The 54759-nt window shown below is 60.7% G+C and carries 59 protein-coding genes and 1 tRNA gene (2 of these 60 cut by a window edge); 22 read left to right on the plus strand and 38 right to left on the minus strand.

The annotated features are described in order from the left end of the window. A protein-coding gene (locus AACW30_RS13465; protein ID WP_200622823.1) for an aspartate/glutamate racemase family protein crosses the window boundary here: on the plus strand, positions 1-422 show its 3' portion. Its footprint begins 307 nt before the window's first position; the window shows 422 of its 729 coding nt (coding positions 308-729); the start codon falls outside the window, past its left edge; the stop codon is at positions 420-422. A gap of 106 nt (positions 423-528) precedes the next feature. Here AACW30_RS13465 and AACW30_RS13470 read toward each other — a convergent pair whose 3' ends face one another. After that, positions 529-1452, minus strand: coding sequence for a LysR family transcriptional regulator (locus AACW30_RS13470; protein ID WP_119742073.1), 924 nt, complete (start codon positions 1450-1452; stop codon positions 529-531). Positions 1453-1558: 106 nt separating this feature from the next. On the opposite strand from AACW30_RS13470, the gene AACW30_RS13475 reads away from it, so the two are divergent. Then, positions 1559-2305: a 3-oxoacyl-ACP reductase family protein gene (locus tag AACW30_RS13475; RefSeq protein WP_106576276.1), complete on the plus strand. Its 747-nt coding sequence runs from the start codon at positions 1559-1561 to the stop codon at positions 2303-2305. Positions 2306-2415: 110 nt separating this feature from the next. Here AACW30_RS13475 and AACW30_RS13480 read toward each other — a convergent pair whose 3' ends face one another. Beyond that, positions 2416-3105, minus strand: a complete 690-nt coding sequence (locus tag AACW30_RS13480) for an HAD-IA family hydrolase (RefSeq protein WP_106576275.1) — start codon at positions 3103-3105, stop codon at positions 2416-2418. A 104-nt stretch (positions 3106-3209) separates the two neighbouring features. After that, the gene (locus tag AACW30_RS13485; RefSeq protein WP_124418261.1) at positions 3210-4058 is read right to left on the minus strand and encodes an oxidoreductase; all 849 of its coding nucleotides are present in this window, start codon (positions 4056-4058) and stop codon (positions 3210-3212) included. A 97-nt stretch (positions 4059-4155) separates the two neighbouring features. On the opposite strand from AACW30_RS13485, the gene AACW30_RS13490 reads away from it, so the two are divergent. Together AACW30_RS13490 and AACW30_RS13495 are read left to right on the plus strand one after the other, a co-directional pair. Beyond that, positions 4156-5052 (plus strand): LysR family transcriptional regulator, encoded by an 897-nt coding sequence (locus AACW30_RS13490; RefSeq protein ID WP_169367421.1) that lies wholly within the window; start codon positions 4156-4158, stop codon positions 5050-5052. A 30-nt stretch (positions 5053-5082) separates the two neighbouring features. Further along, positions 5083-5439 (plus strand): DUF2784 domain-containing protein, encoded by a 357-nt coding sequence (locus AACW30_RS13495; protein WP_106576272.1) that lies wholly within the window; start codon positions 5083-5085, stop codon positions 5437-5439. On the opposite strand, the gene AACW30_RS13500 is transcribed toward AACW30_RS13495, so the two are convergent. Then, the gene (locus AACW30_RS13500) at positions 5426-6394 is read right to left on the minus strand and encodes an NAD-dependent epimerase/dehydratase family protein (protein WP_179676880.1); all 969 of its coding nucleotides are present in this window, start codon (positions 6392-6394) and stop codon (positions 5426-5428) included. The two genes, AACW30_RS13495 and AACW30_RS13500, sit on opposite strands and share 14 nt — an antisense overlap. 92 nt (positions 6395-6486) lie before the next feature. Between AACW30_RS13500 and AACW30_RS13505 the strand changes: the two genes are divergently transcribed. The 8 genes from AACW30_RS13505 to AACW30_RS13540 all read left to right on the plus strand — a co-directional run bounded on the left by AACW30_RS13505 (position 6487) and on the right by AACW30_RS13540 (position 11837). Further along, entirely contained in the window at positions 6487-7371 is an 885-nt protein-coding gene (locus AACW30_RS13505) for a LysR family transcriptional regulator (RefSeq protein ID WP_200622824.1), read from the plus strand. A gap of 54 nt (positions 7372-7425) precedes the next feature. Continuing rightward, the gene (locus AACW30_RS13510; RefSeq protein WP_119742060.1) at positions 7426-8004 is read left to right on the plus strand and encodes a DUF4337 domain-containing protein; all 579 of its coding nucleotides are present in this window, start codon (positions 7426-7428) and stop codon (positions 8002-8004) included. Positions 8005-8210: 206 nt separating this feature from the next. Then, positions 8211-8870 (plus strand): M24 family metallopeptidase, encoded by a 660-nt coding sequence (locus AACW30_RS13515; protein WP_106576266.1) that lies wholly within the window; start codon positions 8211-8213, stop codon positions 8868-8870. 9 nt (positions 8871-8879) lie between these two features. Further along, positions 8880-9233, plus strand: coding sequence for a gamma-glutamylcyclotransferase family protein (locus tag AACW30_RS13520; RefSeq protein WP_106576264.1), 354 nt, complete (start codon positions 8880-8882; stop codon positions 9231-9233). A 100-nt stretch (positions 9234-9333) separates the two neighbouring features. Beyond that, entirely contained in the window at positions 9334-9669 is a 336-nt protein-coding gene (locus AACW30_RS13525) for a hypothetical protein (protein WP_106576263.1), read from the plus strand. A gap of 68 nt (positions 9670-9737) precedes the next feature. Further along, positions 9738-10778: an EamA family transporter gene (locus AACW30_RS13530; protein ID WP_200622825.1), complete on the plus strand. Its 1041-nt coding sequence runs from the start codon at positions 9738-9740 to the stop codon at positions 10776-10778. Positions 10779-11000: 222 nt separating this feature from the next. Continuing rightward, a complete protein-coding gene (locus tag AACW30_RS13535) occupies positions 11001-11270 on the plus strand; it encodes a short-chain dehydrogenase (RefSeq protein ID WP_200622826.1) in 270 nt (89 codons plus the stop codon). 192 nt (positions 11271-11462) lie between these two features. After that, complete coding sequence (locus tag AACW30_RS13540) at positions 11463-11837, plus strand: c-type cytochrome (RefSeq protein ID WP_177410066.1); 375 nt, start codon at positions 11463-11465, stop codon at positions 11835-11837. A 255-nt stretch (positions 11838-12092) separates the two neighbouring features. Here the strand turns inward: AACW30_RS13540 and AACW30_RS13545 are convergent, their stop codons facing one another. After that, entirely contained in the window at positions 12093-12461 is a 369-nt protein-coding gene (locus tag AACW30_RS13545; RefSeq protein ID WP_200622827.1) for a hypothetical protein, read from the minus strand. A 299-nt stretch (positions 12462-12760) separates the two neighbouring features. After that, positions 12761-12850 (minus strand) — tRNA-Ser (locus AACW30_RS13550). Between the two features lie 336 nt (positions 12851-13186). On the opposite strand from AACW30_RS13550, the gene AACW30_RS13555 reads away from it, so the two are divergent. The 3 genes from AACW30_RS13555 to AACW30_RS13565 all read left to right on the plus strand — a co-directional run bounded on the left by AACW30_RS13555 (position 13187) and on the right by AACW30_RS13565 (position 15943). Continuing rightward, a complete protein-coding gene (locus AACW30_RS13555) occupies positions 13187-13879 on the plus strand; it encodes a crotonase/enoyl-CoA hydratase family protein (protein WP_119742052.1) in 693 nt (230 codons plus the stop codon). Positions 13880-14094: 215 nt separating this feature from the next. Then, a complete protein-coding gene (locus tag AACW30_RS13560) occupies positions 14095-14835 on the plus strand; it encodes a 1-acylglycerol-3-phosphate O-acyltransferase (protein WP_200622828.1) in 741 nt (246 codons plus the stop codon). Positions 14836-14971: 136 nt separating this feature from the next. Beyond that, the gene (locus AACW30_RS13565; RefSeq protein ID WP_200622830.1) at positions 14972-15943 is read left to right on the plus strand and encodes a magnesium and cobalt transport protein CorA; all 972 of its coding nucleotides are present in this window, start codon (positions 14972-14974) and stop codon (positions 15941-15943) included. Positions 15944-15981: 38 nt separating this feature from the next. On the opposite strand, the gene AACW30_RS13570 is transcribed toward AACW30_RS13565, so the two are convergent. The 3 genes from AACW30_RS13570 to AACW30_RS13580 all read right to left on the minus strand — a co-directional run bounded on the left by AACW30_RS13570 (position 15982) and on the right by AACW30_RS13580 (position 20294). Continuing rightward, a complete protein-coding gene (locus tag AACW30_RS13570) occupies positions 15982-16710 on the minus strand; it encodes an amidotransferase (protein WP_124418271.1) in 729 nt (242 codons plus the stop codon). A gap of 214 nt (positions 16711-16924) precedes the next feature. After that, complete coding sequence (locus AACW30_RS13575) at positions 16925-19072, minus strand: 3-hydroxyacyl-CoA dehydrogenase NAD-binding domain-containing protein (RefSeq protein WP_200622832.1); 2148 nt, start codon at positions 19070-19072, stop codon at positions 16925-16927. Positions 19073-19088: 16 nt separating this feature from the next. Beyond that, complete coding sequence (locus tag AACW30_RS13580; protein ID WP_200622833.1) at positions 19089-20294, minus strand: acetyl-CoA C-acetyltransferase; 1206 nt, start codon at positions 20292-20294, stop codon at positions 19089-19091. 647 nt (positions 20295-20941) lie between these two features. On the opposite strand from AACW30_RS13580, the gene AACW30_RS13585 reads away from it, so the two are divergent. Continuing rightward, a complete protein-coding gene (locus AACW30_RS13585) occupies positions 20942-21748 on the plus strand; it encodes a c-type cytochrome (protein ID WP_106576705.1) in 807 nt (268 codons plus the stop codon). 146 nt (positions 21749-21894) lie between these two features. On the opposite strand, the gene AACW30_RS13590 is transcribed toward AACW30_RS13585, so the two are convergent. From AACW30_RS13590 to AACW30_RS13655, 14 genes are all read right to left on the minus strand, one after another. After that, positions 21895-22698, minus strand: coding sequence for a transglutaminase family protein (locus AACW30_RS13590; RefSeq protein WP_200622834.1), 804 nt, complete (start codon positions 22696-22698; stop codon positions 21895-21897). Continuing rightward, positions 22695-23645, minus strand: a complete 951-nt coding sequence (locus AACW30_RS13595) for an alpha-E domain-containing protein (protein WP_106576198.1) — start codon at positions 23643-23645, stop codon at positions 22695-22697. Before AACW30_RS13595 ends, AACW30_RS13590 begins: the two co-directional genes overlap by 4 nt. Before the next feature lie 4 nt (positions 23646-23649). Continuing rightward, a complete protein-coding gene (locus tag AACW30_RS13600; RefSeq protein WP_124418274.1) occupies positions 23650-25059 on the minus strand; it encodes a circularly permuted type 2 ATP-grasp protein in 1410 nt (469 codons plus the stop codon). A 484-nt stretch (positions 25060-25543) separates the two neighbouring features. After that, positions 25544-25885: a ribonuclease E inhibitor RraB gene (locus AACW30_RS13605; protein WP_003193463.1), complete on the minus strand. Its 342-nt coding sequence runs from the start codon at positions 25883-25885 to the stop codon at positions 25544-25546. A gap of 213 nt (positions 25886-26098) precedes the next feature. After that, positions 26099-26335 carry a hypothetical protein gene (locus AACW30_RS13610; protein WP_106576196.1) on the minus strand — a complete coding sequence of 79 codons (237 nt, stop codon included), beginning with the start codon at positions 26333-26335 and terminating at the stop codon, positions 26099-26101. Positions 26336-26438: 103 nt separating this feature from the next. Continuing rightward, positions 26439-27044 carry an START domain-containing protein gene (locus AACW30_RS13615; protein WP_106576195.1) on the minus strand — a complete coding sequence of 202 codons (606 nt, stop codon included), beginning with the start codon at positions 27042-27044 and terminating at the stop codon, positions 26439-26441. Between the two features lie 41 nt (positions 27045-27085). After that, positions 27086-27340, minus strand: coding sequence for a YkgJ family cysteine cluster protein (locus tag AACW30_RS13620; RefSeq protein WP_083357231.1), 255 nt, complete (start codon positions 27338-27340; stop codon positions 27086-27088). Positions 27341-27501: 161 nt separating this feature from the next. Beyond that, positions 27502-27996: a translation initiation factor 2 gene (locus AACW30_RS13625; RefSeq protein ID WP_200622835.1), complete on the minus strand. Its 495-nt coding sequence runs from the start codon at positions 27994-27996 to the stop codon at positions 27502-27504. 117 nt (positions 27997-28113) lie between these two features. Further along, entirely contained in the window at positions 28114-29553 is a 1440-nt protein-coding gene (locus AACW30_RS13630) for an aminotransferase-like domain-containing protein (RefSeq protein WP_179676874.1), read from the minus strand. Positions 29554-29805: 252 nt separating this feature from the next. Beyond that, on the minus strand, positions 29806-30621 hold the full coding sequence (locus AACW30_RS13635; RefSeq protein WP_106576191.1) for an OmpA family protein: 816 nt from the start codon (positions 30619-30621) through the stop codon (positions 29806-29808). Continuing rightward, positions 30618-30980: a DUF4398 domain-containing protein gene (locus AACW30_RS13640; protein WP_119742034.1), complete on the minus strand. Its 363-nt coding sequence runs from the start codon at positions 30978-30980 to the stop codon at positions 30618-30620. Before AACW30_RS13640 ends, AACW30_RS13635 begins: the two co-directional genes overlap by 4 nt. Before the next feature lie 9 nt (positions 30981-30989). Continuing rightward, a complete protein-coding gene (locus AACW30_RS13645; RefSeq protein ID WP_200622836.1) occupies positions 30990-31811 on the minus strand; it encodes a substrate-binding periplasmic protein in 822 nt (273 codons plus the stop codon). A gap of 81 nt (positions 31812-31892) precedes the next feature. Continuing rightward, entirely contained in the window at positions 31893-32822 is a 930-nt protein-coding gene (locus tag AACW30_RS13650; protein ID WP_053257535.1) for an electron transfer flavoprotein subunit alpha/FixB family protein, read from the minus strand. A 2-nt stretch (positions 32823-32824) separates the two neighbouring features. Further along, positions 32825-33574, minus strand: a complete 750-nt coding sequence (locus tag AACW30_RS13655) for an electron transfer flavoprotein subunit beta/FixA family protein (protein ID WP_057009251.1) — start codon at positions 33572-33574, stop codon at positions 32825-32827. A 532-nt stretch (positions 33575-34106) separates the two neighbouring features. Between AACW30_RS13655 and AACW30_RS13660 the strand changes: the two genes are divergently transcribed. Continuing rightward, positions 34107-35771, plus strand: coding sequence for an electron transfer flavoprotein-ubiquinone oxidoreductase (locus tag AACW30_RS13660; protein ID WP_200622838.1), 1665 nt, complete (start codon positions 34107-34109; stop codon positions 35769-35771). A 178-nt stretch (positions 35772-35949) separates the two neighbouring features. Here the strand turns inward: AACW30_RS13660 and AACW30_RS13665 are convergent, their stop codons facing one another. Then, positions 35950-36840 (minus strand): AraC family transcriptional regulator, encoded by an 891-nt coding sequence (locus AACW30_RS13665; RefSeq protein ID WP_106576185.1) that lies wholly within the window; start codon positions 36838-36840, stop codon positions 35950-35952. Between the two features lie 181 nt (positions 36841-37021). Here AACW30_RS13665 and AACW30_RS13670 point away from each other — a divergent pair, with 181 nt between their 5' ends. Beyond that, positions 37022-38074, plus strand: a complete 1053-nt coding sequence (locus AACW30_RS13670; RefSeq protein ID WP_169367434.1) for an NAD(P)-dependent alcohol dehydrogenase — start codon at positions 37022-37024, stop codon at positions 38072-38074. Here AACW30_RS13670 and AACW30_RS13675 read toward each other — a convergent pair whose 3' ends face one another. The 6 genes from AACW30_RS13675 to AACW30_RS13700 form a co-directional block, all read right to left on the minus strand. Further along, the gene (locus tag AACW30_RS13675) at positions 38075-38878 is read right to left on the minus strand and encodes an IclR family transcriptional regulator (protein ID WP_106576182.1); all 804 of its coding nucleotides are present in this window, start codon (positions 38876-38878) and stop codon (positions 38075-38077) included. A gap of 187 nt (positions 38879-39065) precedes the next feature. Further along, on the minus strand, positions 39066-40031 hold the full coding sequence (gene araH / locus AACW30_RS13680; RefSeq protein ID WP_106576704.1) for an L-arabinose ABC transporter permease AraH: 966 nt from the start codon (positions 40029-40031) through the stop codon (positions 39066-39068). A gap of 17 nt (positions 40032-40048) precedes the next feature. After that, positions 40049-41548 carry an L-arabinose ABC transporter ATP-binding protein AraG gene (gene araG / locus AACW30_RS13685; protein WP_200622843.1) on the minus strand — a complete coding sequence of 500 codons (1500 nt, stop codon included), beginning with the start codon at positions 41546-41548 and terminating at the stop codon, positions 40049-40051. Next, positions 41545-42525 (minus strand): substrate-binding domain-containing protein, encoded by a 981-nt coding sequence (locus tag AACW30_RS13690; RefSeq protein WP_200622844.1) that lies wholly within the window; start codon positions 42523-42525, stop codon positions 41545-41547. Before AACW30_RS13690 ends, araG begins: the two co-directional genes overlap by 4 nt. 29 nt (positions 42526-42554) lie before the next feature. After that, positions 42555-43376: an SDR family oxidoreductase gene (locus AACW30_RS13695; RefSeq protein ID WP_119742024.1), complete on the minus strand. Its 822-nt coding sequence runs from the start codon at positions 43374-43376 to the stop codon at positions 42555-42557. A 935-nt stretch (positions 43377-44311) separates the two neighbouring features. Continuing rightward, entirely contained in the window at positions 44312-44791 is a 480-nt protein-coding gene (locus tag AACW30_RS13700; protein WP_119742815.1) for a GNAT family N-acetyltransferase, read from the minus strand. A gap of 191 nt (positions 44792-44982) precedes the next feature. Here AACW30_RS13700 and AACW30_RS13705 point away from each other — a divergent pair, with 191 nt between their 5' ends. The 4 genes from AACW30_RS13705 to AACW30_RS13720 all read left to right on the plus strand — a co-directional run bounded on the left by AACW30_RS13705 (position 44983) and on the right by AACW30_RS13720 (position 47374). After that, positions 44983-46188 (plus strand): MFS transporter, encoded by a 1206-nt coding sequence (locus tag AACW30_RS13705; protein ID WP_106576177.1) that lies wholly within the window; start codon positions 44983-44985, stop codon positions 46186-46188. Between the two features lie 84 nt (positions 46189-46272). Then, complete coding sequence (locus tag AACW30_RS13710; RefSeq protein ID WP_145159255.1) at positions 46273-46626, plus strand: hypothetical protein; 354 nt, start codon at positions 46273-46275, stop codon at positions 46624-46626. 50 nt (positions 46627-46676) lie between these two features. Next, positions 46677-46943 (plus strand): hypothetical protein, encoded by a 267-nt coding sequence (locus AACW30_RS13715; RefSeq protein WP_106576174.1) that lies wholly within the window; start codon positions 46677-46679, stop codon positions 46941-46943. Between the two features lie 50 nt (positions 46944-46993). After that, positions 46994-47374 carry a Rho termination factor N-terminal domain-containing protein gene (locus AACW30_RS13720; RefSeq protein ID WP_119742016.1) on the plus strand — a complete coding sequence of 127 codons (381 nt, stop codon included), beginning with the start codon at positions 46994-46996 and terminating at the stop codon, positions 47372-47374. 145 nt (positions 47375-47519) lie between these two features. Here AACW30_RS13720 and AACW30_RS13725 read toward each other — a convergent pair whose 3' ends face one another. From AACW30_RS13725 to AACW30_RS13760, 8 genes are all read right to left on the minus strand, one after another. Continuing rightward, positions 47520-48248: a class I SAM-dependent methyltransferase gene (locus tag AACW30_RS13725; protein WP_200622845.1), complete on the minus strand. Its 729-nt coding sequence runs from the start codon at positions 48246-48248 to the stop codon at positions 47520-47522. A 25-nt stretch (positions 48249-48273) separates the two neighbouring features. Further along, positions 48274-49191: a PfkB family carbohydrate kinase gene (locus AACW30_RS13730; protein WP_179609576.1), complete on the minus strand. Its 918-nt coding sequence runs from the start codon at positions 49189-49191 to the stop codon at positions 48274-48276. Beyond that, positions 49184-50650 (minus strand): purine-cytosine permease family protein, encoded by a 1467-nt coding sequence (locus tag AACW30_RS13735; protein WP_200622846.1) that lies wholly within the window; start codon positions 50648-50650, stop codon positions 49184-49186. The genes AACW30_RS13730 and AACW30_RS13735 overlap by 8 nt, the downstream gene beginning before the upstream one ends. A gap of 195 nt (positions 50651-50845) precedes the next feature. Beyond that, positions 50846-51847: an ADP-ribosylglycohydrolase family protein gene (locus AACW30_RS13740; RefSeq protein ID WP_119742008.1), complete on the minus strand. Its 1002-nt coding sequence runs from the start codon at positions 51845-51847 to the stop codon at positions 50846-50848. Further along, a complete protein-coding gene (locus AACW30_RS13745) occupies positions 51844-52557 on the minus strand; it encodes a GntR family transcriptional regulator (protein WP_106576167.1) in 714 nt (237 codons plus the stop codon). Before AACW30_RS13745 ends, AACW30_RS13740 begins: the two co-directional genes overlap by 4 nt. Positions 52558-52627: 70 nt before the next feature. After that, complete coding sequence (locus AACW30_RS13750) at positions 52628-53188, minus strand: DUF1285 domain-containing protein (protein ID WP_200622851.1); 561 nt, start codon at positions 53186-53188, stop codon at positions 52628-52630. A gap of 18 nt (positions 53189-53206) precedes the next feature. Then, a complete protein-coding gene (locus AACW30_RS13755; RefSeq protein ID WP_200622853.1) occupies positions 53207-53812 on the minus strand; it encodes a DUF4823 domain-containing protein in 606 nt (201 codons plus the stop codon). A gap of 107 nt (positions 53813-53919) precedes the next feature. Next, a protein-coding gene (locus tag AACW30_RS13760) for a GTP 3',8-cyclase MoaA (protein WP_124418283.1) crosses the window boundary here: on the minus strand, positions 53920-54759 show its 3' portion. The gene runs 129 nt beyond the window's last position; 840 of the gene's 969 nt are visible here — the last part of the coding sequence; the start codon falls outside the window, past its right edge; its stop codon occupies positions 53920-53922.

Consider the following 54759-nt stretch of genomic DNA (forward strand, 5'->3'; position numbering starts at 1 on the left):
CGATGTTCCTGGGACATGCCTATTCAGTAGTCACCACCCTGGATCGCACCGTGCCCCTGATTGAAGACCGCCTGAAACTCGCCGGCCTGTACCAGCGCTGCGCCTCGGTACGCGCCAGTGGCATGGCAGTCCTGGAACTGGAAGAAGACCCGCTGGCGGCGATGGAAGCCATCGTGCGTCAGGCGGAACGGGCCATTCACGAAGACAAGGCCGAGGTGATCTGCCTGGGCTGCGGCGGCATGGCCGGGCTGGATGAACAGATTCGCCAGCGCACCGGCGTGCCGGTGGTGGATGGGGTGACGGCCGCGGTGACCATTGCCGAATCGCTGGTGCGGCTGGGGTTGTCGACGTCGAAGATCAGGACGTATGCCACGCCGAGGCCGAAGAAAGTGATTGGCTGGCCGGGTCAATTCGGCCGGTAGACCGCGTCGCCGGCATCGCGGGCAAGCCCGGCGCCCACAGGGGAATGCGATTAAAAGTGGGCGCCGGGCTTGCCCGCGATGGCCGCGCCTCGGTAGGCCGCCGTGATCAAATGGCGCTGAACCGTCGCCCCAGTTGCTGCTCGGCAAACTGCTCAATGATGAAATCCACAAACACCCGGGTCTTGCCGGGCAGCAGTTTGTGCTCGGCGTAGTACAGGGAGATGTTGCCGTCGTCGACGTACCAGTCGGGCAACACCCGCACCACCGCACCGCTGTCCAGAAACGGCACGGCCATCGGCATGCTCACCAGCGCAATGCCCAGGCCTTGAGCGCTGGCGCAGCAGGCGGCTTCGGAGTCGCTCATGGTCATGCGCGGCTTGAGCACCAGCGGGCGTTGTTCACGGTCCGGGCCGGTGAGTTGCCAGGTGCGCACGCGGCCGGTTTGCGGTGAGCGGATCAGGATGCCCAGGCACCGCGATAAATCTTCGGGCGCGTGCACCGGCGAGCGTCGCGCCAGGTAATCCGGCGAGGCCACCAGCACTCGATGCGCGGGGCTCAGCTTGCGCGCCACCACGCCCTGGGGCAGTTCAAAACCACCGCCGATGGCAGCGTCGAAGCCTTGACCGATCAGGTCGACCTGACGGTTATCGAAATGCCAATCCGGGCTGATGTCCGGAAAGCGCCGCATAAACTCCGCCAGCAGCGGCACCACATAACGATTGCCGAACACCGTGCCCATGCTGACTTTAAGCGTACCCACCGGCCGCCCTTCGGCGCTGGCCAGGTTGGCCACGGCGTTCTGGATGGTGGTGAGGCTGCCACTGACCTCTTCGAGGAACAGCTTGCCGGCCTCGGTCAGGGTCAGGCGTCGGGTGCTGCGCTGGAACAGCCGCACACCCAGGCGTGCCTCCAGCTTGGCGACGCTTTTACCCACCGCCGCCGGCGTCAGGCTCAAGTGCCTGGCGGCCTCGGCAAAGCTGCCGCCTTCGGCGCTGCGCACAAAACATTCGATACTGCCAAAGCTTTCCATATTGCCCCATTGCAAACTTTTGGTTTACACAGACTATAGCAATCACGGTCTACCGGGGCGGCGGGACGAGGTCGATACTCACCCCATCAACTACTTGGAGATCGACATGACTGCACACAACCTCACTGGCAAAGTCGCCTTGATTCAAGGCGGTTCCCGCGGCATCGGTGCCGCCATCGTCAAACGCCTGGCCGCGCAGGGCGCAGCCGTCGCCTTTACCTACGTCAGCTCGGCCGCAAAAGCCGAAGCGTTGCAAAACAGCGTGATCAGCGCAGGCGGCCAAGCCCTGGCGATACAGGCCGACAGCGCCGATGCCACAGCGATTCGCGCCGCCGTCAACGCCACCGTCGACGCTTTCGGGCGCCTGGATATCCTGGTCAACAACGCCGGGGTGCTGGCCATCGCGCCACTGGAAGACTTCAAGCTGGAAGACTTCGACCAGACCCTGGCGATCAATGTGCGCAGCGTGTTCATTGCCACGCAGGAAGCGGCCAAACATATGAGCGAAGGCGGCCGCGTGATCAATATCGGCAGCACCAATGCCGAGCGCATGCCGTTCGGCGGCGGCGGGCCGTACGCGATGAGCAAGGCGGCGCTGGTGGGGCTGACCAAGGGCTTGGCGCGGGACCTGGGGCCGCGTGGCATTACGATTAACAACGTGCAGCCTGGGCCGGTGGACACCGATATGAACCCGGCGAATGGCGAATTTGCCGAAACATTGATCGGGTTGATGGCAGTGGGACGTTATGGCCACGTGGAGGAAATCGCCAGTTTCGTGGCGTATCTGGCGGGGCCGGAAGCCGGGTATATCACGGGTGCCAGCTTGACCATCGATGGTGGCTTCAGCGCCTAAGGGGTCTGGAGAACAGCACAACCCAATGTGGGCGCTGGCTGGCCTGCGATGGTGTCCTCAAGGTCGCCATCGCAGGCCCGTCAGCGCCCACATTTTTTGACGGTGTTGAGTCAGCGCATGGGTGGGAGGCCGTAGGCGGCCAGGTCAAAGTCTGCGAGTTTGCGGATGATCTGGTCGGCATGCGCGTACTTGCTGTCGGCCATGGCTTCATCCGGCACGGCGATGGCCGTCATGTTGGCCGCTTTTGCGGCCGTTACGCCGAACGGTGAATCTTCGAACACCAGGCAATCTTCTGGCGCTACGCCCAAGCGGCGCGCAGCGGTGAGGAAGATATCCGGTGACGGTTTGGCGGCGCCGACTTCCGGGTCGTCAGCGGTGACGATGGTGCCGAACAGGCCAAACCATTCACGGTGCAACGTGGTTTTGTGGCCAAACGAATGACGCGACGAGCTGGTGCCCACCGCAATCGGGATGTTATGCGCGTTCAAGTGCCGCACCAGCGCTTCGGCGCCGGGCATGCCCAGGGCCTTGGGGAAGCGCTCGCTCATCAGCGGTTCGCGAATTTTCAGAAACTCCGCCGGCGTGATCGGCAAGTCCAACGCTTTCACCACATAGTCGGCCAGGTCCTGCGCGCCTCGGCCGATGATGTGCTGCTTGATCCCCCAGTCATAGGTGCGACCGTAACGTTCGGCGATGATCTGCGTGACTTCGGTGTAGATGCCTTCAGTGTCCAGCAACAACCCGTCCATATCGAAAATCACGGCCTTGATTGGACCGACTGCAATACGCGGTGCATTCATCACAACAGAACCTTGGGGGAAGGACTAAAAGGATTCAGCACAATAACGGTCATGGTTGCCTGCAAGCAACCGTTGCGACCGCCACAGCCCTTCCCCCTCAGGCCTTACTCAGGGAAATCCGCGCCCTCAGTGACCGCGGCCCACGCGTCAAAATCAGCACTCAACGCCTCGACCTTGGTGCGCGCAAAACCCAGCGCGGCCTTGCCCAACAACAAGCGCAAGGGCGGTTGCTCGGCTTCCACCGCCTTGACGATGGCATGGGCTGCGCGCACCGGGTCACCGGGTTGCTTGCCACTGTAGTTACGCACGCGACTGGTACGCGCCGCGGCTGTGTCGCGGTAGTCATCAATGGCGTGAGGCGCCTCATTGGCTGAACGCCCGGCCCAGTCAGTCCGGAAGGGGCCCGGCTCGACCAGCAGCACCTTGATGCCCAACGGGGCGACTTCCTGGGAGAGCGCCTCGGACAAGCCTTCCACGGCGAACTTGGTGGCGTTATAGAAACTCAAGGACGGGAACGCAGCAATCCCGCCTACCGAGGAAATATTCACCACCGTGCCCGAGCGACGGGCGCGCATGCCCGGCAACACGGCACGGGTCATGGCGCTGAGGCCCCAGACGTTGATCTCGAACATGCGGCGCACTTCATCCAGGTCGCTTTCCTCAAACGCGCCGAAATAGCCGATACCAGCATTGTTGACCAACACGTCGATATGCCCGAAGCGGGCCTGAGCCGCCTGCACGGCCGCCTCGACCTGGGCCTGGTCCGTCACGTCCAGCGCCAGCACCAGCGCCTTGTCTTCATGCCCGGCAACAATGTCTTGTACCTGTTGCGGGTTGCGCGCGGTGACCACCGTCGGGTAACCCAGACTCAAGGTGTGCAGCGCCAATTGGCGGCCGAAACCGGTGGAACAACCGGTGATAAACCAGACAGGTTTTGCAGTTGAATCGGTCATGAAGGGGCCTTCCTCGTGGGTGTAGAAAAAGTATGCGCGCCGGCGTTCTTGTGAAAAAGATGCATAATCCACAAGACCCTTTCGGAAAAACCACACAATGGACACGCCTGATTTTCAGCAATTGCGCCTGTTCCTGCAGGTTGCACGCGCCAGAAGCTTTACCCAGGCCGCCGATGCGGTGAGCCTGTCGGTGTCGACCGTCAGCCAGCGCGTCGGCGCCCTGGAAAAACAGCTGGGCGTGCGCCTGCTCAATCGCACCACTCGCAGTGTCAGCCTCACTGAAGCCGGTGCGCAATTGCTGGAAAAAATCACACCGCTGCTCGAAGAGCTGGAAACCAGTTTGCACAGCGTCGCCGCCGCCACCGTCGAGGCCAGTGGCACCCTGCGCCTGAACGTGCCCTCCACCGCCAGCCGGATGGTGCTGCAACCGTTGCTGCAGGGTTTCTTGCGCGCGCACCCGGGGATCAACCTGGAAGTGGCCGTGGACAATGCCCTGGTGGATATCGTCGCCCAAGGCTTTGACGCGGGCATCCGCTATGACCACGTGCTCGCCGAGGACATGGTGGTCATACCGGTCGCCCGGCAGCTGCGCTTTGTCATCGTCGCCACGCCGGGTTACTTGCAGGGGCGCAAAATCCCGACCCATCCTCACGACTTACTTGAGCACGATTGCGTCAACTACCGCAGTGCCCAGACCGGTTTGATGCACCGCTGGGATTTCGAAAAAGACGGCAAGCCGATGCGCGTTACGGTCAAAGGCCGGCTGGCCACCAATGACATCGAACTGATGATCAAGGGCGCACTGGACGGCTTCGGCTTCGCGTATGTGGCGCGCTCCAGCGTCGAGCCATATTTGCGCAGCGGTGAATTGGTGGAAGTATTGGGCGACTGGATCACGCACAGCGCGTTGTATTTGTATTACTTCAACCGCACTAACACGCCGAAAAAACTGCGCGTGTTTATCGACTACCTGCAAGCACAACTCGGCGCCTGAGACGGGCCCACCTTAAAAGCGAACCCACACATGTTCTATCGCGTAGCCGCCGACAGCCTGGTGCTGTTTCACCTGTGTTTCATCCTGTTCGTGCTGTTCGGCGGGCTGCTGGCGCTCAAGTGGCGGCCAGTCATGTGGCTGCACTTGCCCGCTGCCGCCTGGGGCGTGGCCGTGGAAGTGTTTCACCTGCCCTGCCCGCTGACTCGCTGGGAAAACCTGTTTCGCCACCTCGCCGGGCAGGACGGTTATGGCGGCGGGTTTATCGAGCATTACATCGTCACGCTGATCTACCCGGCCGGGCTGACGCCGAACATTCAACTGGTGCTTGGCGCGCTGGTGTTGCTGATCAACCTCGCGGTGTATGTGCGCCTGATCAGACGGGCGTAGGCAGGCAGCCAAGGTCGGCCAATGTGGCTTCCACCGCTTGTTCCAGCGGCGTGTGCGGTTCCTGCCCCAGCGCCGCAACCAGTCGCCTGTTATCGAGCAGCAGCGGGGTTTGCCACAGGTAACGCATCTCCAGCATCTCGCGGACGGTGACGACAAAGGGCGCGATGAGTTTCATCAACCACCACGGGAAGCGGCCTACGCGGGGTTGATGACCCGTCCTGCGCAGCACCACACGCTGGATCGCCTGGGTCATCTGCGTGCCATCGGTGTCCACGTGCCCCGCCATATGAAAGCGCGCGAACGCATCAAGGCTTGCCCGGCGCTCAATCAACTCGAGCACGGTGCGCGCCACATCCGGCAAGTACGCCCATTGGTGCGCCACACCCGGCGCGCCCGGATAACTCACGGCGTGCACCGGCTTGCCGGGTTTGACCAGGCCTTGGGCAAACCAGTTGTTGGCCACGCGGGCACCGAAAAAGTCCCCGGCCCGCACGATCAACACCCGCGCGCCCTGGCGGGAAGCCTGCTGCAAACGCTGCTCCAATTGCACCCGGATCGCGCCCTTGCGGGTTTGCGGGTGTTGCGGCGAGTCTTCGTGCAGCACGGGAAATGCGTCCGGACCGAAGTTGTAGACCGTGCCGGGCAACACGATGGTCGCGCCCTCGGCGATGGCCGCCGCAACGGTGTTGTCGATCATCGGCATCACTAATTCAGCCCAGTTGCGATAGCCCGGCGGGTTGACCGCATGCACGATCACCGCACAGCCATGGGCGGCAGCGAGGACCTCCTGACGATTGAGCGCGTCGCCCTTGATCCAGGAAAAGCCCGCGTTCTCACGCCGCGCCTTGTCCACATCACGGGTCAACGCACACACCTCCCAGCCCGCCGCGCGCATCTGCCGCGCCACTTCGCCGCCAATCCCGCCCGTTGCACCCAGTACCAGAACTTTGCTCATGACCTTCTCCCACGTTGTTGGTGAGGCCATTTTGTGTGCAGCGTGGCTATAGATAAATTGCCGAAGAGCATCCAGCCGCTATACATTTATGCATGGCCGCAAATATTGGTTGGGAGCTTTACCGATCGTTCCTTGGTGTACTCAAGGAAGGTTCGTTGTCGGGGGCCGCACGGCAGCTTGGCATCACACAGCCCACGGTCGGTCGGCACATTGCCGCGCTTGAAACGGCGCTGGGCGTGGTGCTTTTTACCCGTTCACCGACGGGGCTGTTGCCAACTGCGGTGGCGCGCACCTTGCGCGCCCATGCTGAAACCATGGAGCGCACCGCCGCCGCCCTGGAACGCGCGGCGTCTTCTCAAGGCGATGAAGTGCGCGGGGTGGTGCGGGTCTCGGCCAGTGAAGTGATCGGCGTGGAAGTGCTGCCGCCGATCATCACCGCGCTGCGCCGCCAGCACCCGCACCTGCGGGTTGAACTGATCCTGACCAACCGCCTGATCGACCTGCTGCAACTGGAAGCCGACATCGCCGTGCGCATGGTCCGCCCCAGCCAGGAGCAATTGCTGGCGCGGCGTGTCGGCTTGATCGAAGTAGGCCTGCACGCCCGCGATGATTACCTGCAAGCACACGGCATCCCTCTGCAAATGCAGGACTTGGTCAGCCATTCCGTGATCGGTTTCGACCAGGAGAACGCGTTTATCCGCAGCCTGGCCATCAAGGGCTTTGAACGCAGCGCCTTCGCCATCAGCAGCGACAGTGACCTGGCGCAACTGGCGCTGATCCGCGCGGGTGCCGGTATCGGCGGCTGCCAGGTGCAACTGGCCAAGCAGAACCCACGCCTGCACCGGGTGCTGCCTGAAGGTTTCGCGTTCAAGATGGACACCTGGGTGACCATGCACGAAGATCTGCGCAACAGCCCGCGCTGCCGGGTGACCTTTGATGCGCTGGTCGCAGGTTTGCAGCATTACGTACAGGCTTGAGACAGCTTGTTTGGTAAAGAATCAGTCTCCCTCATTCCGTTCGTAGACGCCCCCATGTCCGAAGCCTTCGAAGTCCCCAGCCCTCACGAAAAACACATCGAACACACCACCGAACATGCGCACGGGCGCGGTGACAATTTTGCCAGCCGCATCGCCGTGATGACCGCGCTGATGGCCACCCTCGGCGCCATGCTCAGCTACCAGGCCGGCTCCACCGAAAGCGAAGCGGCGATGGACAAGAACAACGCCGCCATCATCAAGACCGAAGCCGCCAACCAGTGGAACTACTACCAGGCCAAATCCAGCCGGCAGAACCTGGCCGAACTGGCCACGCATATTCCCGGCGTGGACGCTGCGCATTACAAGGATGAGATCGAGCGTTACAAGAGCCAGAAGGAAGACGTGCGCAAACAGGCCGAAAAGCTTGAGGCGACCTCCAAGGAATGGGATCAGAAATCCGAAGAGGCGCTGCACCAGCATCACCGTTGGGCGCAGGCGATGACGGCGATTCAGATCGCGATTTCGTTGGCGGCGATTACGTTGCTGACGCGCAAGGAGTGGCTCAAACGCATGTCCTATACCGCTGGCGGGGTCGCCGTGGTGCTGGGTGGCCTGGCGTGGTTGCACCTCTGACAGACTGATCACAGTCAAAAATGTGGGAGCTGGCTTGCCTGCGATGGCGGTGGGTCAAGCAGCATTAATGTTGCTGTGCCACCGCTGTCGCAGGCAAGCCAGCTCCCACATTGGCTCTGCGGTGTTTTCGGAGTTGGGTTCAGCCATCACATCGCTATATAGTAAAACGCATAACGCCTGATGCTGTTCAATGCGAGGGGAAACCGGTGACTGCACAACCCAAAGAAGCCGTGGGCGCCGCCTACAGTATCGACTCCATGCGCTACGCCCAGGCCATGACGTGGCAAGCCATCGACCACCTCGCCCAACGCATTCGCCCCGGCATGCTTGAATCCCAAGCGCGTGAGCTGGGCAAACAGGTGCTCGCCGAGCTCGACATGCAACGCATCTGGCATCCGCTGCTGGTACGGTTTGGCGCCAATACCCTCAAGGCTTTCAACCAGCGCTCGGACGGCGACCCGGTGCTGGGTGAAAACGATATCTTCTTTATCGACATGGGCGCCGTCTGGCAAGGCCACGAAGGTGACGCCGGCGCTACCTTCACCACCGGCAACGACCCTGAAATGATCGCCTGCGCAAGCGCCGCCAAAGTACTGTTCGACCGCGTACAATCGCGCTGGAAAAATGACCAGGTCGTAGGCCTTGAGCTGTACCGCTACGCAGAAGAACACGCCAAGGCCATGGGCTGGCAACTGAACCTGGACATCAAGGGCCACCGCGTCAGCGACTTTCCTCACGCGATCCACCGTGGCGGCGACCTGGGGGATTTCGAGCACTGCCCTAACGCCGGGCTGTGGATCCTGGAAATTCAGATTGCCCACCCGAGCAAGCCCTACGGCGCTTTTTACGAAGACCTACTCGCTTAAGGAATACCCATGGAACACTCCACCCAATTCCCCGTGCTGTTGTTTTCCTACGGCACCTTGCAAGACAAGGCCGTGCAACTGGCCAACTTTGGCCGGGAACTGGTCGGCCAGCACGACGCGATGCTCGGCTATTCGCAAAGCTGGGTCGAAATCACCGACCCCGAAGTGCTGGCCACCAGCGGCAAGACGCACCACCCGATTGTCGCGCCGACCGAAGAACAGGCTGCCAGCGTTGAAGGCATGGTGTTTCAGATCAACGAGCAGGAACTGGCGGCAGCCGATGCCTACGAGGTGTCGGACTACAAGCGTGTGTCAGTGGCATTGGCTTCGGGCCTGACAGCGTGGGTCTACGTGCAAGCCTGAGATGAGATTGCGGGCAATTGATTTCAATCTGCCACTGTGCAGATTAAAGTGGCGCCCCCTCGAGAATTGAATCTCGAGGGTCAGTCCATGGAGTTACACAGTGAAGTACGTCAGTAAAGTGGTTGCAGCAGCTGTTCTCGGTTTTACCCTCGCAGGCTGCACCGGCACCGCCATCAAATCCCCGCAGTACGACAGCAGCCAATACACCGTTTTGGGCCACAGTGAAGCCAGCGCTACCGGCATCATGTTGTTCGGCGTCATCCCGATCGGCCAGAACAGCCGCTTCGTGCGCGCCCAGACTGCGGCCATCAAGGCCAAAGGCGGCGACGCGCTGATCAACACCCAAGTGCAGGAAAACTGGTTCTGGGCCTGGGTGCTGAGCGGTTACACCACCAAAATCTCCGGTGATGTGATCAAGCTGAAAACCGCGCAATAAGCAGGAAGTTGTCAGGGCCTTGAGCCCGACAAGCGACGTATCATGGGCCAGACCTTCGAGGACGGCCCATGAACCTCAGTATCTTTTACGCACTCGCCGCTGCCGCGCTCTTCGGCGCCAGCACCCCGCTCGCCAAAACCCTCGGCCTGGGCCTCTCGCCCATACTGCTCGCCGGCCTGCTCTACCTCGGCAGCGGCGTCGGCCTCGCAGGCGTGCGCCTGATCCGTGATCATGGCTGGAAACCCACCGGGCTCACCCCGGCGGAATGGCCGTGGCTGATCGGCGCCATCGCGTTCGGCGGTATCCTCGGGCCGGTGGCACTGATGTTCGGCCTGAACCGCACCGCCGGCACGACCGCCTTGCTGATGCTCAACCTTGAATCGGTGTTGACCGCCTTCATCGCCTGGCGGGTGTTCAGAGAAAACGCCGACCGGCGCATTGTGTTCGGGATGATCGCCATTGTGCTGGGCGGCGTGGTGCTGTCCTGGTCCGACGCCGGCGGCGCCAGCCACGATTGGCTCGGGCCGGTGGCCGTGGCAGTCGCCTGTTTGTGCTGGGGCATCGATAACAACCTGACGCGCAAGGTGTCTGCGGCGGACGCATTGTTCATCGCCGGCGCCAAAGGTTTGATTGCCGGGGCGGTGAACTGCAGCCTCGCGCTGTACCTCGGGGCGCAGATGCCGGGTGTGGCGCAGCTGGCGCCGATCTTGCTGGTGGGGTTTCTCGGGTACGGCATCAGCCTGGTCATGTTTGTCCTGGCCTTGCGCGGGCTGGGCAGTGCGCGCACCGGGGCGTACTTCTCGACGGCGCCGTTCCTTGGGGCGGCGGTGGCCTTGCTGGCGTTCGGGGAGTCGGTGACGGTGGCGTTCTGGATTGCGTCGGCGCTGATGGCCGTGGGCGTGTGGTTGCACCTGACAGAGCGGCATGCGCACGACCATCTGCATGACGCGACGGAACACGGGCATCGGCACGTGCATGATGAGCATCATCAGCATGAGCATGGGTTCGAGTGGGACCCGGCGCAGCCGCATAGTCACGTGCATGTTCACAGCGTGATAAAGCATAACCATGCGCACTTTCCGGATGTGCATCATCGGCATCGGCATTGAGGCACCGATTTGAGCAACGTCCTACAGCCCATTCGGAAGCAGCTCGCTCCTGTTTTTCAAAGACCAACCTTATAGTCGCTCGGTCGCTGTGTGAGCGGCCGGGTTTGGCGACTCGACTACAAGACGGAATGCAAACAACGCTATGCCAGGCAACGGCCGTTTTTGGCCGTAGCGGGTGAAAAAGCGTCGTGGTTATTTATCTTTGTCTTAATGGAGTCACTCATGAACCAATACATGGCCCTTACCAGCAACGACAGCGCCACACCGGCACTTTTTGTCGATACCACTGCACCGCTGGAAGTACTCCTCGACGCCGCGAGTTATCGGCTGCAGGCCGTCACCCAAGTGCTTGAGAACCTTGCACTACGTAGTGAGATAAGTAGTGATGCAGTGGTGCTCAGCGATTTTGCGTTGCTCTGCTCAATTCCGCTGCGCGACGGGTGCGACTTGCTGGATGTCATTGCGCGGCGGATAGACATGCCGCGCGCATGATCTAAGAACGCTACGCTTTCAAACTCCACGACCCCCAGGTCTCTGCAGAAACCTGGGGGTTTTGTTTGTCTCGTATTTGACGCCATGTCCCTCGCTTTAGAATTCAAGGGCTCGCCTATACACTGAGCTGCAATGGCACCTGCGGGATTCCCCTCGATTCAGCCCTGACTCAACCAACAAGACCTTATAAAAATGAAAATAGTGTTCATCGCTACGCTGGGAATGTTATCGCTCATCCAAACACCCCTCTCCTTCGCGGAAAATACCAATGGGAAAAACCTGTTCTTACAGCGATGCGCCATGTGCCACGGAGCTGATATCAAGGGAACAGGACCATTAGCGCATAAGAGCAATCCGCCTACGCCTGATTTGACAACACCTGCTTTCAAGAAACGACTGAGTGATTATCCGGGCGTTATTGTATCGTCGGTAATACTTCGGCCGAATGGAGACTTGATTCCGAGAACGTTGCGGGACAATGGTGTGAAGGTGCCGCCCCATGCCTGGACGGTTAATGATTTTCGCGATTTGAATCAATATATGAGTGGCGCTATTTTAAAAAAATGATGTTTTTTTAAACAGCAATCCAAGTATCAATTACTTTGTCATTTGCCAAGTAGATGGGGATAACCCTCGCAAAACAAGCGCTCTCACCGAGCGAGCGTGTGAGGGCCTGTATTAAATAAGCGGCCTTATTCGAATTCAGCGTTCAGCCACTATAAAGTTCTTTTATCGCCTTGCTGATAACGGCCTGCCGTTTACAAATCGAAGCGGCGCATGGCCAAGGTCTACTGCCGTCAATTGCAGTTTGTCAGAAGCGTTCTAACTTCGATCTATCTCAAGCGCCAGCGCCCAGCGCTTAAAGGGTGCTATGCCCGCCAAACCCAGCACATCAAAAAACACCCATTTGCGAGTTCGTACCGAAAATGCCTGAACGGCTTGCCCCGGGGTAAGGCTCTGAGCATTGCTGATCGATATGAGCGCACCAGACATGCGTCCTACATAAGGCGAATTTGCGGGGTCAAGCAGACCGACTTGCAACGTCCCGCAAGCATCCGGAAGGACTAGAGATAATGTTTCACCCGTTTCCAGGCGCCCTACGACCTTACCGTCAAACAAGATTGCCAGCGCAATAGCTTGACCATAAGCGCTATCAAACAGGCCTTTCTTGCGATGAATTGTGATATCCATGCGCTGTCCTGAGAGTGCTCGATGCACAAAGTGTAGTTGTAGGTTTACGACGCACCGGGGGCAAGGGCACTGAGGACTGAACGCCGCTGATTTGTAATAGGTGAATAGCCGCTTGGGTAGGATTAGTCACACATAGACAAAGTCGTCAGCGGCAGATGGATCGGCCCTGGCAATTCAGTTATTGGCTGTACTTATGTACCCATCTAGCACACCCGTCCCATGGAGATAATTTCCAGACACCAGAAACCACAAACCCCCGACTTTCTCTAGGAAAATCAGGGGTCTGTGTTTACTTAATGTGGCGGTGAAGGAGAGATTCGAACTCTCGATACAATTTCTTGTATACACACTTTCCAGGCGTGCTCCTTAAGCCACTCGGACACTTCACCGTATCTCGTCAAACCAGTTCAGTCTGCCGAGGCGCGCTAATGTAGTCGAAAGCCTTTCTGATGGCAAAGGTTTTTTTCAGAATTTTCATGCGCTTAGACGGTTATGCCGTTACCCACCCAGCGAGGGACGGTGAATCTGCCATTCTCGGGCATCGGCGGTACGCGTTTGGTGGGGCTGCTGCGCCCTGCTCCGGGCCGTCTACCCTTGGGGATGCGGGAAAAGTCTGACTGGGTAGTCAGTCACGGCGCTTTACCGGGGCGGGCGTGGTGGGTAACGTCTGCGCATGCGCTTCTATAAACAGCCTATCTATAACAAATCCTACAAGGAACCGCGTCATGAGTGAGTTGATTGCCTACCACCTCGAAGACGGTATCGCGACCCTGACCTTGAGCAACGGCAAGGTGAATGCCATTTCTCCGGCGGTGGTCAGTGAGTTTAATGCGGCACTGGATCAGGCCGAGAAGGATCGCGCGGTGGTGATCATCACCGGCACGCCGGGGATTCTGTCGGGCGGTTATGATTTGAAGGTGATGACGGCCGGACCTAAAGAGGCCATCAGCCTGGTGACGTCGGGCTCGACGTTGGCGCGTCGCCTGCTGTCGCACCCGTTCCCGGTGATTGTGGCGTGCCCTGGGCACGCGGTGGCCAAAGGTGCATTCCTGCTGTTGTCGGCCGATTACCGCATTGGTGTGGAAGGCCCGTTCAGCATTGGCCTGAATGAAGTGGCGATCGGCATGACCATGCACCACGCCGGTATCGAGTTGGCGCGGGATCGTCTGCGCAAGTCGGCGTTTCACCGGTCGGTCATCAATGCCGAAATGTTTGACCCGCAAGGTGCCTTGGGAGCCGGCTTCCTGGATAAAGTGGTTGCGCCAGAAGAGTTGCACGCGGCGGCCCTGGAAGCGGCGCGTCAATTGAAGAAGATCAACATGAACGCCCATAAGCACACCAAGTTGAAGGTGCGCAAGGCACTGCTGGAAGCCTTGGATGACGCGATCATTCAGGATCAGGGCCATAACCTGATCTGATGCCTCACCCATGTTGTGCCAAAGCCCGACCTTGAGTCGGGCTTTTTCTTACAAAAAAAAAGCGGACACTTCTTAAACCGCTCTAGCTGGGCGTTGCCGGCACACGTTGAAACATGTGCTTAAACATCGCCTATCTCCTACGTCTGTAGGGGCAATTGCCGAATACAGTGCACATCCGTACACTGCGCCACCTTTTGTCCCGATGGGCCGTGTCGATGCTTCTCCTGTTACGTATGTTGTTGATGGGCCTGCACTTTATGGTCGCCGGTGTGCTGGGCGTACTGCTGGGCATCTGTCGGCCGTTCAACCCGGATAACAGTCGCTTGTGCGCTCGCCTGTATGGGTTGCCTGCGATGTGGATATTGCGACTGAACGTGAGGGCGGACGTTGACTCGCTGCGTAATAAGCCCGGCACGTGCGTGATCATCGCCAACCATCAGTCCAACTACGACCTGTTTGTGCTGGGCACTGTGGTGCCGCATCGCACGGTGTGCATTGCCAAAAAAAGCCTGAAATGGGTGCCGCTGTTCGGCCAGTTGTTCTGGTTGGCAGGCAATGTGCTGATCGACCGGGGCAACGCGCACAAGGCGCGGCGCGCGATGCTCACCACGACGCGCACTTTGCAGCATGAAGACACATCGATCTGGGTGTTCCCGGAAGGTACACGCAACTTGGGCAAAGGGCTGCTGCCGTTCAAGAAAGGCGCGTTTCATATGGCGATTGCGGCGGGTGTGCCCATCGTGCAGGTGTGTGTCAGCAACTACGTCACGCACATGCAGCTTAATCGCTGGGACAGCGGTGATGTGCTCATTCGCTCGCTGCCGCCGATTCCTACCGTAGGACTGACTTCGGATGACATCCCGGCGTTGATGCAGGCGTGTCAGAAGCAGATGGATGCGTGTATTGCACAGATGGACCGTGAACTGCGGACCGTTTGGGCACCCGCGCCTTTGTGATTTTTTGCGGGCGCTTTGCACCTGCGCACAAGCAAGCGTGCTCGCCACAAAAAGCGTGTCTGCATGAGCAACAAGGGAACGCCATTCACGCTAAGCTGCCCAACACCTGTCCTCCCAATAAGAAGCGATCAGCACCATGGGTAGAGTTGTTGCGGCGGCCGTCTACAGCGCCGGAAAGAAAGTCACTGATATCACCCTCGATGAAGGCGCAGCCTGGGCCGCCAAGCCCGATCACTTTGTGTGGATCGGCCTGGAAGAGCCCAGCGCTCAAGAGCTGGCCAACCTGCAACGCCAGTTCAATCTGCACGAACTGGCCATCGAAGACGCCCTCGAAAAACACAGCCGCCCCAAGCTTGAAACCTTCGGTGATGCGCTGTTTATCGTCACCTACTCACCGGTGCGCGAGAACGGCAAGCTGGAGTTTATCGAAACCCATATTTTTGCCGGCAACGGCTACATCATCACCGCCCGCAACGGCCACTCGGCGTCCTACGGCTTTGTGCGCCAGCGCTGTGAGGCGCGGCCGCTGTTGCTGGAGCACGGGGAAGATTTCGTACTCTATGCGCTGCTGGATTTCGTCACCGAGAATTACCAGCCGGTGAGCGAAGCGATCCACGCCGAAATTGATGAGCTGGAGCGCAATGTGCTGTGCAGCTCGCTGAGCGAGCGTGATATCCAGAACCTCCACGGCCTGCGCCGCGACGTGCTGCGGCTTAAACGCTACGTGGCGCCGATGGTGGAGATCAGTCAGGAACTGCAAAAGCTGAGCTTCCCGTTTATCGACAAGAACATGCGCCCGTATTTTCGTGACGTGCAGATCCACGTGACACGGCAGATGGAAGACCTCACCACCTTGCGCGATATCGCCAGCCAGACGATTGAGATTGGTGTATTGCTCGAAGCGTCGCGCCAGAGCGTGGTGCAGCGCAAGTTCGCTGCGTGGGCGGCGATCCTGGCGTTCCCCACCGCGGTGGCGGGGATTTATGGGATGAACTTCCAGAACATGCCCGAGCTGCAATGGCATTACGGCTACTTTGCGGTGCTCGGGTTTATTGCAGTGGGCTGCACCAGTTTGTGGTCCAGCTTCAAGCGGTCGGGCTGGTTGTAAATCAACGCCGGACAGCCGGCCCCCGCCTCAAGCGTGATTCAGGCCACGTCGGCTTCTGGCTTGTGCGCCACAAACCGCATCATCCATTCCGCCACGGTTGCGCCGTGGTGGTCACGCGCCAGACTGGCCACGCCGTTGGTGTAGATCTTTTCGCCCAACGTTGTCTGAAGAATTTCCAGCAGCTCGCGGGAATAATCGTGGATGAATTCCGGGTGGCCCTGGAAACACAGCACCTGGTCTTCAATGTGGTAAGCGGCGTACGGGCAGAAATCGCTGGAGGCAATCACGGTAGCGTTTTCCGGCAGGCTGGTGACCTGATCCTGATGGCTGATCAACAAGGTCAGCTCTTCCACCACCGGGCTCATCCACGGCGCCTTGGCATTGAGCTTGTAGTCGTGGATGCCCATGCCCCAGCCCTTGCTGGCGCGCTCGGTCTTGCCGCCCAACAGCAGCGCGAGCAATTGGTGGCCGAAGCACACGCCCAGCAACTTGTCGCCGCGTTCATAGCGTTCAAGCAGGTAGGTTTTGAGGGTCTGGATCCACGGGTCGGTGCCAAAGGAATCGGCCTTGCTGCCGGTGATCAGGTAGGCGTCAAACGCCTCGTCATCCGGCGGGTATTCACCCTGAACCACGTTGTACACCACAAACTCGGCAGCAATCGGCTGCTGGGAGAACAGGCGCTTGAACATCTGCCCGTACCCTTGGTATTGATCGATCAAGCCTGGACGCAGGATATCGGTTTCCAGGATACAGACGCGTAGCGACATAAAAAATACCTGACACGGTGATGGGAATAATGCACACCCCAGAGCCTGCCTTGAAACACCCCTGCAAAGCAAGTCTCGCCAAGTGCCTCAATGTGGGAGCGGGCTTGCCTGCGCTGGCGTTATATCGGCCGAAATCTGCATTGGCTGACACACTGCTATCGCGGGCAGCCGGCTCCCACCTTGGTTTTCCATGATTCAGGATAGGGCGTTTCGGTCAGGCGAAAATGTCTCCCTGCGCTGCTTTTTCCAGCAGCAGAGCCGGGGGCGAGAAGCGCTCCCCATACTGCTCGGCCAGGTAGCGCGCCCGGGCGATAAAGTCGTTCAGGCCGTACTGGTTGATAAACTGCAGCGCGCCGCCGCTCCACGCGGCAAAGCCAATGCCGAAGATTGAGCCGACGTTGGCGTCAGCCGTCGACCTCAACACGCCCTCCTCCACACAACGCACGGTTTCGATGGCCTGGATAAACAGCAAACGGTCGCGCACATCCTGTGGCGAAATTTGGTTGTCGGGCTGTTCAAAGCGCGCTTTCAGCTCCGGCCACAGGTGTTTCTGCGCCCCTTGGGGGTAGTCGTAAAAACCACCGCCCGCCGCCTTGCCCGCGCGTTTGTACTCATTCACCAACAGGTCGATCACCTGGGTCGCGGGATGCGTCGGCGGCGCCTTGCCTTCAGCCTGTAGATCTTTCGCGGTTTGCTGGCGGATGTGGCTCATCAAGCTCAGCGACACCTCATCCGACACCGCCAACGGCCCCACCGGCATGCCGGCCTTGCGCGCTTCGGTTTCGATCATCGGCGCAGCCACGCCTTCGCCGAGCATGGCAATGCCTTCGTTGGTGAAGGTGCCGAACACCCGCGAGGTGAAAAAACCACGACTGTCGTTGACCACGATCGGAGTTTTCTTGATTTGCAGGACGAAATCAAAACCTCGGGCCAGGGTTTCGTCGCGGGTGTGGGCGCCCTTGATGATTTCCACCAGCGGCATCTTGTCGACCGGACTGAAAAAATGCAGACCAATGAATTTGCCTTGATCGGGCACGGCGTTGGCCAGGCCGCTGATGGGCAAGGTCGAGGTGTTGGAGGCGATGACCGCATCGCTGCCGACCACACGTTGCGCGGCGGCCGAGACCTTGGCCTTGAGTTCACGGTCTTCGAACACCGCTTCGATGATCAGGTCGCAGCCGGCCAGGTCGGCGTCGTCTTGCGTAGGATGGATCCGCGCAAGGGTGATGTCGCGCTGTTCGGCGGTCAGTTGCCCACGGCTGATCTTCTTGTCCAGCAGCGCAGCCGAATGCGCCTTGCCCTTTTCGGCCGCGGCCAGGCTAATGTCCTTGAGCACCACTTCGATGCCCGCACTGGCGCTGACATAGGCGATGCCCGCGCCCATCATCCCCGCGCCCAGTACGCCGACTTTGCGCGTGACGTACGGCGCAAAACCTTGTGGCCGTGAGCTGCCGGCGTTGATTTCATTAAGCTGGAACCACAAGGTACCGATCATGTTTTTCGCCACCTGGCCGGTGACGAGTTCGGTGAAGTAGCGCGTTTCGATCAGGTGCGCCGTGTCGAAATCCACTTGGGCGCCCTCCACGGCGGCGCAGAGGATTTTCTCCGGGGCCGGGAAGCAGCCATGGGTTTTGCTGCGCAAAATCGACGGTGCAATCGCCAGCATTTGCGCCACTTTCGGGTTCGACGGCGTGCCGCCCGGGATCTGATAAGCCTTGTTGTCCCACGGTTGTCTGGCCTCGGGATTGGCCAGAATCCAGGCGCGGGATTTGGCCAGCAACTCATCGCGATCCCTCGCCAGCGCATTGATCAACCCGGCCTGCAGCGCCTGCTGCGGCCGCACCTTCTTGCCTTCCAGCAAATACGGCAGGGCCTTTTCCAACCCCAGCATGCGCACCATGCGCACTACCCCGCCGCCGCCCGGCAGCAAGCCCAAGGTGACTTCCGGCAAGCCAAGTTGTGTCGCGTTGTCGTCCAGCGCAACACGGTAATGGCACGCCAGGCAAATCTCCCAGCCGCCGCCCAACGCCGCACCGTTGATGGCGGCCACCACTGGCCTGCCGAGGGTTTCCAGGCGGCGCAGTTGGGCCTTCAACACCACCACGCCGTCGTAAAATTCCTTGGCGTGGGCCTTGTCGACTTTGATCAATTCATTGAGGTCACCGCCGGCAAAAAAGGTTTTCTTCGCCGAGGTGATTACCACCCCGGCGATGCCGTCCTTTTCTGCTTCCAGGCGCGCGACTGTGGCCGCCATGGCCTCGCGGTACACGCCGTTCATGGTGTTGGCGCTCTGGCCGGGCATGTCGAGGGTCAGCACCACGATCTGGTCCTGGCCTTTTTCGTAACGAATGGCGTCGGTCATGACAGGTTCCTTGGGCTCAGAGGCGTTCGAGGATGGTGGCGATGCCCATGCCACCGCCGACACACAGGGTGGCCAGGCCGTAGCGCTGCTGGCGCACTTCCAGTTCGTCGAGCAGGGTGCCGAGGATCGCGCAGCCCGTGGCGCCGAGCGGGTGGCCCATGGCAATGGAGCCGCCGTTGACGTTGACCCGCGCAGCGTCGATGCCCATGTCTTTGATGAACTTGAGGACGACCGAGGCAAAGGCCTCGTTGACTTCGAACAGGTCGATGTCTTCCACGCGCAAACCGGCCTTGGCCAGGGCTTTGCGCGTGGCCGGGGCCGGGCCGGTGAGCATGATGGTCGGGTCGGTGCTGGTGACCGCCGTGGCGACGATGCGCGCCCGCGGTTGCAAGCCCAGTTCGCGGCCTTTGGCCTCGGAGCCGATCAACATCAGCGCGGCACCGTCGACGATGCCGGAACTGTTACCTGGCGTGTGCACGTGATGGATGCGCTCCACATGGCTGTAGACGCGCAAGGCGGTGGCATCGAAGCCCATCTGGCCCATCATCTCGAAGCTCGGCTTGAGCTTGCCGAGGCCTTCAAGGCTGGAGTCGCCGCGAATGAACTCGTCGTGGTCCAGCAGCACGATGCCGTTTTGGTCCTGCACCGCGATCAGCGACTTGTTGAAAGAACCGTCCGCACGCGCCCTGGCCGCTTTCTGCTGGGAATGTAGGGCGAAGGCGTCGACGTCCTGGCGGGTGAAGCCTTCCAGGGTCGCGATCAAGTCCGCGCCGATGCCTTGAGGTGTGAAGTGACTGTGCATGTTCGTCTGCGGATCGAGCACCCAGGCGCCGCCATCGCTGCCCATGGGCACGCGCGACATGGATTCGACGCCGCCGACCACTACCAGGTCCTCAAAGCCGGAACGCACTTTCATCGCGCCCAGGTTCACCGCTTCAAGGCCCGAAGCACAGAAACGGTTGATTTGTACGCCAGCGACGCTGATGTCCCAGTCCGCCACCAGTGCGGCGGTCTTGGCGATGTCGGCGCCCTGATCGCCCACCGGGCTAACGCAACCGAGCACGATGTCGTCCACCTGGCGTGTGTCGAGGTCGCTGCGCTGTGCCAGCGCGGTGAGCAGACCCGCCACCAGGTTTACCGGCTTGACGCTATGCAGGGCGCCGTCGGCCTTGCCTTTGCCCCGGGGCGTGCGTATCGCATCAAAGATCAAAGCTTGGGTCATGACATCCTCGAACGCAGTGCGTGTGTGCCCCTACCTTAGGCCCGATTGACACGGTTTCAATGACGGATGCGCTCATTGCTTTTGACCCTCACGCTCGGACGAACGGTAGGGCGCTATGGGAAAGCGCGGGTTAATCGTTTTAGCGGTCTAGCCAAGGCATTGGCGCCAAGATGGCGATATGCCTCATGCCTTTTTAAGTAGAAATGCTGATTAGCTGATATTAAATGGATCTAAGCCACGCAGAACGAGGGCTCTAAGGTTCAATCAGTAAGAAGTTGCTGCCGGGTTTTGCTGGAGCAGCTGTAAGAAAAGCGACACGTCACGTTGCGATACTGAAATTGACCGGCACGCATTTGACGCTCAGGAATAACAACAAAAGGCAGTCAGCCATGTTCAAACATTCGAAAGTACGTCAGGCGGGACTTATTCTGTTCGCCACCACACTGATTCTGATCTTGCCCAATTTAACCAAGGTTATTGGGTGACGACTCGATCCTCACATTCCGTGCACACATTGCATCAGGACTGCAGCGTTTGGCAGCACCTGCCGGGACATTGCGTATAGCGGTCCTGTTGCAGGGGCTGTCTTTTTGCGTGCCGATTTCCGGTATCGTGGGCGCTATCGCCACTTCAAACCGGGCTCACACTTGAAACTGATCCTCGCCTTTCTCACCGCGCTGTTGGCCCTTCCCGCTGCGGCTGCCCAGTTGACCATCGACTTGGACCACGCCAGCAGAACCTGGCAGACCGAAGATCTGCTCAAGCACCCGGATGCGCAGACGGTGCATATCGTCGATGACGTTTCCTACAAGCGCGAGATGACTTATCGCGCGGTGCCGCTGGCGGCTCTGTTGCCCGGCCTCTCGCCGGAAAATCATCTGCAAGCCGTCGCCCTCGACGGGTTCGCCGCCGAGCTGACGGCGGCGCCATTGCTGCAAAAACACGGTGCCCGTGCCTGGCTGGCGGTCGAAGACCCGGCTCATCCGTGGCCCGCGCTGGCCGAAGGCAAGCCGAGTGCCGGGCCGTTCTATCTGGTGTGGACCGACCCGCAAGCCGGCAACATCAGCCCTGAGCAGTGGCCTTTCCAGATCTCCGGGATCAAGCAATTGAAGACGGTGGCCGAGCGTTTCCCGGCGTTGTTGCCTGACCCGAAACTCGCCGCGAATGACCCGATCAACCAGGGGTTTGCGGTGTTCCAGAAAAACTGCCTGGCCTGTCACCGCCTCAACGGCGCCGGCGATGCGCAGGTGGGGCCGGACCTGAATATTCCCTACAACCCTACGGAATATTTCAGCGGGGATTTCCTCAAGCGTTATATCCGTGACCCGCAGAGCCTGCGGCATTGGCCCCAGGCGAAGATGCCAGCGTTCGCGGCCAGTGTGTTGCCGGACGGTGAGCTGGATTTGCTGGTGGGGTATTTGAAGCACATGGCGGGGCGTAAGCAGCAGCCTTGAGCCTGGCACAGACTCTGAAAACACCACCGTTCACTGTGGGAGCTGGCTGGCCTGCGATGGCGGTCGGTCAGTTAACCCATTTACAGCTGACCCGCCGCTTACGCAGGCAAGCCAGCGCCCACCTTTAATCTGCTTCGTTCTGAAGATTACTGCTGCTGTACCAGAATCACTGGCGTCGGCGCCACGAACACCTTGGCGTGCATTTGCTCATGCCCGCCGCCTCGGCGCATGCCGCGTACCGGGCAGGCATCCAGGTAATCCAGGCCCACCGCCAACTTTAAATGTCGCTCGGGCCGCGCCAATTGGTTGGTCACATCAAAGCTGTACCACGCGTCATCCAGCCAGGCTTCGGCCCAGGCGTGGCTGGCCAGGTGCGTGCTGTCTTCGGTGTACAAATACCCCGACACATATCGCGCTGGAATGCCCAGGCTGCGCGCGCAGGCCAGGAATGCATGGGTGTGGTCCTGGCACACGCCTGCGCGCCCCGCAAACGCCGTGGCGGCGCAGGTGTCGACTTCAGTGGCGCCGGGCGTGTAGACCATTGACTGGTTGAGCGCATGCATCAGGTCAATCAACGCAGAGCGGTCGCGGCGTTGACGGCAATGCTGGTCGGCAAAACCGCGCAACGCGTCGTCCGGCTCGGTCAGTCGCGTGCTGCGTAGAAACGGAAACGCCGACTGGCTTTCGTGCTCAGCCTCGCGCAATTCATCGATGTCCACTTGGCCACGCGCGCCGATGATGATGGCGTCGTGGGGCTCATCAAGGGTCAGCACATGCAGGATGTTGCCAAACGGGTCGACCTGCGCGCGCACCGGGCGCGGCAGATCGAGCTGCCAACTGAGCACGTGCTGGCGTTCGCTGTCGTGGGGCGTGAGGCGCAGGTACTGGATGCTGGCGCGCACCATGTCTTCGTAGTGGTAGGTGGTTTCGTGGCTGATGGAAAGTCTCATGCCGCCTCCAGGTAGGAACTGTAGATGGCGTCGCCCAACTGGCGGACCAAAGGGATGAAGTCGGTCAGCCAGGCATGCAGGCCTTCCTCGAGAATTTCGTCGATGGCAGTAAAGCGCAGGCGCGCGTCCATCTCGGCGGCCAGGCGCTGGGCCGGGCGGCCATTGAGGCCGGGCAGGCTGGCAAGGATCTGGTCGATTTCCTCGCTGCAGGCACGCAGCGAGCGTGGGACATCGGCGCGCAACAACAGCAATTCGGCCACCTGCCGGGCGCCGGGGGCGTCACGGTAGATTTCGGTGTAAGCCTCAAACGATGACAGCGCGCGCAGCAAGGCACTCCACTGATAGTAGGCATGAGCCGTGCCGTCGCTGACCGCAGCGGCTTGGTCGCCGGCCATTTCGTAGCGCGCATCCAGCAGGCGCAGGGTGTTGTCGGCACGCTCGATGAAGGTGCCCAGCCGAATAAAGCGAAACGCGTCATTACGCATGATGGTGCCGTAGGTGGCGCCACGGAACAGGTGCGACCGCTCCTTGACCCACTCACAGAACCGGCTCATGCCGTAGCGGCTCAGCCCTTGCTGGGCGATATCACGAATATCCAGCCAAGTGGCGTTGATGTTTTCCCACATGTCGGCGGTAATTCGCCCACGCACTGCATGGGCGCTGGCGCGCGCGGCGCCGAGGCAACTGTAGATGCTCGCCGGGTTGGCCGCGTCCAACGCAAAGAAGTGCAGCAGGCGCTCGGCATGCAGTTCGCCGTGGCGCTCGTGGTAATCCTCCAAGGTGCCGGTGATCAGCAACGGCATGGCCAATTCGTGCAGGCCATCACCGCGCCCGTCCTGAGGCATCAGCGACAGCGAATAGCTGACATCAAGCATGCGCGCGAGGTTTTCCGCGCGTTCCAGGTAACGCGACATCCAGTACAAATCCGAGGCAGTTCTACTCAACATGGCATCAGTCCTCGACCACCCAGGTGTCTTTGGTGCCGCCGCCCTGGGACGAATTGACCACCAGCGAGCCTTCGCGCAGGGCCACGCGGGTCAAGCCGCCGGGCACCACGCGGGTTTCCTTGCCGGACAACACGAACGGCCGCAGGTCGATATGGCGCGGCGCGATGCCGTTTTCGACAAAAGTCGGACACGTGGATAAACACAGCGTCGGCTGCGCGATATAGGCGTGGGGCTTGGCTTTGATGCGGGCGCGGAAGGCTTCGATTTCCGCTTTTGTCGACGCCGGGCCCACCAGCATGCCGTAGCCGCCGGAACCTTGGGTTTCCTTGACGACCAGGTCCGGAAGGTTGGCCAGCACGTGGGACAATTCGTCGGGCTTACGGCATTGAAACGTAGGCACGTTCTTCAGAATCGGCTCTTCATCCAGGTAAAAACGGATCATCTCGGTGACGAAGGGATACACCGACTTGTCATCCGCCACCCCGGTGCCAATCGCATTGGCCAACACCACATTGCCCGAGCGATACGCCGCGAGCAGGCCGGGCACGCCGAGCATGGAGTCCGGGTTGAAGGCCAGTGGGTCGAGAAAGGCATCATCGAGGCGACGGTAGATCACATCCACGGCCTTGGGGCCGTCTGTGGTGCGCATGAATACGCGGTCATCGCGCACGAACAAGTCGGCGCCTTCCACCAGTTCCACACCCATTTCCCGCGCCAGAAAGGCGTGCTCGAAAAACGCGCTGTTAAAGCGCCCCGGGGTCAGCACCACCACGCTGGGGTTATCCAGGGGGCTCGAGCTTTTCAGCGTGTCGAGCAACAGGTTGGGGTAATGGTCGATGGGCGCGATGCGCTGGGCGGCGAACAACTCGGGGAACAGGCGCATCATCATTTTGCGGTCTTCGAGCATGTAACTGACGCCGCTCGGTGTGCGCAGGTTGTCTTCCAATACGTAGTAAGTGCCGTCGCCATCGCGTACGAGGTCGACACCGGAGATGTGGGAATACAGACCGCGGTGCAGGTCAAGGCCCTGCATGGCCAACTGATACTGCTCGTTGGCCAGCACCTGTTCGGCGGGGATGATTCCGGCTTTGATGATGCGTTGCTCGTGGTAGAGGTCGGCGAGAAACAGGTTCAGCGCCTTGACCCGTTGAATGCAGCCGCGCTCGACAATCCGCCACTCACTCGCCGGAATGCTGCGCGGGATGGTGTCGAAAGGAATCAGGCGCTCGGTGCCCTGCTCGTCCCCGTAAAGGGTGAAGGTGATCCCGGCGCGGTGGAACAGCAAATCGGCTTCACGCCGGCGCTGGGCCAGCAGTTCGGCGGGGGTTTCAGCTAACCAGCGAGCGAACTCGCGGTAATGGGGCCGGACCTGCCCTGCCCCGTCGTACATTTCATCGTAATAAGTGCGGATCATGCCGTACTCCTTGTCACCCGGGCGCGAGAACCGTCGCAAGACCCGTGCCAGCGGCATAAACACTTAGAAATCAGTGAGTTGAATAACCTACGGGTTTCGCGCGCACCGTCCTGGTGCGTAGAACGCCCGCTGTCCTGTACCACGCTTCATCGCAATGCGGGCTTTGACTATCAACAGCATAGTCAGAGTTGATTTCACTGCCCGGTCACGCTTGCGGATAATCCCCACACCGGCTGACCAGGATGTTTCCTGAGATGTCAGCGAACCGCTCTTCCCTTTAGGCCACCCTGTTTGGGTGGTTTTTTTTGCGCGGTAGAAAGCCAAGAGCCCGGCTTGCCGGCGATCGCGACGTTAAAAGACGCTATCAGCAGCAGGCCGGGCTCGTAGTGGGTGGCTATATTGAGGATGCGGTTGTGAGGCGTGCACAAACAAAATCGGCCGACCCAAGGGTCAGCCGATACGCGGTGTTGCTCATCAAATGCCGCTACATGGGTAACCCACGCACCTCCTGCTTGACGCCCCATCCCTCGATGATCCCGCCCAAAGGCTCGACCACCGCTTCAAAGTCTTGCTCGAAGTCTCCTATGCCGTCGTAGGTGGCGAACATGATTTTGCTCAGTTCCAGGTACCAGGCGCCATCATCGCGCGCGCTGACCTGGGCATTCAGGGATTCCCCACGAAATCGACCCGCAGCCCTGCGCGCCCGTTCCTCATCCGGGAAAATGGCGTAGAACTCGATGGGGTGAAACCGTGAGAAGTCGAAACCGCCTTCTTTCATGCGGCGCAGTACGTTGGTGCTGATGTCTTCTTGATAGGCTGTGCTCATGAAACGTCCTCCTCAAACTGATGGATAGACTTTCCGTGCTTCCCGAAGACCGCGCCCTGCTGGCGCGGGTGCTACGGCATTAACGACACCGCGGGAAAACAAGCATGTAGCTGACAAGACCAGACCTTAGCGATTCATTCGCTGATCTCGATTGCAGAGTAGCGCGAAGCTATCACCTCCACCAGAGGCGCTTGAAGGGCATACAGGCAATGTTCAGGCGGCGGGCGAAATGTCGAGGATTTGAATACTGTTCTGGTCTTTCAGAATCTTGACCGTAGGCTCGGGTTTGCGCCCTTCCAAATCATTCAGGTCAAGTTCGGCGGCCACTGGCACCAGCTTGTTACGAATCATGTGTGCCGCGTCTTCGAGGCTGGGCTTCTGGTCGCAGCTGAACTGCTCGACGGACTGAACGCCGTGATCATCAACGAAGGTAATCTGCCACTTTTGCATCGGTGCCTCCTCGATAAAACCCGTGTGTGGGCTTACAACTATCTGGACCTTGAGGGCTCGGCAAACGTTCCACTCAAGTCAGGAGGCACCTGATTAATGACACTTATTTTTCAGCGTGTTCTTTCAAGGCTTTCAAGGTGTTGAACGGCGCGTCCACCACAAACTTGTTGGCCAGCCACGATGGCACGCTGCCGCCTGGTTCGGTGTGCACCTGGTAGGTCACTTCGGTCTGGTTGTCGCCTTTTGGCACAAGCTTCCAGTAGCCGTCTACCTGGGCAACGCGCACGTAACCTTTTACTTCCGGCTGGTAAGTCGGCACTTCCAGCAATTTGCGGGTCACGGTGCCATCGGCGGCCTTGGACGTGGTGATTTCGAGGATCGAATCGCGGTCGGTCACCGGGAACGGTGCCTTGAACTGGGTGTAGGTCCAGCTCTTGTCGCCTTCGGTCTTGAGCAGTTTTTGCGATTTGCATTCGTGGATCCAGGAGCAGGCGCCGGCCACGTCTTCCTGCAGGGCCTGGATCTTGGCGACAGGCGCCTTGATCAGCGTCACACCGCGGTAGGCCTTGTATTTGGAGCCGGCAATTTCGCTCAGGGACACCTTGATACCGTCCTCGTCCTTGGCGACCTGCCAGTCCTCAGCCTGCGCCGTGGCAGCGAACAACACCGTAAAACCGCACAACACAGCCACTCGTTTCAGCGAACCCATTGTTGTATTCCTTATTGTCGAAGTTCCGATAGTAAAGCCCATCAAGCCGCCGTCATCTGCTCCCACCAGCCGATCAACCGGATCGCATCGGCCTGGTCGTTGCCACAGACATCCAGATCTGCCTTGAAATCACTGCACACCGCTGGGCGTTCCGGTTGACCGAACAGCAGGCATAGCTGTTCGACCGACAGGTGCAGGCAGCGTTCGCCCGCGGGTTTGCCGTGAGGCATTCCCGGCAATGGCGAACTGATGGAGGGGGCAATGCAGCATGCGCCACAGCCTTCACGGCATTTCATGACCAACAGGTCCTCGACGACTCAATGTGGATGGCCGGGCTAGAGTACGCCCTTAAACAGCCGTTTTAAAATGGTCTAACAGGGGTTTTTCGCACAAAACAAAAGTGACTGACCAGTCTGCGACAGATGGTCGATGGGTGGCGTCACCTTTGCGCGGAAATTTATTGCTTGAATTCGAAATCCAGTGCCGCGCCTTCGATGTCGCGACGTTCGTCGTTACGCAACTGCAGCTTCATCTCGTTGCTGAGCAAGCGGCCGTTGATCTGGAACGCGCTGTTGTCGGGGGGGTTCTCGCCAAACATCGGCGGCAGCAAGGGCACGCTCTTGGGCTTGGGCAGGGTGCCAATGGGCTGCAAGTGCCTGACCATCTCATTAGGCAGTGTCAGGTCCAACTGTGCCGGTGGCAGTTTGGTCTGCGCCACCTCATGGGCTGACTTGGACTTGCTCGCGACGGGTGCGCGCTTTTTCACCGTGGCGGCTTTCTTTTTGGCCGCCGGGGCTTTTTTAGCAGGAGCCGGTTTTTTCGCGGGGGTGTCCTGCTCGGTACTGGCGGCGGGCTTGCTTTCAGACACCACAGGCGTTGCCGCCAGCACGGTGCCGACGTTACACAGGCTTAACAGGCCAACCACTACAGCAGCGCGAAAAATAGATGTCATATCGCCAACAGCATTAACGGCAGAGGGCCATATGCTCGCTTGTTGTGCGCGGCATGACAAGCCTGGTGATTAGCCAGCTATCGGTACTGTCCCCATTACACGCCTCAGCCACCGGCCTCAAAGCCCGGCCGCGGTTTCCTGGCACAGCTGGCTGGCGAGCATCCCCAAGGTCATCAGCGCCCGCTCTGCTTCGCGGTTCCACGGCGTGCCGCAGTTGAGGCGAATACAGTGGTTGAACTGTTCCGTATTACTGAAAATTACCCCCGGCGCAATGCTGATGCCCTGCTGCAGTGCGCGCACGTGCAGTTCCTGGGTATTGACCCGCCCCGGCAAACTGACCCACAGGATAAAGCCGCCGTTGGGGCGCGTCATTTGCGTGCCTTCCGGGAAATACTGCTGCACCGCCAGCTGAAACGCGCTGAGGTTCTTGCGGTACTCCTGGCGGATATAACGCAGGTGGCGGTCATACCCGCCGTTTTCCAAGTAGGCCGCAACGCCCATCTGGGTCACGCTGCAGGCCGAGTGGGTGCTGAACATCTGCAGCCGCTGGATTTCCTGCTGGTATTTGCCGGCAATCATCCAGCCGATGCGCACGCCGGGAGACAAGGTCTTGGAAAAGCTCGAGCAGTAGATCACCCGGTCGAGGCGGTCGTAGGCTTTCAGCGCCTTGGTGCGGCCCACTTCGAACATCAGTTCGCCGTAAATATCGTCCTCGACGATCTGGATATCGAAATCCGAGGCCAGGCGCAGCAACTGTTTCTGGCGTTCCTCAGGCATGGTCGCGCCCAAGGGATTGCTCAGGCGCGTGGTCAGCACCAGGGCCTTGATCGACCATTGGTTGGCCGCCAGTTGCAAGGCCTCAAGGCTCATGCCGGTGGACGGGTCGCTGGGGATCTCGATGACTTTGAGGCCCAACAGATCGGCCAATTGCAGCAAACCGTAATAGGTGGGCGATTCGGCGGCGATCAGGTCGCCCGGACGGGTCAGCACGCGCAACGACATCTGCAACGCATCGACACAACCGTGGGTGATCACCACTTCGGAGGGGTCCACCACCACGCCGGCGTCGCGCATGCGAATCGCCACTTGGCGGCGCAATGGCTCAAAGCCCGGGCTGAACATGTAACTGAATGCGCGCGGGCTTTGGAAGCGGGTGACTTTGGCCAATTGCTGGTGCAGCGCCCGCACAGGAAGGTAATCCACACTCGGCACGGCGGCGCCCAATGGGAACACACCTTCGCGGCGCGACTCGACCAAGACTTGCTGGATGATGCTGCTGCGGGTGACCAACCCCGGGCGCTCGACCCGCGCGATGTCCGGCGTGGGGGCCGTCAACGCAGGTGTCTGGTGCACGTAATAGCCCGACTGCGGCCGCGCCCGGATCAGCCCCTGGTCTTCCAGATTGGCATAGGCCTGTAACACCGTGGCGTGGCTGACGTTGAGCTGGGAGCTCATTTTGCGCACCGAGGGCACACGCTCACCGGGCTGATAGACGCCACGGCGGATGTCCTCAGCCAGTTGCTGGGCGATACGTTGGTAGAGCAACAGATTGGTCATGACGCAGCACTCGATTTCACGGGTATTTTATTTTTGTGTGAAACATACCGGCACAGTTTAGAAGTGTACGGGGACAGTTGCGAGAATAGTCGAGCGCGGGCGGCAGTGATAGAAAAAACTGTAAGGGGGTACCCCGAACAAAAATGTGGGAGCGGGCTTGCTCGCGAATGCAGTGTGTCAGCCACTGAAATGTTGACTGACACACTGCATTCGCGAGCAAACCCGCTCCCACAGGTTGATCGGCGTCAGGCGTTAGCGGGCAGCGCCAAGCTGGCCCTTTTCATCGGAGAACACAATTTCCACCCGACGGTTCTGCGCGCGGCCACGTTCGGAGGCGTTGGCTTCGACCGGGTACTGGTCGCCATAGCCTTCGACCTGGATACGTTTTTCATCGATCCCCAGGTCCATCAGCACGTCGGCCACCGATTGCGCACGGTCGCGCGACAGCTTCAGGTTTTCCTGCTCGCCACCGGTGTTGTCGGTGTAGCCCTCGATGCGCACCACGCGCTTGGGGTTCAGTTGCAGGAACTGCACAATTTTCAACACCGTGCGGTTGGCCGAGTTTTCCAATTGCGCTTCGCCGGTGTCGAACAACACATCGCCGAGGGTCATCACCAGGCCGCGATCAGTCTGGGTGGTGGTCAGGCTGGCGATTTGCTCTTCGAGCCACTTGCCCTGTTGCTGCACGCTGGCAAGTTTGTTTTCGCGCAGCGCCAGCTGCAGGCGCTGGCGTTCCAATTCGAGCTTGGTGCCGCGCTCGGCGTTGAGGCCCTGTTCGGTGTGTTCGCGGGCGATCGCACTGTAACGCTGGCTCAGGTAAGCGTAATGCACCACGTCGGCACCGCTGCCCCAGTAGCTGGACAAACGATCGGCGCGCGCCAGGGACTCACCGGCGCGAATGACGTCCTTGGGTGCAAAGCGCAGCACATTGGCGTCTTCCTTGACCTTCTGGAAATCAGTGCCGGCCTGTTGCAAGGCCTGCTCGCTGTTCGGTTGGCTGGCGCAACCGCCCAGGGCGGCGCTGCCCAGCAGCACGACACAACTCAAACCACGGATCATCGGGCTCATTGGGCTTCTCCCAGCTGCAATTGCTTGCGCAGGCGGGTGATGCGGGTGTTGAGCACGCTCAGTTGCTCTTGGCTCTTTTGGGTCAGAATCTTGGCTTCGGCCAGACGCGCGTCCAACTCGGCTTGTTCGGCCCGCATGCGCGCATGCTTGTAGGACTCATCGGCCATGTCGGCCTTGGCCCTGGCGAACTTGTCTTCGGCCAGCTTCAGCTCAGGCGAGTCGTCGGCGCTGGCCCCCACGGCGCTGGCTTGTTCCAGGGCTTGCTGGGTGAGGCGTATTTGCTCATTCGGCGCAGGATCGGCTGCACATCCCGCCAAAGCAACAACGGCGAGGGCCGCGAAAAGAGGTCGAATAGTCACTGTAAATCCTTACTTTGCTGGGGTGCCGACGGGTTGCTGCAATTGCGCTTTCCAGCGCTCGAGGTTGCGCTGCATTGCTGCTTGCACCACACCGGACGCGGGCAATTCTGTCATCTTTTTGGCCAGCTGTCCGCGCAGCCACGGATCATTGCAGGCCGAGTTGTGGGAAATCGCCAGGTACAAGCCGGGTTGATCGACAGGCACTTCACGTGCGATCAGGTCATTGCTCATGCCCAGAGTCTGGGCCATGGCCATGCCCGAATAACGCCCGGCGAGCACGTAGTCCACTTCCCCCAGCAACAGTTTTTGAAAGGCCGGCGTCAAGGTGGGAAAGCGTTGCAGGTTGAGCTGTTGGCTGGCGAAGGTGTCAAAATCGGCACTCAAGCGCGCGCGTTCCGAGACTGCGCCCTTTTGGCCGTGCAGGTCGGCCGCCGTGGCATAGACCAGCGCCGAATCCTTACGGGTCCAGACCAGGTAGTCGATCTGCATCAAGGCTGGGTGGATGTAATCAAGGGTTTCCAACTCACCCAGGTTCAACGGCGCATCGGCAAGAATGTCCATGCGCCCGCTGCGTACTTCATCCAGGGCCAAGGCGCGTTTGCCACCATAGAGCAGGTCGACTTTAAGCCCCAGCTCTTTGGCCACTTGTTGCAACACATCGGCGGTGGCGCCGATCAGGTGCGTCGGGTCTTGTGGGTCACGCCATAACAACGGCGGTGCGTCCGGGCTGCCGGTGATCACCAGACGCTCACATTTGCCGGCGGCCAGCGCCAGGCTCGGCAGTAACGCCAATCCAAGGGTCAATGCCAGCACTACGGGACGCAGATCCAAGGCGGTTCTCCAGAATAAAAAGGGGCGCGCAAAAAAAAGCCCGGTCCAAAGACCGGGCTCTTTATAAGTGAAGCGGCTGGATTAGACCAGCTTCTCCAACTCGGGTACGGCTTCGAACAAGTCTGCCACCAGGCCGTAATCAGCCACCTGGAAGATCGGCGCTTCTTCGTCCTTGTTGATCGCAACGATCACTTTGGAGTCTTTCATACCGGCCAAGTGCTGGATCGCGCCGGAGATACCGACGGCGATGTACAGCTGTGGCGCAACGATTTTGCCGGTCTGGCCGACCTGCATGTCGTTGGGTACAAAACCTGCGTCGACGGCCGCGCGGGACGCGCCCACCGCAGCGCCCAGCTTGTCGGCCAGGGCGTACAGGTGCTTGAAGTTGTCACCGTTCTGCATACCACGCCCGCCGGAAACGACGATCTTGGCAGCGGTCAGCTCAGGACGATCCGACTTGGCCAGCTCTTCACCAACAAAGCTGGAAGTACCGGCGTCGTGGGCAGCGGAGACGGCTTCAACGGCAGCCGAACCCCCTTCAGCAGCCACCGGGTCGAAACCGGTGGCACGCACGGTGATGACTTTTACCGACGCGTTGGACTGCACGGTGGCAATGGCGTTACCGGCGTAGATCGGGCGCTTGAAGGTATCAGCGCTTTCAACCGAGATGATCTCGGAGATCTGGTCAACGTCCAGCTGCGCGGCAACGCGTGGCAGGATGTTTTTGCCGTTGGAAGTAGCGGCAGCCAGGATGTGGCTGTAGCCAGCGCCCAGCTCTGCAACCAGAGGGGCAACGTTTTCCGGCAGCTGATGCGCGTAAGCGGCGTTGTCGGCCAGCAGTACTTTGCTCACGCCAGCGATTTTCGCTGCGGCTTCAGCCACGGCGCCAGCGCCCTGACCTGCGACCAGCACGTGAATGTCGCCACCGATTTTCGCAGCGGCAGCCACGGTGTTCAGGGTGGCCGGGGCCAGCACCTTGTTGTCGTGTTCTGCGATTACCAAGATAGTCATGATTAGATTACCTTCGCTTCGTTTTTCAGTTTCTCGACCAGTTCAGCCACCGACTTGACCTTGATGCCCGCGCTGCGTGCAGCCGGCGCTTCAACCTTGACGGTCTTGTTGGTGGAGGCGGTGGAAACGCCCAAAGCTTCTGGAGTCAGCGACTCAAGCGGCTTCTTCTTGGCTTTCATGATGTTTGGCAGGGACGCATAGCGCGGCTCGTTCAAACGCAGGTCGGTGGTGACGATGGCCGGCAGTTTCAGCGAAACGGTCTGTGCGCCGCCGTCGATTTCACGGGTAACAGCAACGCTGTCGCCGCTCACTTCGACTTTGGAGGCGAAGGTGCCCTGGCCATAACCGGTCAGCGCAGCCAGCATCTGGCCCGTCTGATTGTTGTCGCTGTCGATGGCTTGCTTGCCGAGGATCACCAGCTGAGGCTGTTCCTTGTCGACAACGGCTTTGAGCAACTTGGCAACGGCCAGGGAGGTCAGCTCTTCAGCCGATTCAACCAGGATGGCGCGGTCGGCGCCCAGTGCCAGGGCGGTACGCAACTGCTCTTGGGCAGTGGTAGGACCAATGGAAACCACGACGATTTCAGTCGCCACGCCTTTCTCTTTCAGGCGTACGGCTTCTTCCACAGCGATTTCGCAGAAAGGGTTCATCGACATCTTGACGTTAGCGAGGTCGACGCCGGAATTGTCCGCCTTGACGCGAACTTTCACGTTGTAATCGACAACGCGTTTGACAGCTACAAGAACCTTCATGGATTCCTCGTTACTCTCCGGTGAAAAGAAAGTCGCCTAGGCGAACCTGGCGGTTGATGCTCATCGGCACACAAGGGCACCTCCAAAAACGTCGGCGGATGACCTTGCTCACGGGAAATGATGACCGTTCGTCAGTGGTGACTGAGAGGTCATTCTTTATCGCGGCGTGTAAACTGCGCGCCATCAATGAAACGCGCGTCACCTGTTTTGCCTTGGCCCTGCTTTTGGACGTGCTCTTGAAACCTGCGGTATGCCTACGGTATGCGCAAAACCGACCGTATATTGACCGGAACGCCTATTCTGGTCAATACGCCAAAATAGCCAGTCATAAGCCGCGTTGCTTTGATTTACCTAGCTTCCAAGCAATTCAAACAAACGTTTGTATTGGACGCTGCCAGTGGTGTAGATATAATGCGCCACCTAGAGAGAAAGGTGGGTCATCCCGTGCTCCGAATGCAGTGATGACGGATGCGACACCGAACCTCCACCCATTAAAAAAAAAGCCTGTTGAGCCTTGAGTAGGAGATAGCCTGTGGAACGCGAATACATGGAATTCGACGTGGTCATCGTCGGCGCTGGCCCGGCAGGCCTGTCTGCCGCCTGCCGACTGAAGCAGAAGGCCGCCGAAGCCGGTAAAGAAATCAGCGTCTGCGTGGTCGAGAAAGGCTCCGAAGTCGGCGCGCACATCCTTTCCGGTGCGGTGTTTGAACCCCGCGCCCTGAACGAACTGTTCCCGGACTGGAAAGCACTTGGCGCCCCGCTCAACACGCCCGTGGTGCGCGATGACATCTATGTACTGCGCAGCCCGGAAGCCGCCACCAAGGTTCCCGACTTCTTTGTGCCCAAGACCATGCACAACGAAGGCAACTACATCATCTCCCTGGGCAACCTGTGCCGCTGGCTGGCCCAGCAGGCTGAGAACCTGGGTGTGGAAGTCTACCCAGGCTTCGCCGCTCAAGAAGCACTGTTCGACGAAAACGGCGTGGTCCGCGGGATCATCACCGGCGACCTCGGCGTCGACCGCGAAGGCCATCCAAAAGAAGGCGTCTATACCCCAGGCATGGAGCTGCGTGGCAAGTACACGCTGTTCGCCGAAGGCTGCCGTGGCCACATCGGCAAGCAACTGATCCAGCGCTTCAACCTGGACAGCGACGCCGACGCCCAGCACTACGGCATCGGCCTGAAAGAAATCTGGGAAATCGACCCTGCCAAGCACCAACCTGGCCTGGTGGTACACACCGCCGGTTGGCCGCTGGACATCATGAGCAACGAGAACACGGGCGGTTCTTTCCTCTATCACCTGGAAAACAACCAGGTGGTCGTGGGTCTGATCGTCGACCTGTCCTACAGCAACACGTTCCTGTCGCCATTCGATGAGTTCCAGCGCCTCAAGCATCACCCGGTGCTGGCCCAGTACCTGGAAGGCGGCAAGCGCGTCAGCTACGGCGCGCGTGCCTTGGCCAAAGGCGGCATCAACTCGTTGCCGAAGATGGTCTTCAAAGGCGGCGCCTTGATCGGCTGCGACCTGGGCACCATGAACGTGGCCAAGATCAAGGGCAGCCACACCGCGATGAAGTCCGGCATGCTCGCCGCCGACGCGGTGGCCGAACGCCTGTTCGCCGAGTCTAAAGGCGGCGACGAACTGACCAACTACGTCGACAGCTTCAAAGCCAGCTGGCTCTACGAAGAGCTGTTCGCCAGCCGCAACTTCGGCCCGGCGATGCACAAGTTCGGCCCGATCCTGGGTGCCGGCTTCAACTGGTTCGACCAGAACATCCTCGGCGGCAAAATGCCGTTCACCTTGCACGACACCAAGCCGGACTACGCCTGCCTGAAGCTCGCCAAGGACAGCAAGAAGATCGACTACCCAAAACCCGACGGCAAGCTGAGCTTCGACAAGCTGAGCTCGGTGTTCATCTCCGGTACCAACCACGAAGAAGAACAGCCGTGCCACTTGAAGCTCAAAGACCCAAGCATCCCGATCGGCACCAACCTGCCGCTCTACGATGAACCGGCGCAGCGCTACTGCCCGGCCGGCGTGTATGAAGTGATCACCAAGGAAGACGGCGAGAAGCGCTTCCAGATCAATGCCCAGAACTGCGTGCACTGCAAGACCTGTGACATCAAGGACCCTTCGCAGAACATTACGTGGGTGACGCCGGAAGGCGCGGGCGGGCCGACTTACCCGAATATGTAAGCTAGCTGCTTGAACAAAAAAGGCTCCCAAATGGGAGCCTTTTTTATGCCCCACACCGATCAAATGTGGGAGCGGGCTTGCTCGCGAATACGGTGGGTCAGCTAACACATTCATCAACTGACAGGCCGCTTTCGCGAGCAAGCCCGCTCCCACCTTTACGGTGGTGTACCTTGTGGAGTTATGCAGCCCGCTCTTCACCGGGGTTGCGCAGAAAATAGCGCTTATATTCGCGACTGAACTGCGACGTACTCTGATACCCCACATTGTGTGCCGCCTGCGCCACGCCCATGCCTTCCACCAGCAGCAACTGCTGCGCCTTGAGCAACCGCAACCGCTTCAAATACTGCACCGGCGACAACAACGTACAACGCTTGAAATGCTCGTGAAACGTCGACGCGCTCATGTGCGCATAACCGGCCAACGTCTCGATATTCAGCGGCTCGGCGTAATGGGCATGCAGGTGATTCAACGACGTGGCGATGCGCGAAAACTGCCCCTGCTGCTCCACCAACGCCCGCAACACATCGGCCTGCGGCCCACGCAACGCGGTGAACAACAATTCGCGCACTCGCGCCGGGCCCATGATCCGGCTTTCCAGCGGATCGTGCAGGCACTGCAACAGCCGCTCGACGCACCCACGCATCGCATCATCGAGCACCACCGAACTCATCGATTCCAGCGTCTGCGCTGCCGGCGGCGGCCCGGCTTGAATGCCCATGGCCATGACCAACTCGCCCAGCACCACCCGATCAATACCCACCGTCACGCCATACAACGGCGCGTTCGGCAGGGCAAAGGTCTCGCATTCAAACGGCACCGGCATCGCCTGGATTAAATAATGTCCGGCGCCATACTCCAGCGTACGCGGGCCCAGGTAGGCGACCTTGCTGCCCTGGGCGACGATCATCAGGCTCGGCTCGTAGATCTGCGGGCCGCGCGCCACGTCGCAACTGGCGCGCAAGACCTGCACGCCGGGAAGGTTCGTCGGCGAAAATCCGTCGCAGGGCGTAAGCCCTTTTATCAAGGCCACCAACGTGGCGTTGGCGTCGAGATGGCGGGTCAACAACATGGCAAAAAACTTCGCGAAAAAGGGATGAGAGCATCATCGCAGGTCTGAGGGCGCATGGATCCAAACAAGGGGCACTCCCGGACGAATAGGCATGAGACTCGGAGCAATCGCCATGGCCGCATCCAGGCGCGGCGCGGAGAATGCGCCGCCTCCCTAGTTATTCCTGCTGCGAGGTTTCCTCATGTATACCGCCATCGGTTATGCCGCCCAGTCCCCGACCACTCCCCTCGCCCCGATGTCCTTCGAGCGCCGCAGCCCGCGCGCCGATGACGTGGCCATCGAGATTCTCTACTGCGGCGTGTGCCACTCCGATATCCACCAGGCGCGCAACGAGTGGGGCATCGCCGTTTACCCGCTGATGCCGGGCCACGAGATCGTCGGCAAAGTCACCGCCGTCGGCGCCAGCGTCACCGCGCACAAAGTCGGCGACCTGGTCGGCGTAGGCTGCATGGTTGATTCGTGCCGTCACTGCGACGCCTGCCACGCGGACCTGGAGCAATACTGCCTCGAAGGCCCGACCATGACCTACGCCACCCCGGACCGGGTCGACGGCAGCAACACCATGGGCGGCTACTCCGACAGCATCGTGGTCAGCGAGCACTTCGTGGTGAAAATCCCGGCCAAGCTCGACCTGGCCAGCGCCGCACCGATCCTGTGTGCCGGCATCACCACCTACTCGCCACTCAAGCACTACGGCGTGAAAGCGGGCGACAAAGTCGGCGTGCTGGGCATGGGTGGCCTGGGCCACATGGGCATCAAGTTCGCCAAGGCGATGGGCGCAGAAGTCACGCTGTTCACCCGCTCCGCGAGCAAGGCTGAAGAAGGCCGTCGCCAGGGCGCCGATCACGTGATCGTGTCCACCGACGCCGAGCAGATGAAAGCCGCTGTCGGCAGCTTCGACTTCCTGCTCGACACCATTCCCGTGCAGCACGACCTGAACCCCTACCTCGATGTGCTGCGCTTTGACGGCGTGCACATTCTGGTCGGCCTGATCGAGCCGGTCGATCCGCCGGTCAACGCCGCCAAGCTGGTGTTGGGCCGTAAAGTGCTGGCCGGTTCGTTGATCGGCGGTATTGCCGAAACCCAGGAAGTGCTGGATTTCTGCGCCGAGCACAACATCACCTGCGACATCGAAATGCTCGACATCCGCCAGATCAATGAGGCTTACACCCGCATGATCGCCGGTGATGTGAAATACCGCTTTGTCATCGACATGGCGACCTTGAAGGCCTGATCAGGCCTTGGCGCCCAACTCCGCTGACAGCCGCGCTGCGACCTGTTTGATCACAGGGATCAGCTCGGCCATTTTCTCCAGCGGCATGTAGGGCACGGTACTGGCGATGCTGATGCCGGCGACGATTCGCCGGCTGGCATCGCGCACCGGTGCCGCCACACAACGGATCGACGGTTCGTTGTCTTCCAGATCGAACGCATACCCCCCCGCCACGTATTCGCGCATGCGCTGCTCGAACTGCGCCCAGGATTGCTCCGGGTGCTGCGGCCACTGCTGGCTCTTGCCACCGGCCGGAAGGCTGGCTTCATACAAGCGCTGCCACTCCTGCACCGAGTCGTCCAGCAACATTGCCTTGCCCACACCCGTGCGCGCCAGTGGCATGCGATGGCCCACCCGCGAGCGCATTTCCGGACCGTTACGGCCGGGATTCTTGTGCAGGTAAAGCACGTCGTCGTATTCGCGAATCGCCAGGTGGATGGTGTCGCCGGTCAGCGCCGACAACTCATCCAGATACGGCACCGCGAGGCTCACCAACGGCAATTCTTCACGGGCCTGGAAGCCCAACTCGATCAGCTTGGGCCCTAACAGGTAACCGACTTGCGGCACCACGCGCAGGTAACGCTCTTCCACCAGGCAACTGGCCAGGCGGTGGGTGGTGCTGCGGGTGGTGCCGATGCGCCGGGCGATCTCTTTCAGATCCCGCGCACCGGCCGCCACTGCCTGTACCACGCCCAGGCCACGCAACAGAGTCTGGGTGCCGGTGGGCGCGGCGTCTTTGACGGGGATGTGGGCGTTTTCCTGCATATCGGGCCTATTGGGAAGTACGAAAACGGCGCCATTATGGCAAATGCAGCCCTCCTGAACAGAGGAGATCCACTGTGGGAGCTGGCTTGCCTGGGATGAGGGCGTGTCAGCCAGTAAACGTGCAGGCTGACACACCGATATCGCAGGCAAGCCAGCTCCTACATTTTGATCTCTACAGGGCACGACTTTAGCGTTGCTTCATGCGGTCGATGATCACCGCCAGCAACAGGATCGAACCGCGGATCACGTACTGGTAAAAGGTGTCGATGTTCTTCAGGTTCATCGCATTCTCGATGATCGCCAAAATCAGCACCCCGGCAATCACATGCCGGATCATGCCGATGCCGCCGCTCAGCGACACGCCGCCCAGTACACAGGCGGAAATCACCGTCAGCTCAAAGCCCTGCCCGATCATCGGCTGGCCCGAGGTCATGCGCGAGGCGAGGATCACCCCAGCCAGGGCCCCGATCAAACCGTGCACGGCAAAGATGATGATCTTGGTGCGATCGACGTTCACCCCGGCCAGCAACGCCGCCTCCTGGTTGCCGCCGATGGCCATGGTGTTGCGCCCGTAGGTGGTGTAGTTGAGCAGCCAGCCGAAGAACACAAAACACAGTACGGTGATGATGATCGGCACCGGCACGCCCATCAATTGGCCATTGCCGAACACGAAAAAGCGCTCGTCCATCACGCCGACGGCCTTGCCGTTGGAAAAGATGTAGGCCAGGCCGCGCACGATCTGCATGGTCGCCAACGTGGCAATCAAGGCGTTGATGCGCAGCTTGGCGATGACAATGCCGTTGATCAGCCCCACCACCAGGCCCATGGCCAACGCCGCCGACACGCCGAGCACCACGCTGTCGGTGTCACGAATCACAATCCCCGCCACGACGCCGGCGCAGGCAATCACCGAACCCACCGACAAGTCGAAGTGCCCCGACGCCAGGCAGAACAACATGGTGCACGCAGCGATGCCCACCGTGGAAATCGCCAGGCCCAGCCCGCGCATGTTCAGCGGCGAGAGGAAGTTGTCGATAAACAACGCGCTGAGCACAAAGATGCTCAACGCGGCGAGCAGCATCACCCAATCATCCAGAAACTTGCGCTGGTTAAAACCCGGCCAGAAGCTCTTTGCAGTTTTTATTTGCGACATCATTCACCTCGAATTCTTCAAGCCCGCGTACGCGGAAGTGCCAGTTGCAATAGCTGTGCTTCGTCCGCCTGATCGCGGTTCAACTCGCCGGTCAGCACGCCTTCGCTCATCACCAGGATGCGGTCGGAGATGCCCATGACTTCCATCAAGTCGCTGGACACCACGATCACCGCGATGCCGCTGGCGGCCAGGTTGTGGATGATCTGGTAGATCTCCGACTTGGCGCCGATGTCGATGCCGCGCGTCGGCTCATCGAGCAGCAGCACCTTCATCGGCATCGACAGCCAGCGGCCGAGAATGGCCTTCTGCTGGTTACCGCCGGACAGGTACATGATTTTCTGCTCGGCGTTCGGCGTTTTGACTTTCATCGCCTTGATTTGCTGGTCGGCGTTACCCTTCTCCCAGCCCTCACGCAGCAGCCAGCCAAAGGTGGCATGGGCGCTGCGTGCGCTGATGTTGATGTTCTCGGCGACGCTGGACAGCGGGATGATGCCTTCCTTTTTACGGTCTTCCGGGCACAGCAGCACGCCCGCATCGATGGCATCACGCGGCGAGCGAAGGTGCAGGGTTTCACCAAAGAGCTGCAGCTGACCGGCAGTGGAGCGCGTCAATCCGCTCAGCAGCCGAAACAACTCGGTACGCCCCGCGCCAACCAACCCGAACAGGCCGAGAATCTCGCCCTTGTGCACCTCAAGGCTGACCGCTTCACGCAGGCCCGGGCCCAGCAGCCCCTCGACCTTGAGCGCCACCTCGCCGCGCTCACGCGGGCGGTAGTCGTAGATGTCCTGAATATCCCGGCCGACCATACACGTCACCAATTGGTCGTGGGTCAGCGTGGCCATGTCGTCAAAGGTGCGCACAAAGCGGCCGTCCTTGAACACCGTCACCGCGTCGCAGATGCGAAACACCTCCTCCATACGGTGCGACACGTAGAGCACCACTTTGCCCTCGTCGCGCAGGCGCGTGATGATCGCCATCAAACGGTCGATCTCGCGCGCCGACAGACTGCTGGTGGGTTCGTCGAAGGCAATCACATGGGCGCCACGCGACAATGCCTTGGCGATTTCCACCAGCTGACGCTGGCCCAGCGACAGCCGGCCGAGCTTCTCCTGCGGGTCGATCTCATCGGCCAGGCCTTTGAGACACGCCAGCGCCTGCTTGCGCAGCAGCCCGCCATTGACCACGCCAAAACGCGACGGCAAATGCCCGAGGAACAGGTTCTCGGCCACGGTCATTTCCGGCACCAGGTGCAACTCCTGGTGGATCACCGCGACGCCGTTGGCAATGCTGTCGGCGGCAGACTTGAAGTCCATGGTCTGCTCGCCGATCTGCACCGTGCCGCTGCTCGGAATGTAGGCGCCACCGAGGATTTTCAGCAGGGTCGATTTGCCCGCGCCGTTCTCGCCCATCAGCGCGTGCACCGAGTGCGGCCGCGCTTCAAAGCTGATCTGCGCCAAGGCTTTGACCCCGGGAAATTCCTTGCCGATGCCGTTGAAGCGCAAGGCCGCGCCGGTCATTTCCACAGACCGATTTTGCTCAACTCTTCCTTGAAGTTGGCGCGGGTGATCAGGGTCACGTTGTCCAGGGCGGTGAACTTGGCCGGCTCAGTGCCTTTGGTCACCCACTCGAACATCGCCGTGGCGGTTTTGTAGCCGGAAGCGTCCGGGCTCAGCAGCATCGAGCCGAAGAAACCGGTGTCTGATTTCTTGAGTTCTTCGATGGCATCGGTGCCATTGATGCCCACGCCAATCACGTTGGCCGCCTTGAACCCGGCGCTTTCGGTGGCGCGCACGCCGCCGAGCACGGTGCTGTCGTTCATGCCGCCGATGATCAGGTTTTTCGCGGTGCCCGGCAGCTTCACCAGTGCCGAGTTGGTCGAATCCATACTGCCCGGCACGTCGAGGGTTTTCTGTGCGCTGAACAGGATGTGGTCGGCGGGCAAGCCCGCGGCCTTGAGGCCTTCTACCGAACCGTCGGTGCGTTTCTTGCCGGTTTCCAGCTCATCAAAGGTGTTGATGACGGCGTAGGTTTCCTTCCAGTCCCAGTTGCGGTGCTTGGCTTCGGTGGCCATGGCCTCGCCTTGTTTCTGGCCGATCTTGTAGGCGTCCAGGCCGACGTAAGGCACGTCTTCCATGGGCTTGCCTTTGGCGTCGACGAAACGGTCATCCACCGCCAGCACTTTCAAGCCGTTGAGCTTGGCCTTGGCCATGATCGCCGGGCCCAGTGACACGTCCGGCGGGCAGATCACAAAGCCCTTGGCGCCGTTGGCGGCGAGGGTGTCGATGGCCGACAGGGTTTTCTCGCCATCGGGCACGGCGATCTTGATCACGGTGAAGCCCTGGTCCTTGCCGGCCTTTTCGGCGAAGGCCCATTCGGTCTGGAACCAGGGTTCTTCTGCCTGCTTGACCAAAAAGCCAATCTTTACCTCTTCGGCAGACACGAAGCCGCTGAAGGCTGCGGCGAGCGCCAGGGCGCCGAGTGTTTTCTTGAACATGAACCACCTCTTCTTGTTATCGAAAAATTTTAGTCGTGGTACATCACAGAACGCCCGCCATCGATCATCAGGCAGGTTGCGTTGATAAAGGGCGCCTCGTCAGTCGCCAGGAACAGCGCCGTCATCGCCACCTCGACCGGCTGGCCGATGCGCTTGGGCGGGTGCAGGTCGAACGCGCGTTGGCGCTCGGCATGCGGGTCGGGGAAACCGTTCCAGTAGTCGACATTGAGCTGGGTTTCGATATAGCCCGGCGCGATGGCATTCACGCGGATGCCCTTGGGCGCGTATTCGACGCCGAGCGCACGGGTCAGGCCGAGCAGGCCGTGCTTGGCGACCGGGTAGGGAAAGCAGCCGGGGATGATGTGGCTGGAATGGGTGGAGGCGATGTTGATGATGTTGCCGATGCCCTGCTCGATCATGTGCGGCAGCACCGTACGGCAACCGTACCAGGCGCCGTCGAGGTCGATGGCAAAGCAGCGGCGCCAGTCTTCGTCGGTCATCTCCAGCGGGTCACGGAACACATTGACGCCGGCGCAGTTGACCAACACATCCACACGGCCAAAGCGCTCGATGGCCAGGTTGACCAGCGACTGCCATTGCTCTTTGGACGTGATGTCGACGGCCTGCGCGACAATGTCGGCACCGCGTTCGCGCCAGTGGGCGGCGACACTCTGGACCTTTTCAGCCTGGATATCCGCGATCACCAGACGGGCCTGCTGGGCCTGGAAGCAGGCGACAATCGCCTCGCCAATGCCTTGAGCGGCGCCGGTGATGATCACCACTTTGTTTTTCAGCCGCTCACCATAGGTGGGTTCCGGCACGGCGGGTAATGACAACGGTTGGGGCTGCATCGCTTCACCTGTTTTATTTTTGGTAGTGAGTGCTGATGCAGGCGACTATAAACCCACCTTTTGAAATATCTCAATATATAAATTTGCATCCCACATATTGAAACAGAACCTGAAAAATGTGGGCGTGCGGGTGCTTGGTAATGCGGTGCGTCCAGAGGTGGATGGTTGGCTGGAGGAGTGCCATCGCGGGCAAGCCCGGCTCCCACAATTGGATTGCGGTGGGTGCGGAATTTTGCTCTGTCGCTCATTAGTGGGGGAGCTGGCTTGCCTGCGATGGCGGTGGGTCAGGCGGCTTGGTTGGGGCAGATACACCGCCTTCGCGAGCAAGCCCGCTCCCACATTTGGATTGAGGTGGGTGCGAAGATTTTGGTCTGCCGCTCCTTAGTGTGGGAGCTGGCTTGCCTGCGATGGCGGTGGGTGAGGCGGCTTGGTTGTTACTGATACACCGCCTTCGCGAGCAAGCCCGCTCCTACATTTGGATTGCGGTGGGTGCGAAGATTTTGGTCTGCCGCTCATTAGTGGGGGAGCTGGATTGCCTGCGATGGCGGTGGGTCAGGCGGCTTGGTTGGTGCAGATCCACCGCCTTCGCGGGCAAGCCCGCTCCCACATTTGGATTGAGGTGGGTGCGGAGATTTTGGTCTGCCGCTCATTAGTGTGGGAGCTGGCTTGCCTGCGATGGCGGTGGGTGAGGCGGCTTGGTTGTTACTGATACACCGCCTTCGCGGGCAAGCCCGCTCCCACATGTGGATTGAGGTGGGTGCGGAGATTTTGGTCTGTCACCCATAAAGGTGGGAGCTGGCTTGCCTGCGATGGCGGTGGGTCAGGCGGCTTGGTTGGTGCAGACACACCGCCCTCGCGAGCAAGCCCGCTCCCACATTTGGATTGCGGTGGGTGCGGAATTTTGCGCAGTCGTACAGTAAGTGTGGGAGCAGGCTTCAGCCTTGGGCGAAATCGCGCAGTGCGTCGCCTTCCATGCGGTAACGCACCCATTCTTCCTGCGGTTGCGCGCCGATGGACTTGTAGAAGGCGATCGCCGGCTCGTTCCAGTCCAGCACGCTCCATTCGAAACGTCCGCAGCCGTTGTCGCAGGCAATTTTTGCCAGGTGGCGCAGCAATTTCTTGCCCGCCCCGCCGCCGCGCTGTTCGGGGTTGATGTAGAGGTCTTCGAGGTACAGGCAATTGCTGCCCAACCATGTGGAATAGCTGAAAAAGAACACCGCAAAGCCAATCGGCAGGCCGTCCCGCGAGCAGATCAGGCCATGGGCGGTGGCGCCCTCGCTGAACAGGCTGCGCTCGATATCCGCCACACTGGCGATCACTTCATGCCGGGCCTTTTCGTATTCGGCAAGCTCGGTGATGAAGGTCAGGATCTGCGCAGCATCGCTGGGCACGGCAGGGCGAATCTCGATGGTCATGGGCGGGCCTTGGGCAATGTTAAAGGCCACATACTAAGGCGCTTTCATGACTGATTGCAGCGCATTTTCGTGAAGGCCGGGGCGCGTTACTTCATCGGATGCTAAAGCAAGCACCACCAAGCACAGAACAATCGGTCGCAGCGTGCGTGGTAAAAGTTGGCCACAACTCCAACTATTCCAAGGCTTACCCCATGCACGCCACTGCACCTGCGACAAAGCAAGGCGCGACGCTCTTCGCCCTGTTCTGCCTGGCCAGCTTCCTGTTGTCGCTGTCCTACGGCTCGACGTTTCTGCTGTCACTGCTGATCCACTCTCGCGGTGGCAACGAGCATGATGCGGGCAGTGTGATCTCCACGGCGATGCTCAGTACCTTTGTGGCCGTGGTGTTTTCCGGGCACCTGGCCGATGCGGTCGGGGCCGCGCGGGCTATTGCCGCGATGGGCGTGTTGCTGGTGGTGGCCTGCCTGGGCTTTGCCCTGACGCCGGGGTTCGGCCAAGGCTTGATGGTGTTCGGGCTGGCCCTTGGTTTGGGTTGGGGCGTGTTCTACACCTTGGGCCCGATCATCGTGAGCCTGCTGGTGGAGCCCCAGCAGCGAGCCAAATACTTTGCCCTGCTGTCGGGCAGCATGTTGAGCGGAATCGGCTCCGGCCCGTTGCTCGGTCGAGCCGCCAGTGCGCTGGACCTGCCCCTGACGACGGCCTTCTATATTGCCGGGTTGGCCAGCGTTGCCGGGGTGCTGATGTTCTGGCGCATGGGTGCCCGCCTCAAACAGCACGCGAATGTGCCGGCCGCGAGGATTTCCTGGGCCGCCAGCCGTCGCGTGCTGTCATCCAAGGCCGGGTTCGCAATCCTCATGGTCGGCCTGGGAGGGTGTGTGTTCGGCGGGCTTTCGTCGTTTCAAACCAGCTATGCGGCCGCGCATGGCTTGGACTACTCGCTGTTCTTCGCCGGGTTCCTGAGTGCTGCGATCACCAGCCGTCTGTTGATCGCAGGCCACGTGGTCAAACGCGATGCCTACCGGGCGGCGTGTGTGTTGTCCGGGATCATGCTCGGGTCGATCGTGCTGTTTGCGGTGGGCGTGAGCGGAAACCTCAGTTACTTGCTGGCCGCTGCCACGCTGGGCGTGGGTTACGGTCTGACGTATTCGGTGATCAACGGGCTGGTAGCCAACGAAGCACCGCCCGGCACGACGTCCCAGGCATTGCTGCTGTTCAGCCTGGCGTACTTTGTCGGTGTGTTCGGGTTTCCCTGGCTGGCGGGGAGGATCATCGTCGATTACGGCCTGCCGACATTGCTGGCAATTGTCGTGGGTGTGGCGTCGTTGAATTGGCTGATCACGGTGGCGCGGCTGGTGTGGCGCAAAGCCTCTGCACACAAAATCTTACAGGTGAGCTAAGACCGTTCGTCGCCATCAAGGCACGAACCGCCAGCGGGGGCGGACCAATAAAGGGTAAGGACATTAATCATATGGAGACACCCCATGAAGAATTCCAAGTTTGCCGCCCTCGCCCTCACCGGCCTGCTGTCTGCCGCATCGCTTAACGCCTTTGCCGCCACTTCCTCAACCGGCAAGACCGACCCGGTCGGCAGCCCGCCAAGCCCTGCCACCCAGGAATCCCAGGATTCGATGGGCACCGGCCTGGACACCAATGGCGGCGCGATCATCGACAACGGCGCTGGCGCTGACCCTCGCACCAAGGGCAACGACACCCAACGCCAGGCACCGGCTGCGGTCGGCAACGGCAAAATGGGCCCTGGCATCAGCAATGAGCCAAAGGTCAATAAAGGCGACGACTCGAACATCCCTGGCGCCCCAAAACAACCTGCGCCTTGAAGCATCCATAACGACACCGACACCCGATCATTCCCAGTGAAGAGGTACGCATGAACGTCGATAGAAACCTTGAAAAAGAAGTCCTCACCCGCCTGCTGCACGCCCACCCGAACGGTCTGGGCAAGGAGGTGCTGGATAACTACCGCGGCGGGAAGGAGGTTGCCAGTGTCTTGGCGTTCCTGCAGGACCGTGGATTTATCAAGGATGGGCATGTGACCACCGACGACGCCGGTGAATACTCGTTGAACCTGCCGATCAAGTTGACCGCGTCAGGCGTTGATGAGGCGCGCAAGCTGGAAGGCGAAAGCACCCAGTAATCCATTTTGTCTGGTCTGGCCCTGACAACAGGGCCAGTTGGAGTATCGCAATGCCTCTTGGAAGCAAAGCTAAATACACCGCCGCACAGAAGCGCAAAGCCGCCCGTATCGAACACAGTTACGAGCACAAAGGCGTGTCCAAGGAAGAAGCCGAAGCCCGCGCCTGGGCCACCGTCAACAAGCAGTCCGGCGGCGGTGACAAAGCCGGTGGTTCGGGCCAACGCAAAGCGCCGCAGAAAAAAGCCGAGGCACGCAGTGATTCGGCCAAGCGAGCTGCCGCCAGCCGCGAGGGTCACCCTCGCACCGGTCGCACTTCGCTGGCGACGCAGACCAAGGAAAGCTTGCTGAAGGAAGCGCGGGCGAAGGATATTCCGGGCAGGTCGAGCATGCGCAAGGATGAGCTGATCGAAGCGCTGCGCAAGGCTGGCTGACGCCGGCCTTGCCGACACACCAAACCCAATGTGGGAGCGGGCTTGCTCGCGAATACGGTAGAACAGTCACTCAACCTATCGACTGTTCCACAGCATTTGCGAGCAAGCCCGCCCCCACATTTTGTTTTGCGTTGCACACCCAAAATCAGCGGTGAGCCGATACCAGCAGCATCATTGGGCGCTCTTGTTCTTCGGCCAATGCTGGCCGAGCAATGAGGTCCGCTTCGCTTGGCCCCCACTCCTCCACGTGACTGAGGGTGAACCCCGCGTGAATCATCAGAGTAAGCAACGTGCCCAGCGTACGGTGCTGCTTGATCACGCCTTCGGCCAACCAGTGGGTCACCCGCGGCCCTTCCAACTGATAGCCATCCACCGGCCAGCTTTTGCGGCCTTGATCATCGACCAGCCACCCCGGGTTGCGGGGTGCCATGAAGATCGGGTGCTCGATGGAAAACACCAGTCGGCCACCAGGCACCAAGGCGTGGTGAATACGCTCGAACAGCCCCTTCAGATCGACGATGTAATGAAAAGCCAGCGAGCTGTAGGCCAGATCGAACGAGGCAGCAGGCAGGTCGAGCTGTTCCAGGTCGGCGATCGCATAGGTAATGGTCGCTGCAGAGGTCATCTGTTTGGCCCGCGCCAGCATCTTTTGCGACACGTCCAACCCCAGCACATGAGCCGCGCCCTGCTCCTGCGCCCAGCGGCTGAACCAGCCATAGCCACAGCCGAGGTCAACTGCATTCAAGCCAGCCATCGGCGGCAACATTGCCTGTAAGGCAGGCCACTCCGGCGCGCCAGCCAGGCCTGCGACAGAGCGGCCCATTTTGCTGTAGCCCTCGAAGAAGGCTGGCGTGTCGTAGATATTCTGGGTCATGGCGTCGCTCCGTGCTGAGTGGCGCCTATTGTGCCAACAAGGCATCCACTTCGGCAGCCCCGGGTGAGGTTGCCGGGCCCCAGCGCGTGACCGCCAACGCGGCGGCCGCATTGGCGCGGCGTGCCGCGTCAGCCGGTTCCAAGCCCTGGGCCAACCCCGCAAGAAACACCCCGGCATGGGCATCGCCCGCGCCGTTACTGTCCACGGCGGTCACCTTGAAGCCGGGCACATGCCTGGCCTCGCCTTGAAGACTGACCCAGCACCCGTTCGGCCCATCGCGCACCACCAGCAACGCGTCGGCAGGCAAGTGCCGTTCGAGTTCGAGCAATGCCTTGGCCAGGGTGTCGGCACCGGTAAACGCCAGGGCTTCCGGGCCGTTGCTGGTCCAGATGTCGATGCGCGGCAACAAGGCGACCATCAGCGCCGAATCCGGCGCCTTGACCAGCGGCCCCGGGTCGAACACCACCGTGATGTCACGCGGCAGCGCCAGCAGCCAATCGAGCAATGCCTGGGCCTTGCCTTCGAGCAACAGGCTGTAGCCGCTGACGTACACGTAATCGTCCGCGCGCGGCACGACGTTCGCCAAGTCCTCGGCGCTCAAATCCCCTTCTGCGCCGATATGCGAAATGAAGGTGCGTTCGGTGGTGGCTTCGGTCAGCGACACGCATAAACCGGTGTCCTTGTCGTCGCTGGTCGACTGAGCCATCTCTACGCCCTCGGCTTGCATGGCCGCGCGCGCCAGGTCGCCGAAGCGGCCCTTGCCATGGCGGCCGAGGTAAACCACCGGCAGACCATTGCGCCGGGCGGCGGCCATCACGTTGAAACCGCCGCCGGCTTCAAAGCTGGCAGACCGCGCCAGCACGTCGCCGCCGGTTGCAGGCAAGGTGTCGAGGGCCATGACCAGGTCGACGATGACCTGGCCGGTGTGCAGCAATCTAGACATTGGGGCTCTCTACTAAAGCCGGACGACGGTCAGCTGCGCCGCCCAGTACTGCGTAAATTCCGCCGGCCACCAGGAAGGTGACGATCCAGCCCAGCCCGTTGTGACCCAGCCACGAGTCGGACAGCGGCCCGGCGAACCAGATGTTTTCGGCGGTGGTGCCGATGGTGGTGAAGCTGAAGCCCAGCACGATGGCCACGGCCCAAGCGCCGAATGCACGCCATTCCACGCCGCCGCGATACCAGTAGGCACTGCTTGGGCTTACGTCCAGCAAGTCTTTGGGGCTGTAGTAGTGGCGATGAAGCAAGTCGACCACGAAGATCCCGACCCACGCCGTAATCGGCACCGCCAGCAGCGAGATGAACGTGATGAACGGGCCGTAGAAACTGTCGGCAATCAGCATGAAGTAGATCGAACCGGCGAAGATCGCGACGATGTCGACGATCACCGCGTGCACGCGCTTGACCTTCAAGCCCAGGGTCAAGGTGGTCAGGCCCGCCGAGTACACCGACAGGTTGTTGGACAGCAGCAGCCCGCCAAACGCGGTGATCAGGTACGGCACGGCCATCCAGGTGGGCAGCATGTCGCGGATTGCGATGATCGGGTCAGTGGCCGAGGCCAGATCATTGTTGCCCACCGACAGCAAGCCACCGAGGGTGATCAGCAACACCAGCGGAATCCCCGCACCAAACGCGGCCGAAGCCACCAGGCGCACGGCCTTGACGCTGCGGTGCTGGTAGCGCGACATGTCGGCGCCGGCGTTGGCCCAGCCGATACCGGTGCCGGCGGCCATGGTGCCGACGCCGATGATCATCGCGCTCAGCGGCGCCGGCGTGGCGTTGAACACCGCACTCCAGTCGATGGTGGCGCAGAGGAAGCCGCCCACCAGGATGTTCAAGGCGCCAAATACATAGGTGGCCCACTTCTGGATCACCAGCAAGGTCGCGTGGCCGAGGCCGGAGACGGACAGGGTCAGCAGCACGAAAATGGCGATGAAGATCAGTGTCAGCACGGGCGCGCTTTTCGCTTCGACCGGCGAGTGAAACAGGATCGAACACAACGACAGCAACACGAATGCCGCGGTGGTGGTGTTGACGGTTTCCCAGCCCAGTCGCGACATCAGCGACACAAGGGTCGGGCCGATATTGCCGCGCACGCCAAAGATCGCGCGGGACAGCGTCAGGCTCGGCGCACGCCCGCGGCGGCCGGCAATCGAGATGATGCCCACCACGGCGAAAGAGCCGGCGGCGCCGAGGATTGCAACGATGATCGCCTGCCAGATCGCCAGGCCACGGAACGCCACGAGGGTCGCGCCCAGCGGCAAACCGAGAATGCTGATGTTGGCCGCGAACCACACCCAGAACAGTTGCAGCGGATGACCGTTGCACTCGCCTTCAGGGACCGGTTCGATACCGCGTGTTTCCAATTGCCCAGCACTTTGGCCGGTAGAAGTGGTGCTCATGAGGGGTGCTCCTGGTGCCTGTATTGTTGTGGTTGTGGCAGATACTCAAGGTGAATCGACTCTCGGTCTTCCTGACTCTGCGAGTTCAATGGGGGAGCGGGCTTGCTCGCGAAAGCGGTGGGACAGTCAACTGATGTGCCACCTGATACACCGCTTTCGCGAGCAAGCCCGCTCCCACCTGTTTGCCTGCGGCGCTTATCGAATTTGCAGCAGCCCCTGCACCAGCGGCTGCAAGTCCAGGCCATTGACCTGCTTGACCTGTTCAATCATCACCGGCGGCCAGCACTGCATGCCCAGACACGCGCCCAACATCGCGCCGAGCATCGCGGCGATGGTGTCGGTGTCGCCGCCAAGGCTGGCGGCCAGGCACACGGCTTCCAAAGCACTCATCGCGCCCACCGCCACTTGCTGCGCGAGGGCAAACGACACCACCACCGATTCCTGGGAGGCCACGGAGGTACCAATCAGTTCGTAAAGCAGGTCGGCAAACAGGGCGTTGTCGCCGCTGCCGACGCTCAAGGTGCGCGCCCAGCTGATGCGCGTGGAAATGCGCCCACCGGCAATCCAGTGACCATGGTTTTCCGCCTGCTGGGCGATCTGCGTGCCGATGTTGAGCGCTTCGCCCAGGTCCACGCCGTTGATGCCGGCCGAGACCACCGCTGCAACAGCAGCCGCACTGGAGATGCCCAACGTCGTGTTGTGGGTGACCTGGCAGGCCTGGATCACCGCCTGGATGAACGGCGCCGGGTCGCTGACATCGGCGGCGATCCCCACCGGTGTGATCCGCATGGCGGCGCCATTGGTGGTGCCAAAGCGCCCGGATTCTTCCGGGGTGTGGCCGGCGAGGATCATGTCGATAGCGCGCTTGGTCGATGGCCCGAGCAAATCCTGGGAGCCCTTGGCGCGCATCGCCGCCTCCCAGTCGATCAAGCGCTGGGCGAGCACGGTCGGTTCGATCTTGCCGTTTCCTTCAACCAGCAACTCGCCGACCAGGATCGCCTGCTCAGTGTCATCGGTAATCGAACCGGCCGGCATGTTTGGCGCAATCGGTTGGTCGGCATCGGCGTCTTCCAAACCCGTGATGGCACCGAAGCGCTGTTGCACCTGTTCGCGGCTCAAGGACTGGGTGGGCATGCCCAATGCGTCGCCCAATGCCAGGCCGTAGAAGGCGCCGAGGGCGCGGTTTTGCGGGGTCATTTTGACGCTCCAAACTGCAGGTGCAGGCGAAAGTGCAGAGGGTCGAGCAAACTTTCGACGTACTCCATGAAGCGCTCGCGGCGGTCGTAGGTGGTGCGCGAGGCCTTGAGAAACACCGTGCCGGCGGGGCGGCCAAGCAACTCGGCGTCTTCGTCGCTGAGGGGCTCGGCGCCGATCCATTGGTCACCTTCGGCGCCAACGTAGCCGTAGGCGGCCAGGGTGATGGTCAGGGAATTGTCGATCAGGCCGACGCGGGGCAGGCCTTCCAGGCCACCAGAGGCGGGCATCAGCGAGCGCTCCAGCGACACCGCCGTGCCATCGGTGGTACGCCGACGACGGTCGAGGGCGATGAATTGGTCGCTGCCGAAACGGCTGAGCAGATCGGGGCGGGTCACGGCTTCCAGGCGCAGGATGTCGGTGGTAACCAGCGCCCCCGTGTCCGCCAGGGCCTGGGCCCAGCCGCTGCGTTGGTCGAGCACCATGCCGTCAAAGGTGACGATGGAGCCGACGCCGCTCTGGGTGGCGATGTAGTTGCGGCGTTTGAGCTCAGCCAGGGCTTCGCGCAACGTGCCACGGCTGACCGCGAACTCTTCGGCCAACTGGTGCTCGCCTGGCAGCAGGAAACCGTCGGCCATGACGCCCGCCTCGATACGGCGGATAAGCTCGTCGACGACGCGTTTTTTCTTATCAAATCGGACATGTCTAATCATGTACAAATTGATAACCGATAGCGCCCGATTACAGCAAGCGAATTATTTCAGGCAGATGAAAAAGCTGGCCTCAGGGCTCCAGGCCAATGCGGAAAAACTCCCCGGCGCTCCACACGCCAAGCCAGTTCTGACCGTTGATCGGACGGCTCACCGCCAACTCGACCAGTTGGTAAAAAACATTGCGATGCACGAGGGCTTCGAGGTTGGTGCGCACACGCAAATAGGGCGCGGGCTCCTGGGTGATGGGGTCGATTTCGACGCGCAGCGGGTGTTCGAGGCTGGCCTCGATTTGCTCGTCGACGTTGGTGGTGAAGTGCAGCACCTGGCTTTCGCCCTGCCCTTGCACCTCGAGGGTTACGGCCACAAACGGTGCGTCATCGACGGTGATGCCGACCTTCTCCACCGGCGTCACCAGAAAATAATCATCACCGTCGCGGCGAATGACGTTGGAGAACAACTTGACCATCGGCTTGCGTCCGATCGGCGTGCCCTGGTAGAACCAGGTGCCATCGCGGGCGATGCGCATGTCGATGTTGCCGCAGAAATCCGGATTCCACAGGTGCACCGGTGCCGGCCCCTTGCCTTTGGGCAGTTGAGCCAACAGGTCATTGGCCTTGGCGGAATCGGACATGCAGTTCTCCTTGAGTTTTTACTGATCCCCCATGCCCAGCAGGCCGCGGGCGTACTGCGCCAGGGGGCGGGCAATCAGATCTTCTGGCTTATTGTCGTGGAACGTCAGTAAACCGCCACGACTGCGAATACGTGCAGTATCAATCAAATACTGGGTGCTGGTCTCGATCAACATGATCTGGATGACGCCGCTGTCCAGCCCGACGCGGTCCAGCGCCTGTTGATCCGTCCATTCATCGGCATTGCCGATGCGGTCATCGGCTGCAGCGAAGCGGCAATACAACAGGTAATGCGCACCCGCCCCACGGGCTTCGGCCATCGCCTGTTCCAGGCCTTCTGGCTTGCGCGCACGGCGCACCATCGGGAAGTATTCGACAAAGCCGTTGAAGGCCTCTTCGGCCACCACGTTAGGTCGCGGATAAGCGCTGCCCGGCGGCACAAACGCACCTTGGGCGATAAAGACAAAAGAGTCCGGCTGTATGCGAATCGACGCAGTGCGGTGGGTATCACTGTGGTCCAGCAAGCCGGCGTCGCTCATCTGATAGCGGGTGCCTTCGGCCATATCGCTGACGGTCATGCAACCACTCAGCGTCAACGACGCCAGCAACAAAACCAGACTACGCATCCTAATCCTCCAAAAGCCGGTGACGGAAAACCGGCGAATGGGCGTGAGATGCAGAATCCGCGCCATTCAGCAGCGGCGCAAATGAAATGTGGGAAGAGCGTGTGTCGCTAACCGCCGATGATCTTCATGATGGTGGCACCGCCGGAGAAGGCCACTTCCTGTTTGTCGCCCAGGGCCTTCATCAGCAGGCCTTGCAAGGCTGGCAGCGCCTGATGGCGCGGCAGGTCGAGCAGGTCGCCGACGTAATGACGGTTGCTCGACGACAGGCAGCCATGCAGCCACCCGGTAGACGACAAACGCAGACGCGAACACGTACGGCAAAACGGCACGCTTTCATTGGCGATAACACCAAAAAAGCCCTGGCCCGGCACCTCGTAGCGCACCGCGGTAGCGTCTACTGGCGCGTTGGCTTGCAGGTATTCGTGGTGTTCACCGATCAGGCTGAGCAGTTGCTGCAGGCTGACGAATTGCTGCAGGAACGCGTTGGAATCCTTGGCCAGATGGCCCATGCGCATCAGTTCGATAAAGCGCAGCTCGTAGCCACGCTCAAGGCAATAGTCGAGCAGCGGCATGACCTGGTCCAGGTTCTGCCCGCGCAACGGCACCATGTTCACTTTGATCTTGATCCCCGCGGCGCGGGCCTGCTCCATGCCATCAAGCACGGTGGCCAAGTCGCCGCCACGGGCGATGCTGCGGAAGGCGTCGGCGTCCAGGGTGTCGAGGGAGACGTTGATGCGGCGAATGCCGGCCTCCACCAGCAGCGGCAGTTTGCGCGCCAGCAATTGGCCGTTGGTGGTCAGGCTGATATCACTGAGGCCCATTCCGCCGACCGCGCTCATGAAGGCTTCCAGCTTGGGGCTCACCAGCGGTTCGCCGCCCGTGATGCGCAGGCGGTCGATACCCGCCGCTTCAATCAGGTACGCCACCCCACGGGCCATCGCCTCGGC

The sequence above is a fragment of the Pseudomonas sp. MF6747 genome (assembly GCF_963890955.1).
In the GTDB taxonomy this organism is placed as follows: Bacteria; Pseudomonadota; Gammaproteobacteria; order Pseudomonadales; family Pseudomonadaceae; genus Aquipseudomonas.

What these genes read in the sequence shown, in the direction of transcription:
- AACW30_RS13655 (WP_057009251.1), bottom strand. Translation starts at nt 33,574, where the DNA reads ATGAAGGTTCTTGTAGCTGTCAAACGCGTTGTCGATTACAACGTGAAA.
- AACW30_RS13545 (WP_200622827.1), bottom strand. Translation starts at nt 12,461, where the DNA reads ATGGATATCACAATTCATCGCAAGAAAGGCCTGTTTGATAGCGCTTAT.
- AACW30_RS13750 (WP_200622851.1), bottom strand. Translation starts at nt 53,188, where the DNA reads ATGTCCGATTCCGCCAAGGCCAATGACCTGTTGGCTCAACTGCCCAAA.
- AACW30_RS13595 (WP_106576198.1), bottom strand. Translation starts at nt 23,645, where the DNA reads ATGTTGAGTAGAACTGCCTCGGATTTGTACTGGATGTCGCGTTACCTG.
- AACW30_RS13470 (WP_119742073.1), bottom strand. Translation starts at nt 1,452, where the DNA reads ATGGAAAGCTTTGGCAGTATCGAATGTTTTGTGCGCAGCGCCGAAGGC.
- araG (WP_200622843.1), bottom strand. Translation starts at nt 41,548, where the DNA reads ATGACCGGCGCGGCCTTGCGCTTCAACGGCATCGGCAAGGAATTTCCC.
- AACW30_RS13535 (WP_200622826.1), top strand. Translation starts at nt 11,001, where the DNA reads ATGAACCAATACATGGCCCTTACCAGCAACGACAGCGCCACACCGGCA.
- AACW30_RS13695 (WP_119742024.1), bottom strand. Translation starts at nt 43,376, where the DNA reads ATGCAGCCCCAACCGTTGTCATTACCCGCCGTGCCGGAACCCACCTAT.
- AACW30_RS13735 (WP_200622846.1), bottom strand. Translation starts at nt 50,650, where the DNA reads ATGAGCACCACTTCTACCGGCCAAAGTGCTGGGCAATTGGAAACACGC.
- AACW30_RS13710 (WP_145159255.1), top strand. Translation starts at nt 46,273, where the DNA reads ATGAAGAATTCCAAGTTTGCCGCCCTCGCCCTCACCGGCCTGCTGTCT.
- AACW30_RS13590 (WP_200622834.1), bottom strand. Translation starts at nt 22,698, where the DNA reads ATGAGACTTTCCATCAGCCACGAAACCACCTACCACTACGAAGACATG.
- AACW30_RS13625 (WP_200622835.1), bottom strand. Translation starts at nt 27,996, where the DNA reads ATGACATCTATTTTTCGCGCTGCTGTAGTGGTTGGCCTGTTAAGCCTG.
- AACW30_RS13665 (WP_106576185.1), bottom strand. Translation starts at nt 36,840, where the DNA reads ATGTTGTTGACCCGCCATCTCGACGCCAACGCCACGTTGGTGGCCTTG.
- AACW30_RS13755 (WP_200622853.1), bottom strand. Translation starts at nt 53,812, where the DNA reads ATGCGTAGTCTGGTTTTGTTGCTGGCGTCGTTGACGCTGAGTGGTTGC.
- AACW30_RS13530 (WP_200622825.1), top strand. Translation starts at nt 9,738, where the DNA reads ATGAACCTCAGTATCTTTTACGCACTCGCCGCTGCCGCGCTCTTCGGC.
- AACW30_RS13605 (WP_003193463.1), bottom strand. Translation starts at nt 25,885, where the DNA reads ATGAGCACAGCCTATCAAGAAGACATCAGCACCAACGTACTGCGCCGC.
- AACW30_RS13575 (WP_200622832.1), bottom strand. Translation starts at nt 19,072, where the DNA reads ATGACCGACGCCATTCGTTACGAAAAAGGCCAGGACCAGATCGTGGTG.
- AACW30_RS13565 (WP_200622830.1), top strand. Translation starts at nt 14,972, where the DNA reads ATGGGTAGAGTTGTTGCGGCGGCCGTCTACAGCGCCGGAAAGAAAGTC.
- AACW30_RS13635 (WP_106576191.1), bottom strand. Translation starts at nt 30,621, where the DNA reads ATGAGCCCGATGATCCGTGGTTTGAGTTGTGTCGTGCTGCTGGGCAGC.
- AACW30_RS13485 (WP_124418261.1), bottom strand. Translation starts at nt 4,058, where the DNA reads ATGACCGATTCAACTGCAAAACCTGTCTGGTTTATCACCGGTTGTTCC.
- AACW30_RS13520 (WP_106576264.1), top strand. Translation starts at nt 8,880, where the DNA reads ATGGAACACTCCACCCAATTCCCCGTGCTGTTGTTTTCCTACGGCACC.
- AACW30_RS13630 (WP_179676874.1), bottom strand. Translation starts at nt 29,553, where the DNA reads ATGACCAATCTGTTGCTCTACCAACGTATCGCCCAGCAACTGGCTGAG.
- AACW30_RS13705 (WP_106576177.1), top strand. Translation starts at nt 44,983, where the DNA reads ATGCACGCCACTGCACCTGCGACAAAGCAAGGCGCGACGCTCTTCGCC.
- AACW30_RS13620 (WP_083357231.1), bottom strand. Translation starts at nt 27,340, where the DNA reads ATGAAATGCCGTGAAGGCTGTGGCGCATGCTGCATTGCCCCCTCCATC.
- AACW30_RS13495 (WP_106576272.1), top strand. Translation starts at nt 5,083, where the DNA reads ATGTTCTATCGCGTAGCCGCCGACAGCCTGGTGCTGTTTCACCTGTGT.
- araH (WP_106576704.1), bottom strand. Translation starts at nt 40,031, where the DNA reads ATGTCGCAAATAAAAACTGCAAAGAGCTTCTGGCCGGGTTTTAACCAG.
- AACW30_RS13700 (WP_119742815.1), bottom strand. Translation starts at nt 44,791, where the DNA reads ATGACCATCGAGATTCGCCCTGCCGTGCCCAGCGATGCTGCGCAGATC.
- AACW30_RS13540 (WP_177410066.1), top strand. Translation starts at nt 11,463, where the DNA reads ATGAAAATAGTGTTCATCGCTACGCTGGGAATGTTATCGCTCATCCAA.
- AACW30_RS13500 (WP_179676880.1), bottom strand. Translation starts at nt 6,394, where the DNA reads ATGAGCAAAGTTCTGGTACTGGGTGCAACGGGCGGGATTGGCGGCGAA.
- AACW30_RS13480 (WP_106576275.1), bottom strand. Translation starts at nt 3,105, where the DNA reads ATGAATGCACCGCGTATTGCAGTCGGTCCAATCAAGGCCGTGATTTTC.
- AACW30_RS13690 (WP_200622844.1), bottom strand. Translation starts at nt 42,525, where the DNA reads ATGTTCAAGAAAACACTCGGCGCCCTGGCGCTCGCCGCAGCCTTCAGC.
- AACW30_RS13560 (WP_200622828.1), top strand. Translation starts at nt 14,095, where the DNA reads ATGCTTCTCCTGTTACGTATGTTGTTGATGGGCCTGCACTTTATGGTC.
- AACW30_RS13745 (WP_106576167.1), bottom strand. Translation starts at nt 52,557, where the DNA reads ATGATTAGACATGTCCGATTTGATAAGAAAAAACGCGTCGTCGACGAG.
- AACW30_RS13740 (WP_119742008.1), bottom strand. Translation starts at nt 51,847, where the DNA reads ATGACCCCGCAAAACCGCGCCCTCGGCGCCTTCTACGGCCTGGCATTG.
- AACW30_RS13730 (WP_179609576.1), bottom strand. Translation starts at nt 49,191, where the DNA reads ATGTCTAGATTGCTGCACACCGGCCAGGTCATCGTCGACCTGGTCATG.
- AACW30_RS13600 (WP_124418274.1), bottom strand. Translation starts at nt 25,059, where the DNA reads ATGATCCGCACTTATTACGATGAAATGTACGACGGGGCAGGGCAGGTC.
- AACW30_RS13555 (WP_119742052.1), top strand. Translation starts at nt 13,187, where the DNA reads ATGAGTGAGTTGATTGCCTACCACCTCGAAGACGGTATCGCGACCCTG.
- AACW30_RS13650 (WP_053257535.1), bottom strand. Translation starts at nt 32,822, where the DNA reads ATGACTATCTTGGTAATCGCAGAACACGACAACAAGGTGCTGGCCCCG.
- AACW30_RS13615 (WP_106576195.1), bottom strand. Translation starts at nt 27,044, where the DNA reads ATGGGTTCGCTGAAACGAGTGGCTGTGTTGTGCGGTTTTACGGTGTTG.
- AACW30_RS13505 (WP_200622824.1), top strand. Translation starts at nt 6,487, where the DNA reads ATGGCCGCAAATATTGGTTGGGAGCTTTACCGATCGTTCCTTGGTGTA.
- AACW30_RS13720 (WP_119742016.1), top strand. Translation starts at nt 46,994, where the DNA reads ATGCCTCTTGGAAGCAAAGCTAAATACACCGCCGCACAGAAGCGCAAA.
- AACW30_RS13675 (WP_106576182.1), bottom strand. Translation starts at nt 38,878, where the DNA reads ATGCAGGAAAACGCCCACATCCCCGTCAAAGACGCCGCGCCCACCGGC.
- AACW30_RS13475 (WP_106576276.1), top strand. Translation starts at nt 1,559, where the DNA reads ATGACTGCACACAACCTCACTGGCAAAGTCGCCTTGATTCAAGGCGGT.
- AACW30_RS13580 (WP_200622833.1), bottom strand. Translation starts at nt 20,294, where the DNA reads ATGACCCAAGCTTTGATCTTTGATGCGATACGCACGCCCCGGGGCAAA.
- AACW30_RS13510 (WP_119742060.1), top strand. Translation starts at nt 7,426, where the DNA reads ATGTCCGAAGCCTTCGAAGTCCCCAGCCCTCACGAAAAACACATCGAA.
- AACW30_RS13725 (WP_200622845.1), bottom strand. Translation starts at nt 48,248, where the DNA reads ATGACCCAGAATATCTACGACACGCCAGCCTTCTTCGAGGGCTACAGC.
- AACW30_RS13570 (WP_124418271.1), bottom strand. Translation starts at nt 16,710, where the DNA reads ATGTCGCTACGCGTCTGTATCCTGGAAACCGATATCCTGCGTCCAGGC.
- AACW30_RS13610 (WP_106576196.1), bottom strand. Translation starts at nt 26,335, where the DNA reads ATGCAAAAGTGGCAGATTACCTTCGTTGATGATCACGGCGTTCAGTCC.
- AACW30_RS13715 (WP_106576174.1), top strand. Translation starts at nt 46,677, where the DNA reads ATGAACGTCGATAGAAACCTTGAAAAAGAAGTCCTCACCCGCCTGCTG.
- AACW30_RS13490 (WP_169367421.1), top strand. Translation starts at nt 4,156, where the DNA reads ATGGACACGCCTGATTTTCAGCAATTGCGCCTGTTCCTGCAGGTTGCA.
- AACW30_RS13670 (WP_169367434.1), top strand. Translation starts at nt 37,022, where the DNA reads ATGTATACCGCCATCGGTTATGCCGCCCAGTCCCCGACCACTCCCCTC.